Consider the following 43,145-nt stretch of genomic DNA (forward strand, 5'->3'; position numbering starts at 1 on the left):
TTTTTAACCTGTGTGAGTACATAGTCGACGAAATAACTCTGTACGCTTGCAGAGCTTTTTTTGTCTTCGTCCTTGGGCTGATAGAATTTAAGCTGTTCCGCGATGGCTTCGTCATGTTCATTCTGGCTGATATAGCCCTGCCTGAGCATTTCATCCAGGATGGTTTCCTGGCGGTCCTTGTTTCTGGCCTTGTTTTTTTCACCCAATGTAGGATCGTAAAGTCCCGGTGATTTGGTTATGCCTGCAATACAGGCACATTCAGCCAGAGACAGATCCTTTACGTCCTTGTTGAAGAATTTCTTTGCGGCGGCCTGAACGCCGTAGACACCTGAACCGGTAGTAATGCGGTTCATATAGTTGTCAAGGATCTGATCCTTTGTGAGAACATTTTCAAGGGCCATTGCCTGCCAGGCTTCCTGAACCTTTCTCTTGATGGTTGATTCTTCATTGCCGGTAATATTCTTAACGAGCTGCTGAGTGATTGTACTGCCGCCGTATGAAGCGTTGCCGAAAGTGATGATATATTCCATTGCAGCTCCCACGAACCGTTTGATATCCATACCGTTATGGGATCTGAATCTTGAATCTTCAATAGCAATAAAGGCATTTCTCATATTGTCGGGTATTTCAGAATGTTCAACGAGTACTCTGTTTTCACTTCCCTTTATCTGGGCAATTTCATTTCCGTCCTTGTCATATATGAAAGAGGTAAGCTTCGTTATATCCAATTGATCAGCCGTTATGGGCGTAGCATTTTTGACATATCCAAAAACTGCTCCTCCCAATATTCCACCAAAAACACACCCTAAAGATATGAGGATAACCAACACTGTCTTTACAACTGCAAAGGTAAATTGGGCATAAGGAGAAGAGCGTTTCTTTTTCTTCTTCTTTGGCTGCTCTTCATTACCAACCGCAGCTTTTTCATTAGGTTTCATAATATCCTCCTCAACTGTTTGTAAAACATTTGTTCTCAATATTATATCACAGCGCGAAATGAGCCGCAACAAATTGCCGTGCCGGGCAATTCTTAACTTTTCATTAAGAAATGCCAAAATCACTTACATTGAGACATGTGCTCCACTTATTAATAAAGTACGGGCCATACCCCTGAGATGTCTGTTTTACAAATAAAAACCCCGTCCACTTTGAGTGAAACGGGGCATAGTCACCTGTTCCGTCAGGCCTCTTCCTGACTCAGGTCTGAGCTTTTTTTAAAATCCTTTTTCTTGCCGAGCAATATCGGCTTTACAGAAGAGGCTTCAAGCATTTTACAGTTGCCGTCAAACAGGCTGCCTTCCTCGCAGACAAAGGATTTTACCTGTATATCTCCGATTGCCCTGGCAGATGACAAAAGCTTCAGCAGGCCGGAGGAGAATACATTTCCCTCAATATTCCCGGCAACATGTATATTGGTTGCTGTGATGTCCCCCTTGATAACCGAGGTTTCACCTATGAACAGGTCACCCTGGACAGTCACATTTCCTGTAACCCTGCCGTCTATCCTGACTATGCCTTTGGAGGTTACATCTCCTTTGAGTTCAGTATTTGCGCCTACCAATGTATCAAAGGTGGCCTTTCCGAAATCCGTTTGTTTATTAAACAAGTTTATTCCTCCTTTAACGGTGATTAGAGTAATTATAACTTCAATTTCAACTTTTACTCTAATTCTACCATATTTTGATATTAATCGGCAGATTTTAAATTGACATACTCGGTAGGATCAACAGGTGTATTGCCGATCCTGATTTCAAAATGCAAATGAGGTCCCGTGCTGTTGCCTGTGCTGCCTACCAGAGCTATTTTTTGCCCTTTGTTTATAATATCTCCTTTTTTCACCAGGAGTTTTGAAGAATGGCCGTAAATGGTTCTGAAACCATTCTGGTGATCGATCTTGACATTGTAGCCGTAACCGTTGGAGTAACCTGCGAACTCCACAACGCCGGAGGCTGCCGCAAAAATGGGATCGCCCTTTGACGAGGAGATATCCACGCCTTCATGGATCTTCCTTACTTTTTGAATAGGGTGGTTCCTCATGCCAAAGGGCGAAGTGACCGGTCCCCTGGCAGGAACAAATGTCGGGATGGAATCTATGTATTTTTCCAGCTTTTCATTGGTCGCCAGGAGCTGAGCCGTCAAATCCCCATTGTCATTAAAGTCTTTGTTCAATTGCTGAACAATATTGCCCAGTTTTGAAAGATCAATTATTGCATTGTTGCTGCTTTTTGTTGAGACAGAGCCTCTGCTGGTTTTTTTCAGATAATCGTCGGCTATGTCCGAATATAGTTTGGTGAACTCTTCAATTTTTGATTTGGCATTGGAGTTTTCCTGATTCATATGCTCCAATTGAGTGTTGCTGAGGGAGAGCGATTCATTCTGGCTGTTGATTATTTCAGTCAGATTTTTGATCTGCTGCTGCAGCTCCTCACTGCTTATTTCATTTGCCTGTGGCTGTGAATCCTCCATTTCCTTTTGATGACCGTAGACAAGGGCAAAAACGGCAGCGGTTGAGAAAATCAGCAAAGCAGCCAGCAGCTTCACAACCGGTGCCTTAAAGGAAATTCTTTTAACATCGTCGTTGGTATGGGGAATTATAACTACAGAATAATTCTTACCCAGTTTTTTTAAATTACTCAAAACTTTCATTTTTAAAATTACCACCATCTCAAATATTTCATTCGGGAAAATTGTTTTAAGCGCAAAATCAATAAAGATAAATATTGTTATACGGCAAACAATCATATATGATTATTTCCACATTTGCAGCATATTAACAATTACCCGTTTTAAATCAAATAAATTTTGGACGCAAATAAGCGCAGTTATCTTTTGTAGGAGTAAAAGAAGAAATAACTATAGAAGCGTAATTGGCAAATTACTATATTCTACAATAAAATGAAATATCCTTTTTTCCGGATTAAAAAAATTATTATTGCAGCAATTATTATGGTATAAACTATGGTATAATATTACCAGATTTTTTGACTAAATTTGACTTTGGAGTAAAGGATTTTTTAAAGTTATATCGAATTACTTAAATTAACTGACTTTTATTTGGAGGTTGCCATGAAAAATGTCAAGAGCACCGTTATAGGAGCTTTTAGTATAGTTGTTGTAATATCCTTGCTCTCATCGGCCATATCGTTCTTCGGCTATAATAAAGTAATGGATTCGGTAAATAATATACAGATCAACAAATCCAACCAGGACATGCTTCAGGAGCTGTCTGAGCTGTCTGCAAAAAGGCAGCAGCTGGCCACTCAAAGTGTAACCTCCATGGAATATAAGGATACCAAAGAATTTCAAGACTTTGGTGACAGTATCGACAATATTGCAAACAAGCTGTTAAACGCCGGAATCAGCCAAACCGACAAGGAGACTGTTCAGCAGCTGTCGGCTATAAACAGGAAGTATGCCGATGTCTACCTGAATACGATGGCTGCCGATCTCAAGGTCTTTGACAACAAAAGCATTGCCGGGCTGTCCAAAAATGTTCAAAGCATTTATGACGATGTCCAGAAGGAGCAGCTTGAACAAAGAAACCAACTGGCTTCCGCCCTGGAAAAGGAACTGGACAGATCATTATTTGATGTCATTGAAATTAACAGAAGATTAAAGCTTATAAACTCAGACTCAAAGGAAATGGATGTTGATTTCGTAGAGGTGAAAAACCTGCTGGCCGACGTTTTAAGCAGACTCCAGACAACCGGAGAAAATACCGGAATTTCCCCGGATGAAGAAGAGGAATTGAACAAAAAAATTGAGGCATTGAAGCAGGGTATAACAAACGTAGCTTCCGACGGCCTTATGATTCTTGAGAATTCAGAGGTTTTCGGATTTGACAGGGTTTTCAATATAAAACAGTTGAAAAGCGACCTTGAGCGATATCAAAAGCTGACTGAGATTATTTACCTGACTGCGCAGAATAATTCGGAGTTGATGTATTCCGCTTCGGCATATGACGATAAATCTTCGGATATCAATAAGAATAAAGCGGCGATTGATCAACTGCTGAAAGAACTTGCAGACAGCGGCTTCAACAAAGAGACACTGGATAAAATAAAAAGCCGGCATGCAGAATACGCTGCCGCTGCAGCCGAAGTGCAAAAGAGAAGTTTAATAATGCAGAAGGCGGCAATAACCAACGGTTATACCAGCATGACAGAAATGAACAGGGAATTTGCAGATAATATCAAAAAGCTGAGGCTTTCCTTTAACGGGTATCTGGCCCAGGATATCAAAACCTCGGTACAGATAAAAACCGCCATATTCTGGATATTGATAGCAATAACCATATTATCCATATCGGCGGGCATGGTTCTGGCACTTGTTTTATCAAAAAAAATTGCAAATCCCATAAATTCTCTGGCAGCTATCCTGTCACGTGTTGAAAAAGGAGATCTGACGGTGCGGGCCGACATAAAGGCCGGCGGAGAGATTGGCGGGTTGGGCAGGAAGGTCAACAGTGTCCTGGACGGACAGCAAAAGATGGTCGAGCAGTTCAGGGATACCACCAATGAAATAAGTGATCTTAAGCAGCGGCTCATTGTACTGGTCAGCCAGAACCGTGAGAGCGTGAGTAAAATTTCAAATAACAGGAAAAACCCTGTTCAGGTGTCGGGCAGGCCAATTGACACCGAGAGTATCATAACAGATGTAAAAAGTGTTTCACTTCAGACCCAGAAGGCTGCCGACGACAGCAAAAAAGCCATAGAGCTTGCAAAGTCCAGGGAAAAGACGGTGGAAGAAGCAGAAGTGGTTATAAATACCGTAAATGAAACTGTAAAATCCATTGCTGCTTCCATATCAAAGCTTGAGGAATCCTCCGGAAAGATAGGAGAAATAACAAATACAATTACTCAAATTGCTTCCCAGACCAACCTCCTGGCGCTTAACGCCGCTATTGAAGCAAATAGGGCAGGGCAGCAGGGAAAAGGCTTTGCGGTAGTTGCCGATGAAATACGAAAGCTTTCAAACGCAAGCAATCAGTCTGCGGGAGAAATTAAGAACCAGATAAAGGAAATACAGTCAAGCATCAGCTTTGCAGTTGAAAAAATGAATCTGGGAGTTGTCGGTGTTGAAGACGGCGCCTCCAGAATAAATGATGTAAAGGAAGGCATATCGGAGATAATTGAATCTGTAAATCTTGTTTCACAGACGATAAAGGAATCGGCCGATAAAGCCCATGATCATTATGAATCTACCATTCAGTTCATCGAAGCGGTGGATTCAATGTCAAAAGCCGTATCGGAGACTTCGGCTGCCGGTGATAATATTAATGACATTATTGAGCTGCAAACAAACACATTAAAGGACCTCGACCAGATTTCACGGCTCTTGCACGAGGCATCCGGCGATTTGAAAAACATATCCGACAGGGTGAGAATATGATGCTGTAATGCAGTTTTATACCTGTTACAAGAAATAGTTGGAAATTAAAGGTATAACCCTACTGCAATGTGGAATACTTAATATAACGGCATACTGATTCAAATAATAACTTTTTGTCCCTGCAAAGGGACATTTTTTTTGAAGAAGCCGGGATTCCCGGCTTCTTCAAATGACAAGTCATATAAAACCTGTTGAGTTATCCTGTCCTTAAGATTAAAACTACATGGCACGCCCCGGAATAATGGCATCAACCACACCGTAAATTACAGCTGCAATTAATGCTCCTATAATGGTAACATTATAACCGGGAACAATAAATTTTACGGCGTAAATTATAATAGCTGCCAGTATGAAGCCGGATATTCCCCTGCCAAAAGGTGCCGCATTGATTCCGGTAATCTTATTGACCAGCCAGTCGAGCACTGCTAAAACAACTGCGGCCAGTATCAATGAAAACCAGGATGAAATGGCGAAGCCAGGAGTCAGAAAGGCTGTTATAGCCAGTATAACTGCTCCTACAACCAAACGTAATAAGAACGAACCTAAGCCCGATTTTTCTTTTCTTTCTACTTTTTCCATAATATCTGTATCCTTTCATATTAAAGAATATTTAAACGGTCAAGTGCAATAGCTGCCCATGAAGGTTATAACTAATATATATTTTTTACACATTTTTATAAGGTATGCTGTAAAATAATGGGGTTACAAAATAAAGTCTACTTGCTCTGATCCTGCTGTGACCGGGACTGTTCCATGCCCGGCTGTCCCTGCTGCCCCTGTTGTCCCTGCTGGCTCTGTCCCTGTGCCTGACCGCTCTGCTGCTTGCCGGTCATTCCGGAAATAATCTGGGGTATTTTGTCCATCAGCTGACCTGCGGCAGTACTGTTAAGCGACAGCAGGGATACATTGTCCTTGTCAATAACGATTACGGCATCGGTGCTTAATTTTGCACCCAGTCCAAGAGCTCCTCCAGCCATATTTCCGGCTCCGGACATTGAATTCATACCGGGCGAGATTGTGGATGAAGAACCCGGCTGGGATTTTGAAGCCGAATTGCCGCTGCCGTATCCCAAAGTAAGGGAAACAACCGGCAGGAAAGTTTTATCAGAATGGGTTACCGGCTTGCCTATAAGCCCTTCACTCTGGGTAAAACCTTCGAGGTTTGAAAAAAGTGCGTCAACATTCTGTGTCAAGCTTGTGTTTTGATCCATTGTAAGTTCCTCCTGTTTCTGTAGTATTTTATTAGGTTGGTTAGTGAGGCACCCAAGTTTACACTTGCTTCTGCATCAAAATAAATATAGTCATGGGCAGACATAAAATCCGGTATTTGACTCAGAGAATCTATATTTATAAACTGTGAAGCCGTATTGAAGGCTCCGCAGGCGATGCCTGTTGCAGAAGGATTGGTGAAGCCGTATTTTGTATTAATACTTAAGTCTTTCAAATAAAATATTTTTAAAAGATCAGTTTTTCTGATACCTTTTCCACTTTTTTTGCCTCTAGAAAGTATTCCATGACTCCCGGCTTTAATGGTTTTTTTGAACAAATGCATCCGGAATATATATACATCAATCTTAGGGTGCCAGTTCTCGATGGAAACTGTTCCTTTTATAAAGGAATATATCCAGTTTACCGACAGATGCATATCATTGCGGTCGGTATCAAATACTAATTTTACTTTTGCATCAAATGCAAACAGAAGCAAAAGAACAAAAGCTATCACTATTAATATTATATAAACAATGCCCATGAAGGGACCTCCATTCTTTAAATTTATATACTTAACGTACATCTGGTTCAGGTTTTTTATAATTTGAATTACAATAATTAGGGATTACAGTAATTGAAATTGCATCATAAAAAATCTTTTCATTATTAGAATAACCACAGGATTTTCTTTTATGTTCGCAATATTTGCATGGGTTGGTATGAAAAAATTTTTTAAGTATTTTTAATTGTATTAAATGAATTACTTATGCGGAAAATGCAGATAATAGATTTACGGAGGTGGAGTCAAATGTCAACTTTAGATAATGAAGTTAAAATAACAACCTATGACAGACTGCTGAGAGCATGGGAAAATTCCATGGAATTGGTGCGTGATTACGAAATGTATTCCAAGAGGGTTGAAGACGGCGAAATAAAACAGGTATTCAAGGATTTCGCAGAAGATGAAGGAATGCATGCTTCCAAACTTCGTGAGATGTTGTTGGACTACAGGCGGGAGCACTGATTCATCAGGCATACATCAGAGGCATAAGGGAGAGTTTCTCCAGGGTCTGCAAACCCTGGACAACGGCTCCCTTGTGCTTTTATTATGATTGCGGCAGTATTGGGGTTGTGTTATTATAAGTAAAATGACCGAATGTTTATGGTGAATAAGGAAAGTGACAGAAAGGCTTATGATAAAAATGAAGCAGGCTTCTCAAAATTTCTCAAAAGATAAAAATTATAAAATTGAAATAACAGGCCTTACCCATGAGGGGCAGGGAGTGGGCAAGATAGATGGATTTGTGATATTTGTGGATTCGGCCCTTCCGGGTGAAACCGTAACCGTTAAAATAGTTAAGCAAACCAAGAGTTATGCCGTCGGCAAGCTTGTTAAGGTGGAAAAACCGTCGGAAAACAGGGTTAAACCCTTCTGCCCGGTATTCGACAGCTGCGGGGGCTGTGCCGTCCAGCATATGGATTACCGGTCACAGCTGGATTTTAAAAAGGATACGGTTCTGCAAAATATCAGGAGAATAGGCGGGCTCGAAAATGTCAGGGTACTTGATACCATAGGCATGTCCAGCCCTTTTAGATACAGGAACAAGGTGCAATACCCGGTCAGCCTGCAGGATAACCAGGTAATGATAGGTTTTTATGAGAGCAGGTCCCACAAGATAATAGACAGCACCGAATGTGATATTCAACCGGACGAGAGCAATGTTATCAGAGGGCTGGTCAGGGACTTCTGCAAGCTGAACCGTATAAGCATCTATGATGAAAAGACAGGAAAGGGCCTGCTCCGCCATGTTATGGTCAGAAAGGGCTTCAAAACCAATGAATTGATGGTGGTTCTGGTGGTGAACGGGGTAAAGCTTCCTCATGCAGATAAACTGATCGGAAAACTTACAGAGCAATACCCGAATATAAAAAGTATCGTACTTAATGTAAATACCAAAAATACGAATATAATCCTTGGAGATAAGAATATATGCCTGTTTGGGCAGGAATTTATTTCAGACTACATAGGAAAATATAAATTCAATATCTCACCTCTGTCCTTTTTCCAGGTCAACCCCCTACAGACTGAGATACTTTACGGCAAAGCACTGGAGTATGCACAGCTGACAGGAAATGAAACCGTCTTTGACCTGTACTGCGGTATCGGAACCATATCGCTGTTTTTATCCGAGAAGGCAAAGAAGGTTATAGGCGTAGAGGTGGTTCCCGACGCCATAGAGGATGCAAAACGAAATGCAGAACTCAATAATATAACCAATACGCAGTTCATAGCAGGAGAGGCGGAGGTTGTCATACCAAAGCTATACGCTGAGGGCATCAAGGCTGATGTGGTGGTGGTGGATCCCCCCAGGAAGGGCTGTGATGAGGTGCTGCTGAACACACTTGTGGAGATGCAGCCCCAGCGGATAGTGTACGTCAGCTGTAATCCGTCCACGCTGGCGCGGGACTTGAAGTACCTGCACCAGCACGGGTTTGAGGCACAGGAAGTCCAGCCGGTGGACATGTTTCCGTGGACGGGGCATGTGGAAGCCGTAGTCCTGTTGCAACGTCAGAAACGCTGATGTAACAAGGGCTTTAGAGGGTGGATATGAAAATGCTTTGACGTGAGAGGATGCTTTCACGTCTTTTCTTTTGTAGAATACTTGCCCATCTTACATAGATAATTAAGGAATTCAAATGAAAAATGTCAGAATTATTCCGGTTATACCCAAAGAAAATAAAAAGCTCAGGGTCGCTGCCTATTGCAGGGTAAGTACATCCGGACCTGAACAACTGCGTAGCCTCGAGATTCAGATAAAGACTTATACGAAAATGATAAAAGGCCATCCTGACTGGATTTTTGCAGGTATGTTCCATGATATTGAAAGCGGGTTACGTCTTAGTGGCAGAAACGGGCTGGACAAACTGCTCAAAAAAGCGGCAAAAGGCAAGATTGATTACATCATCACCAAATCAATCAGCAGGGTATCAAGAGATACTCTGGAGGTTTTGAAGATTATTAGATTTTTAAGAGAGCGAGGGATCAATATGCATTTTGAAAATGAGAAGCTGGATTCAATCGAAGTGGATAAAGAATTTGAGATTACGCTGAGGGGGATGCTGGCGCAGGACGAGAGCCGGAATATCAGCGAGAATATTCAATGGGGAATTCAGCGCAAGTTTGAAAAGGGAGATATCTTTACGAAGTATAAGAGCTTCATGGGATATACTTGCGTTGATGGTGAGATTGTTATTGTGCCGGAGCAGGCAGAAGTAGTCAGAAAAATCTTTGACTTATATTTACAAGGACTGTCGTTGGGACAAATTAAGGTCTATTTGGAATCCCAAGGGATTAAGACTGTAACGGGCAAGGAAATTTGGGATACAAAAACGATCCAGAGGATGTTAACAAATGAGAAATACAAAGGCGATACCATGCTTCAAAAGACCTTTACTGAGGATTTTATGACCGGCAAGAAAAGAAAAAATGCTGGGCAGCGCAACAAATATTATGTGAGGGACAGTCATTCAGCCATTGTCTCTGCAGAAGTATTCGATAAGGTGCAGGAAGAAATGGCCAAGCGTTCAAGACTTGTGAGCAATGGGGATGGCACAGCGGAAATCAGCGGAAGCAAATTTAACGGTAAATATCTTCTTGGGAATTTGCTTGTATGCGGGGATTGCGGTGCAACTTATCGGAGAAGGACGGAAAGAGGCAAAGTTGTCTGGCGTTGCGCTACAAGGATTGAAAAGGGGAAAGACGCATGTCCACATTCCACTACGCTTGATGAAGGATGGATTAAGAAGATTATTGGCGAAATGTATTGTGATGGTGGCAGTTATACTGAAAGCGTAATCAGGGATAAAGTAAGTAAAATTCAGGTTTCCAATACCTATATTCTGATTAGTTTTAAGGATGGGCAGAGATTTTGTGTAGGTACAAGAGGGAAGTCGGAATAATCTGTCATATTCGAGTGAATCATGGCACGATGGTAGAAAAATATGGTATAATTACTACTATGATGAAATGCTTAAAAATTACAGATATATGCTGATTGAATTACCAAAGAGAAGCGAATGATTTAAAGATAGGGGTAGTGATATGCTTTTTTCTGAATAATTTAATATAGAATATATGGGGATGAAGAATAGTTTACATAGAGGTGTTTTACAATCGGTAGAGACTTCATTCTAAAATCGGATACCTTTCACCTTGTGATTCTGAAAGGGTTAAGTCAAGCTTCTTATTGTCCGCTTACGCTTGACCAGATCAGTTTGTTACAGGGAATTAAAGAATATGAGATTATGTATGGCAGGTCTTTTAACGAGGAGTGAAAGAACAAAAAATAGATAAGTAAGGTATAATTTTCTGATCTGTAGTCAAAGCCGAAATCGTTAACATAGAGGTGAAACTTGTAGGGTTCAGGGATAAATGGAACGGTATCTCAGGAATTGGGGATATAGAAAGGATGTGTAAAGATATGAGTCTGATAGTTAAATTCTATAACGTGGAACACGGCAGTTGCACCCATGTTATCACGCCCAATGGGAAACACTTGCTATATGACATTGGGTCAAAGACCGATTTAAGCATTTGCGGTCATCTGAAAGATACATATTTCAGGCACGGCGGCAGACCAGATATGCTCGTAATTACACACCCGCATATAGATCACATATCCGACCTGTGTAATATGTATCTCTATGACATTAAGCCGGGGTGCTTGTGGCGGGATAAAAGGGCTTTCCCATTAAACATCCTTAGTAGCGACAGGCAGGCAGAAATTGACATCAAAAACTGCGCTAACAGGATGCATAACGAATACACATCCACTATCGGCGCGGGTAGTGACCCGGAAGATGCGGCTGTCAATGGCGGCGTTACCATTCGTAGATACACGCCAAACCTTGTTGATTCGGAGTATGCTGATGTAAACAACTTCTCATGTGTGAACGTCATCGAGTACGGCGGTTTTAAGGTCATCATTACGGGCGACAATCCCGCCGCAAAACTGCTTGAAATGCTAAAAGGTTCTGGTTTCAAACAAGCGGTTGCTAACGCTACTGTCCTGCTCGCTCCACACCACGGACGCGACGGAGAGTATTGCGCCGACTTCGTATCTGTGGTCAATCCGCTATTAACCGTGTTCTCTGATAAGCCTATCGTTCACGATACGCAAGCGCACTCGGCGCAAAAATACGAAAACGCAACTCGCGGCGTAACGTGGAGCGGACAGAACCGTAAAGTGTTCACCACCCGGAGCGATGGCACAATAACATTTACATTCAAGTCTGATAGTAACTGGTTCATCGGCACCAGTACATCAGAGTATTAAGGGGTTACGATGGAAACAAAAGTACCATTCTACAATATAGTGAACATTTTCCTGCCAGGGCTAGTGCTGCTTGGTTCAAGCGTGTTGCTGTTTCTTGACGAGGTAATGACACTTGTGCAATCTATCACAAATCTTGGCAGTACCGGACTGGAAATTCTGGTCACGGTGTCGCTGTTCGCAATTGCCTACGAGGTCGGTTACATCATATTTCGGCTCGGCTCGGCGGCGATAGAGCCGTTGCTTAAAAAGATGTTTGGGTGGGTTGAACACAGCGATTTCATCGCCGCAGGGAAGACGAGCGAGAAAGCCCATGACAAACTTGAAATGCTGTCGCGGGAATACGGTTATACGAGAACGCAAATCACGCTGTTCATCGCGCTTACCGTTCTGACAGGCGTTCGGACGCAGTGGTGGTTTATGTTTGTTTGTATCCTCTGCGTAGGGTTATTCACTCTCACCGCTCGCGGACATATGAAAAAGACTCAGAAAGCCGTGAAACAATATCTCCGCGCAAGCTGCGGCGAAAGTTAGGCTTACAATGGCAAAACCAACACTACCTGCATGGTGGCTTAGCATGAAGTTGGAGAGTATTGCCGATGAGTATACGGCAAAAAACCGTGATTTTGTTCATACATTGGTGCTGACTAACTCTGCACGGAGCAGGATTATCCCGCAAACAGAACACTTCGACAAAGAGATAGCAGTGGAAGATAACATCGATGCTACTTTGTCGTGAGAGATGAAGGTGAGAGGTGGAATATGAGTTATAACGTAAGCGGGTTAAAAACATCAATATGCGTATCCGCCCCGATTGCTCTGTGTATGTTTTGGCAAACAATGGTGTTCCCCAAAGTGCGATTGAGGCGTTTCTTCCCAAGAAAGCGGGCTACATTCTCAACGCTTTTGATAGTCGGACGGAAAGAATGTAAACACATACTTGAAAGCAGCAGCAATCTACCTGTATAGAAAGGGGTTTGAAACTATGAGTCAGAAAATCACATTCTACCCGCTGGGAAACGCGGAAACCGTGCTGTTGGAACTCTCCAACGGCAAGAAAATGCTAATGGACTACGCCGCTATGAGCACAGACGAAGCCGGAGATAAACGGTACGACATCACGACCGCGCTCAAAAAGCACAAGTCTTTCGATGTGGTGATGTTCAGCCACGCCCACGATGATCACGTTAAGGGCGCGAAAGACTTCTTTGAGTTTGACCACGCCGACAAATATAAGGGTGATGGGCGGGTGCAAATCAAGGAGCTTTGGGTGTCATCAGCGTTTGTGCTTGATTCAAATGTTTGCGAAGATGCCCGCGTGATACGACAGGAAGCTCGGCACCGCTTGAAAAACGGCTATGGCATTAAAGTGTTCGCCGAGCCGGATAAGCTCGACCAATGGCTTGAGGATAATGGCTTGTCAACCGACGATAGCGAGAACTCCATTATACACGCTGGAACGCTACTGAAAAATGCAGACCACAGCTTAGGCGACGAGCTTGAGGTGTTTGTTCATGCACCCTTTTCGGAAGACTCTGATGAGGTTGAAGACCGTAACGACCCGTCTATTGTCCTGCAACTGAGGTTGGCGAATTTTTCACGCACAACAACTATCTTTATAACAGGCGATACGCCGCACGAAATTCTCGACAAGATAGTCGAGCGTTCAGAGAATGGGGGTAATGAGAATTATCTTTACTGGGATATTTACGACATACCGCACCATTGCAGTCACACAGGTCTGGCTGACGAGCGTGGCGATAAGATTACCGAAACATCAGATAACATCAAGCGGCTCCTGTCCGATTATGCTCAACAGAACTCCGTAATGATTGCGTCGTGCCGGGCATTCAGCGATGTCGACGAGGACGACACTCAGCCCCCTCATTTTCAGGCAAGAGATGCCTACATAGAATACAGTGGAGGGAAAGAGTTTTTTGCAACGATGGAGTATCCCAATGAACGCAATCCTCAACCGCTTGTGTATGAAATCGACTTTCATGGTATAACCAGAAAAGTTTTCACGACGAGCCCGATAATTACTTCACCGGCACCGAGGGCAGGCTAAATGGAAACCATTTTAATCAATCCGGCATACGAGCTAACGAAGCAGATACTGGTCGCATTAGGCTGCGGTGACCCGTATCGCGCTTTGCTACGCAAATTTTGGCAAGACAGCAACGCTAACGGCGTGATTGATATTTTGGAACTTGATTATGAAATCGCCGGACTATGTCAGTATCCTGATTATGAAATCCGCCGAATCGAACCGATAACAATATCTGTTCAGGACGGAGAATTGCCGCAAGTTGATGTACGAGAAGACTTTCCAACAGTACCGCACCTTATGGTCAGTCGCGATGGCAAACAGCGGTATCTTTGTTATACCGATTTGTCGTATTCCGAAATAAGGTACAGACTCAATGGGCGGTTTATTGTAGAATGTATCAATGAATGGTTTGTAAAAACTGCCCGTGGTGAGCTTCATCGTGATGATCAACCTCTCGAGCCATTTTTCTATGGGACGCAAGATGTGATTATCGTCAACCCACGGCACATTAACAGGAACTTTGCGAGATTCAGAGAAATTCGTCAAAACGGAAGGCTTATGTTGTGCCAAGTCTCCCATATTGCCTACCGCACAGGAACAAGTCTGTATGTAATTATCAGGTTGAGCTTACAGCCGAGTGCGGACAATATTATCCATCACCCACCGAATACATTGCGTGAATTATTAGAGTGGTTTTCGGCCAAACAACTTGCTGAACAACTTACAAGTGAGCTATGGTCAATCCTTAACATTCGGCACAACCCGAAAAAATTTCAAAGTCTTTTCGCAAGCACGGCAGCACTGTTTAGCTGTCCCTGCATTATAACCTTGAACATTCCTCAAAGAAGAAAGCAATCCGGGACTGTCGAGTGGTCAGATTATCGTGTGTTTTTAACCGAAGGAAAGACATTCGGAGATGTTCTGCATGACTTTGGAATCCAACGCGCAAGAACGAACGGGAATAAAAATAAGAAAGGCAAAGTTGGTAATAAGCCTATTGATACCGGAAAAAATAATTTGGGCGAGAACATAGTCATTCGTCAACTCAATCTTCATTGGGCAATTACGCCTACACTTGCCCAAATTTATAACGGCATCGAAGTCGGCTATAAGCACTTGAATTACGTTCTCGTCGGGGCAGGGGCTTTGGGTTCTCAGCTGTTTGATAATTGCCTGCGCTCCGGCTTTGGAAAATGGACGATTATAGACAAAGATGTGGTATTTCCGCATAACCTTGCCCGGCATATACTTGCCCTTAATTCAATCGGTCAACCAAAGGCAACAGCATTGGAAAGCTACGCCAAAACCATACTTGAAGATGCAGAGGTTTCCTCCATTGTCGCAGATGTGCTCGACCCCACAAACGGCGTAGTTGTAGAGGCTCTTGATGCCGCCGATGTGATTGTGGATGTTTCCACATCTATCGCAGTGGAGCGTATGCTTGCCATTGATGTAAAATCAAAAGCTCGTCGTATTTCTTTGTTTTTAAATCCGTACGGCAATTGTCTTGTTATGCTGTGCGAGGACGCAGAACGTAAAGTTACGCTTGATCAATTGGAGATGCAGTTGAACTCAATACTGGCGGGGAAAGATGATTATGCCGAATACTACAGCCGCCCATCGACAATCGCGTACGCCACTTCGTGTCGCGACATTACCAGCAGGATTTCACAAGAGTACATTGCGCTCTCTGCCGCCGCTGCGAGTAAAGAGTTGAAGCGGGTTCAGGTAGCCACATCTGCGAATATTGTGATATGGAGTATCAGCGATGATGGCATAGTTGCCGATAGGTATAATGGTGAACGATGGCATTCTGTTTCTTGTGGAGATTGGCGAGTTTTTATGCGCAGTTCATTACTGCAATCTCTGCAAACAAAGCGCACCGAGCGGCAGCCGAACGAAACAGGCGGAGTGCTTATTGGGCAATATGATTTTTCTCGAAAGATAATCTACCTAGCCGATATGATTTTTTCACCGGATGACAGCATTGAAGCACCAACCTCATATATTCGCGGTTGTGAGAATCTGCCGGAACAGATTCAACAAATAGCGAAGCGAACTTACAACAGTTTTAGCTATGTCGGTGAATGGCACAGCCACCCCGGAAGTTGCACCGAGATGGGTTCTGCTGATGAAAGGCTACTCTGCACAATCAGCGAAGTAAACGAATCGCACTGCTTGCTCGGTTGTATGATAATCTGTGGTGGCGCTGATAACTTTTCCATTTACATTCGTGAGAACAGTGTGACGCATTCAGCGATGTTTAAGTACAATTCGAAGTTGTAGCCAAACAAGAAAAGCTCTATCTTTTTAAAGCCAATGCTTTTCTTACTTTGTTACGTATCGGTTTGCGGTATGGTTCAATAAGTTTCCCTATTAAACCGTACCTTTATTTGGGGCAGGTTTTTTATGTTTTGGAGTTATAGGGTTGCCAATCCACATTGATGTTTTTGAGAATGACAGAAGATATATTAACCTGGTGTTTGCAGAAGTCAATTGGGTTTTAATGAGATTAATAATTGTGCCGAATAAAGCTTTTAAATAAGGCACAATTATTTGAAGGTTTTATTGAGTACAATTAAACGTACATAGCAAGTGATGAAAAACAGGGAAAGTTAAGTTATATATGTGATAATAATGCACTGCAAATTGTTGTATAAAAATTCCCAAAAAGGTTATTACGTAATATTTTCGAGAAATCTATCTAGTCACCAAAACGTAAATGGATTCACAAGATAGATTAAGGTAGATAATTATGGTTCTACACAGAAGAATTGGAGGAGGATGAAATGGATGCAAAAACTATAGAGACGCTCTCGATTAATGCTGTTCGTGATAGCATCGTTGTTTCTGACTTTCTTGATCAATATATTGCAGACAATGATAAAGAACCATCTTGGGATGGATTTGTTTACATTTATAATGTCAAAAGCAAAAAGAAGAGTGAACTAGCAGGACGAGTACCTGTACAAGTAAAAGGTATTATATGCGATGATTTTTCTAAGTCGGAAATATCCTACCCAGTTAGTATTGCTGATATGAACAACTATCTTCACGATGGAGGGGTAATTTACTTCGTTGTATATATAAGTAAAGATGGAATCAATAAAAAGATATATTACCAAACTCTAACTCCTGTAAAATTAAAGTCTCATATATTTGGAATAAAGAAAACTGACAATGAAAAACTTAAAAAACAAAAAACAAAAAACCTTAAATTTATAGAGTTTCCCAACGATAATAATAGGAAAGCCACAATTTTTTTGAATTTCGATAACAATAGTAAAAAGCAAGCTAGTTTTTCTAAAACGGATATATTTTCTATTGATGACATAGAAAGATTAGAAGGACAGGATTTGCTCATGCAGCTATCACTGACAGTCTCAGGGTATGGATATGGTAAAACGAAAAATGATATATACAAAGCTTTTTTGGAAAATGAAGTATATTTATACGCTGATATAAAAGGTAGTAATATTTCTCATCCTGTTGATGTTATTCCTACGAATTTACTTATAAAGGAAAAGGAATTAAAGGCTATCTCTATTAGTGGGAAAAAGTTCTATAGTAAATTTTCGCGTATAAAATCACTAGAGAGAACGGTTGTAAAAATAGGAGATAGTTTGTCTATAGAAATAAATGAAAATACTAAACTTGTTAAATTTAACTATAATCCTTCACCTATGCTTCGACAACGTGTAAAAGATTTAGAATTTTTTATAAACATTGTCAACGAAAAATGTTTTTTCATTGACAATGTTAAGATACCTTTTGATTTATCAGATGATGAAATTGGAAAAATAAATGTAGACGAGCAAAAGAAATCTCTCGAATACTACTTAAAAATGGTAACTGTACTTGATACTCTCCATATAGATGATGATATTAACATTAATGAACTCACTGAACAGGAAAGACGAGAATTTCATAATTTAGTCATTGCTTTTGCTGACAAAAAACCCGTACCAAACTTAAAGCCTGATTTGCCAACAATATGTTATATAAGTATTGCTAATATAAAGTTGATGCTTATATTTGAGAAATGCATAGATTCGAATAATACCTATAACATTTATGACTTTTTCTGTTCGAATTTTGCATTATTTTATGAAACTCCAGATGGTGAAGAGTTGAGAACGTCTTTATACTCTGCCTTGCAAAAAGATGAGTATTTGCAAATAAGAAACATAGATTACGATTCCATATTACCATCATATAAGTTGATAGAAAAAGAAAATAAACAGATTTTTGATAGAGCAAACAATGATTTGTTGATGATGCTATTGGCTTATGATGAGAGTATCATAAAGAATCCACAATTATTAAGAGTGGCAAAAGATTTGGCAAAATGGATTTTGCAAGAAGATAAATTAGTTCTTCCCTATGAAATAAAAATACTCAACTATTTGCAAGTTATTCGTAGAGAGCGTGAACTGAATATAGATGAGGTAAAAGAACTTTGTACTATAATAGCAGACAATCCTATGAGAGAGGATGTTATTACAGGTGCGTACCTTTTGCTTGGAGATCAAATGGCTGCTGAAATACATTTTGAAAAAATGGAGCAAGAACTACAGAAAGGATTTAGAGAATATCCTATTTATAGATTTTGGAATGAAGTGGATAAAGAAATGTAAAATTGGTATACTGGCGGAATGTGAAAGAAACGAATAAATTTACTAAAAAAATGCTATATCAAAAGCTTTTTGAAGTTTTTAGTATTGCCTGAATTAAAATTTTCACTTGTGTTTATCAGGAGGATAGAATTATACGTTTTACCTTTTTTATGTATGAAGAAAGGCTAGTTAAAATACAAAATTAAATTGTAATGAATAAAGCCTTCAAAAATATTTGAGGGTTTTATTGCTTGCAATTTTGTGGGAGATAATACTAATTTTTTAATTAAACTTTAAACGGTCTAATTTCAGGAAATATACCTCTCCACCGAGGAGGTACCAGGTTCAAACGGCATCTTTTTTGACTACTCAAGGCACGTTGAGTGTATAATAATGATGACGAATAGTGGTTTGGAGGGCAAATAGGGCAGCCTGACCACTATATGTAGTGGTTTTGGAGCGAAAAATGGGCAAAAAACGGGGTCAAAAAGTGCATTTTCTGGCCTCGATTTTTGGGGCGTTTCATAGATGACATTTGGAATTTTGATGATGACAAGAGCAAAAAATGAAATTATATTAAGTTTTTGGAAATTGACAGTATTATTTTATTTATGATAAAATTATTTGAACTTAGTTAATAAAAGGAGGACATTCTGTCTATGTATTCTGTTCGTTTAAGATAAGCTGGCAATAAAAAAGCGTTAGTTTCATCCACAACGGTGGGCTTTTTTGTTGTACTTATTTTACGAGTTGAGACATAGATACGGGTGTGTGTAACCATTTGAGGTTATACGTTTTTTGCCAATGTCTTTTTACGTTAAAATGCAGACTAAAAGCTCGCACTGCGGATTTTAGTCTGCATTTTTTATTGCCTATAAACAGAAATAAACCAAAAACAAAAAGGCAAGGAGAAAACAAATATGACAAATAGAACTTCGAAATGGAAACAAGATTTTTTTATAATATGGACAGGACAGGCAATTTCACTTATTACTAGTGCCATCCTGCAAATGGCGATTATTTTTTACCTTACAGAAAAAACAGGATCTGCGATGGTCTTGTCTATGGCTTCGCTAGTAGGTTTTTTACCCTATGCGGTCTTTGGACCAGCCATTGGTGTATTAGTGGATCGTTATGATAGGAAGAAGATAATGATTGGTGCTGATTTAATTATAGCAACAGCTGGGGCAGTGCTGGCTGTTGTTGCATTGTATACGGAGTTACCTGTATGGATGGTTATGGTAGTTTTGTTTATCCGTAGCATTGGAACGGCTTTTCATTCCCCTGCTTTAAATGCGGTTACACCACTTTTAGTACCAGAAGAACAGCTTACGAAATGCGCAGGTTATAGTCAGTCTGTGCAGTCAATAAGCTATATTATTAGTCCGGCGGCTGCAGCATTGTTATATTCCGTTTGGGAATTAAATGCAATTATTGCTATCGATGTATTAGGTGCTGTGATTGCATCTATTACGGTAGCAATTGTAAGCATTCCTAAGCTAAACAATCAAGTGCAAAGTTTGAAACCAAATTTCATAAGAGAAATGAAAGAAGGAATTGTCGTACTGAGACAAAACAAAGGATTATTTGCCTTATTACTCTTAGGGACACTATATACTTTTGTTTATATGCCAATTAATGCACTATTTCCTTTAATAAGCATGGAATACTTTAATGGGACACCTATGCATATTTCAATTACCGAAATAGCTTTTGCATCTGGAATGCTAGTAGGAGGCTTACTATTAGGAAGATTAGGGAGCTTTGAAAAGCGTGTATTACTAATAATAGGTTCATTTTTTATAATGGGGGCCAGTTTAGCCGTTTCAGGAATACTTCCTCCAAGTGGATTTGTTATATTTGTAGTTTGCTGTGCAATAATGGGGCTTTCGGTGCCATTTTATAGCGGTGTGCAAACAGCTCTTTTTCAGGAGAAAATTAAGCCTGAATATTTAGGACGTGTATTTTCTTTGACCGGAAGTATCATGTCATTTTCTATGCCAATTGGGCTAATTCTTTCCGGGTTCTTTGCTGATAGAATCGGTGTAAATCATTGGTTTTTACTATCAGGTATTTTAATTATTGGCATTGCTATAGTTTGCCCCATGATGACAGAGGTTAGAAAATTAGATTTAAAATAATATTGGAGGGGTATTTATGTATCTTATTTTCATGTAATTCTTCCTGCTGAAATCGCAGGGTTTTCCCTGCGTACAAGCAAATGAAAGCATGCGATTATAGACAGGAGGAAATAAGATGGAATTGATCTTAAAAGCAAAAGACGTTCGTGTGGAATTCACGGGGCGAGATGTTTTAGATATAGATGAATTAGAAGTATATGATTATGACTGTGTTGGTTTAGTAGGAGCAAATGGTGCAGGGAAAAGCACTTTACTCAAGGTGCTTTTAGGGGAATTAACCCCAGCAGGATGCAAAATTAATCGTTTGGGTGAACTTGCCTATATTCCCCAGTTGGACGAAGTAAGTTTGCAGGAGAAAAAAGATTTTGCACTTGTAGGCAAACTCGGTGTTGAGCAATTAAATATACAGACCATGAGCGGTGGTGAAGAAACAAGACTTAAAATAGCACAGGCTTTATCAGCACAGGTGCATGGTATTTTAGCGGATGAACCTACCAGTCATTTAGACCGTGAAGGAATTGATTTTCTAATTGGACAGCTAAAATATTTTACAGGTGCACTGTTAGTTATTAGCCATGACCGATATTTTCTTGATGAGGTAGTAGATAAAATATGGGAACTGAAAGATGGAAAAATCACTGAATATTGGGGAAACTATTCTGATTTTCTTCGCCAGAAAGAGGAAGAACGCAAGAGCAAGGCAGCAGAATACGAACAATTTGTTGCGGAACGTGGCCGATTGGAAAGGGCTGCGGAGGAAAAGCGAAAACAGGCTCGTAAAATAGAACAGAAGGCAAAAGGTGCTTCAAAAAACAAAGCACTGAAGGCGGAGGACGTTTAGCTCATCAAAAATCAATAGGAAGTAAGGAAAAAAAGTTGCATAATGCCGCTAAATCCCTAGACCATAGGATTGCGGCCTTAAGAAATGTAGAAGCTCCAGAAGACATTCGCAGGATTCGTTTCAGGCAAAGTGATGCATTGGCACTCTACAATCCATATCCTATTGTCGGTACGGAAATTACTAAAATATTTGGGGATAAGATACTGTTTGAAAAAGCTATTTTCAAATTCCCCTAGGAGCAAAAGTGGCGCTAACTGGTGGCAATGGAACAGGAAAAACAACTTTAATCCAAATGATCTTAAACCATGAAGATGGAATTTCTATTTCACCTAAGGCAAAAATAGGTTACTTTGCACAAAATAGTTACAAGTGCAACGGTAATCAGAAAGTCCTAGAGTTTATGCAGGAGGATTGTGATTACAATGTTTCAGAAATTCGTTCAGTTCTAGCATCAATGGGGCTTAAACAAAACGATATTGGAAAAAGCTTATCTGCTTTAAGCGGCGGAGAAATTATTAAATTGTTGCTGGCTAAAATGCTTATGGGTAGATATAACATCCTGCTAATGGATGAACCGAGCAACTTCCTTGACATACCAAGCTTAGAGGCTTTGGAAATATTAATGAAGGAGTATGCTGGAACTATAGTGTTTATCACCCATGACAAACGGCTACTCGATAATGTGGCTGATGTGGTTTATGAAATTAGCGATAAGAAAATAAATCTGAAACATTAAATTTAAGGCAGTCGCCAGTCAATGTAGTCTGTTCTGGCTGGCGGCTTCACTGTTAAAAGTATAAAGACTTTTTTCTTTTGGCAAAAATTAATGTATACTAAAATAATTTAAATAAGGAGTGTTACAATCAATGAGAGATATTGAAATAAAAGAAAATATACTATTTCAGATGGACATGTGCTGGCAACTTTATCTTTATCACACAGAGAATCTAAAGGAGACAGAGGCACTTTGGGCATTCTGCTCCACGGGACTGCAGATACGAAAGCAAGACGATGGATGGAGTGTAGATTGGCCTGAAAGCGAAAGTTACGAGATTGGACCGTCCAGTATTGCATGGGTTATGTGGCATATTATATATTGGTGGAGTACTGCGTTAGATTACAATTTTGGAGATGGTAACTTGAAAAAGGAAGACATTGCTTGGCCTGGAAGTGTTGAAAAAGCAAAAGAAGAAATAAAAATACTTCATGATAAATGGGTTGCAAAATTAATCAATATGTCGGATGCAGAATATCAATCACAGCAGTATGCAAAATGGCCACTTGAGGATAGAAGCTTTGCTGATACTGCATTATGGTTAAATGGAGAATTAATGAAAAATGTAGCCGAAATAGGTTATGGACGATTTCTATATGCAGCTTGTAAAAAATAGAGATAGCGATAAATACGAGAATAATTTTTCTAAAGAAGGAGACTACCAATGAATAGTATAATAGAAAACATATTAACAAGAAGAAGCATACGAACTTTTATGGAGACTCAGATGTCAGAGGAGGATTTAAATACCATTCTAACAGCGGGAAGCTATGCACCTAACGGGATGGGAACACAGAGCTGGAAGTTTACAGCCATTCAGAATACCAGTGTACTTGAAAAAGTGAATGAGGCCATTCGCCTGACCCTTATATCTATACCTGTTATAGCGGAAACCCATCCTTATGTTGTGAGCCTTATTGAAATATGATGCTGACAGCACACTCACTCGGCATAGGTTCCTTCTGGCTAAATCAGCTGCCGGGACTCATACATATGCCCTTAATCCGTGAGATTTTATCAGATCTTGATGTTCTCGAAAATCATATTGTTTACGGATCTGTCGTTATGGGTTATGCTGCAGAGGAGCCGAAACAGGCTGCCCCTCGTAAAAATGTCGTAAATATTATTCGTTGAGAATGAGATTGGAGGGTTAATATTGTTTATACGAGTAGTTCCGTATGCCCCCTTTTGGGAATTAGAGTATGAAAATGAATCACAGAAGATAAGGAACATATTGAAGGATATATTGGTGGAGATTTACCATATTGGCAGTACAGCAGTTAAAGGGTTACATGCTAAATCAATCATTGATATAATGCCTGTAGTGACAAATATTAGTTTGGTTGATAAGCATAACGAAGAATTTGTAGCCATTGGATATGAGTGTATGGGTGAGTTTGGTATTGGAGGACGGAGATATTTCCGCAAAGGCGGTGATAACAGAACGCACCAGATTCATATTATTGAGCAAAGTAATCACAAAGATATTAATAGGCATATAGCAGTAAGGGACTTTCTGCGTGAACATCCTGACATCGCTTTAGAGTATGGTGAGTTAAAAATGAAGCTAGCTTATCGGTTCCCGGAGGATATTGAAGGCTACTGCGCTGGTAAGGATGCATTTGTAAAGCAACTAGAAAAGGATGCTTTGCTATGGTGTCAAACTGCCGTTAGGAGGTAATTTTAATGTTCTATTTTGCCTTATATAGAAGTATGAGATACACTTTAATTTATCGTTGACAGTTCGTATCTACCGAACCAATAGGTTGAAAATGTTTGGTTGTTGTAATTAAAAACATAAGGTCGAGCCACGTTGAGGTGGTAACACATTCAGCTCAAGAAGTCGAGAATCGGAATGCTGAGTATAAAGAAACTATTATGTTTATCTTGGCCTTGAATAGACCAATTCTAAGAAGACCGTTTACCTCGATTTTATGCCATTCAACAGCATCTGAAAATGCGTCAAGGCTTGCGACTTTAAGTCGAAGTCAGGATATCTGATACACCATTCATATGTGAGCCCCCGAATTGCCATTACAAAATGCCGAGCTAGTTCATGGAGAGATAAAGGTGAGATGAATTCTCCCCGTTCCATACCCCGTTCCAGCACGACAGTAAATATCTGATACAGATCCCGGGCATATTCCTTGACAGCACCCACGTCTATGTCATCGGTTAACAGTAGTTGATATACAGTTCTCATGCTCGTGTAGCCTATGATCTCGGTAAGCGTGTCTGCTATCTTACCGAATAATCCCAATAGTATTTGGGAGGAAGAGGTATCCGGGGAAAAAGAGTCCAAAATAACTCGGTAATCCGTGTCCACTTTACGAACATAATCGGAAATGAAAGCGGCAATCAGTGCATCCTTAGATTCGAAATATATATAGAACGTGCCTTTTGCTACCCCTGCCTCCTCTACAATCCTGTCCACAGTGATCCCTCTGAAACCGTACTGATTAAACAGCATAGTGGCGGCGATAAATAGCTTCTGCTTTGTCTTTTCGCCTTTCTCCTTTTTTCGTCTCGTTTCTTCTTTTTTCAAAATTTTACCCCTTTCTTTGTTGCATCTGTATATGAAACATTATATAATTATTTTAAAACATGACTACGGTCATATAAAGTCATTTTTGATTATATTATAAATTCTGTCTAAATTCAAGGAGTGCAAAGCAATGAAGAAGATGAAAAGATTTTTTTCGCTAATGCTGACTTTGTCTATAACATTTACACTGATTACGACCCAGATCATTGCACAAAATGAAGCAGATATAGGCTACAAGATTCCAAACACTCTGCTATCCGAGGCTCAAGCAACTCAGACTCCTGTGACAAATCAGGGTTTTAAGCTTAGCCCCGAACCGGAGGATGGTATTCTGATCCACAGCCCCTCCGGAAATACATATAATACCTGGGTATCCTATGAGGTTGTGACTGAGGGGAAGTCAGGCAAAACCGAAGCCGATACCCAATCCGCTGTGGTTCGCTTCACTCTGAAGAATCCAGGTGAACAGCCGGTTTCATTCAATTATACTGCGCTTTCAGGTAGTGCCGAAGACAGGCACCTAATTGGTACGACCACTGGTATGGTTATCCTTTCCCAAGCAGAACCGGAAAAGGATGTAATAATAAAAATTGCTCCATTTGCGGACAACCCCAGTGGAGATTATCCTTTACCCAATGATCCCAATACCCACTGGTTCGGAGAGCACTTCTTTTATATTTATTGCAGCGATATACAAAACGCCCTATTTGATGGAAACCGGGCGAGCCTTACCGTGCCCGTGCCGGTGGAGAGCGGATTTGACTATGAAGCAGCCTATAGGAATGCTGCCAATACCAAGCTTATCGACTTTGATCAAGTGGCTGGAGGGGAAAATGGGGTCTACTCTACTCCGGAAAGTCGTGAACTTAAGTTTACGGCCGAGATATCCGGAGACGTAAGGAAAATGATTGATAGCCGCGTGTTTACCCATATCCATCTCCCCCAGGGTTATTTCATGAATGAATCCGACGAGGTTCAGGAGGTCACGTACCATATTAAAGCCAGGAACGATACACGCATACCACCCAGCGAAGCATGGATAACCAAGTCACAACCCATCAGCCTTGAAGCAAAGAGCCAAACTTCATTTTACTCCGATGGATTTGCCCAAAGCATTCGAGTAGAAGAAATTAATCTTGGCTCAAATGAATCAAATGGAATATTCAACAAGGTGGACTTCATTTTTGACTATATCAATTCTACCACGGCTGCCGCCATTTTTACATCATTTTCGGATGAGGCGGGACAATACCTGCAGCATCAGGTAAGCTTTACCGACGAGGAAGCGCCTGTGGTTACGCAAATTTCAACCGGTATACTTCAAGCATATTATGGGGATGAAATTCCGGTAACCATTGCATTCAGCGAACCGGTCCATCCCGACAGCATTACCATTAAAGTTGACGGTCAAACTCTGAGTCCGATGGAGGGGACGGGCACAATCTCCCAAAGGGTCAGCTTCCTTTATCGGATAGGGGATGAGGCTCTGAATACAGAGAGCTTTACTATCAATGTCACCGATATTTCCGGTGCCGTGGACCTTTCGGGGAAAGCTCAGGAAGCTTCCGGAAGTGTCAGCACCTCAGTGGATATTTCTTTTGATCCAAGGCGTACCTTTGCTTACTGTGCAGAGCCTTCGGTCAGCCTCGAACAGGGGACCGGCCGCAATATGACGGCAACTGTCTCGATTCCCCTTAAATCGGATACTCGGCTCAGTAACTGGCTTAACGAAGCATCCCGGTTAGGAGAGGGTAATATCTCAACTGCGGTAAAAGCCAGAGCCATAACCGCGGAAGGCACGATAGATATTCCTCTGACCATCCAAACAGACGCAACGCGAGTCACTGGACTCACGGGCTCTTTCACTGCACCCGAAAACAACTCAGGCGCGGATGCGTACTATGCTCTGGAGATATACATGGATACCGGCAGCGGGTATGGGCTGGTGGACAGCCTGGTCATATTTTACGCTGTTCAGCCCCTTATCCTTGTGGACGATGAAATAGATATTACCTTGGATTATACCTATTGGCCACCGGCAGACCAAATCTTTAAAAATGCGGGAGGTTCCCTTTCGCTGGGTTATCACCTCAATGTTGACGCCACCTGGATAGGCTCTGAATACTTCAATTGGTCCAGCAGCGATGAAAGCGTTGCCACGATTGATGCAAATGGTAATATTACATTAACGGGTATCGGCCAGGTCTTCTTTACCCTAGCGGTGACCAATCCTCTTAACGAGGATGTGGTAAGCTTTAAAAGCCGCATCCTTACAGTGCTGGAAGCCCAGGATGCCTACCTCTATGTGCCCAATGGTATAAAAAATCAGGATCTTCTGATGGGTAGCGACGCAAAAATCAGCTTTTCCTCCAATCTGGCTACTCAAAATGAACTATATGGCGGCTCAGGAACCGAAACAGCCTACACCTTTACGCTCTATGAGGCGGTCTATGACGGTGACTATATGAGTAAAGGCAGCATATTGTCAACCGAGACAAGAAAGGCTACCGCTCAGGCGCCGCTAAATAGCTATACTGTGCCCGGAAGCCTGCTCACTCGGGCCACAGAGAGGACCAAATACGGTTATATTCTTGAAATCAGCGCCAGGGATCTGCAGTCAGGTATCACCATGACCGCTGAGGCCAATATCCGCATACGTCAGCTGCCTGCAAAAGCCTCGCTGATCCGCCCCGAATCGGTATACCTTCTGGACAGCGCCGGTGGCTTTACAGCGGCCTTTAATATTGAAAACAAAACCTCCGATACCCAATATGAACTCACCGTTACTAAAAACAGCGAGGCTGCTCCCGTCAAAGCAGTGGCATCCCCTGAACCGGTAGGATCTGTGACTGTCAATGTCAGCACCGTTGACAGCAGCCGTCTTTTAGATGTTTACACGGTGAACCTTAAGGCTAAGAATCCTTCAGATGAGGCATGGTCCTATGATTCTTATAATGTCTATGTCTATAACGCTTCTGCTATGAAAATACTTGTGAATGGCATTCTGGCGCATGATGAAATTATAATGGGCTACGATTTTGAAGACGGAGAGGTTATGAGAACTATAAACTTTCTCCAAAATCGTGCCATGTTTGGAATGGAATTAATAAAAACAATAAAAATCGATGACAAATCCTATGCATGGAGTTCAATAGCCGACCGGGTTACATGGAAGGTGGAAGGTGAGAGTGTTTCTCTCTGGCATGACGGCAAGCGTATCAATGATGAATACAATCCCGTACTCCTTCCGGGAACCCCCATTGTTTTAATCGGGGATGGCTCCGGAAGCTCTGTAGTGACTGCCACCCATACTCTTACAGGAATGACCAAATCCATGACTGCAACAACAAAGCCATTGAACGACAAGCTTTATTTTTTCAGAGTCTATCCGAATGTACCCTGTAATTTGGTTTATACCAATGGAAGGGGTGAAACAAAAACAGTGGCATTCACAGGAGAGGTAGGTGTTTATGAGGAAACCGGTATCAGAAGTTCTGTTGACATCTTCCCGACAGGCAGTGCCGAAAATGTATATGGTTCTGAGGATATCTACTATACGGAATTGATGGCAAATCAGAATAGCGCAAGCGCTTTTAACCTGTACCCGGTAAATACTGTGAAGCTTCCGGAAAAACACTTAGGTCTTACTTTAGAGCTTTATGATGAGACCACTGGCTCTCCCTATATCCGTGATATTGTGGTTCGGGGAGGGGCCTATTTAAACAATAAGTACCAGGAAAAAACAACGATCAACGGGAAAATGGGCAATACCGACCAAATCGTGGGAGCATACGCGGAGGGCTTTTATGGCATTCCTTTTGACCCATCCGATTTTACTGACAAGCTTGAGCCTTCGGATGAACTCAGCTATGTATTAGAAATAAGCTTTCCTGATAACTCACATTTGCCTTTTTACATAAAGATTGATAATGATGCGATTAAGGAAGCTAGAAGATCTTCTTTTGGAGATGTTTACCTGAAACAGGGAATAAAGCCTTCGGATGCATCTTCAATACAAAACAGTGCCATAGTCATTTCTCAGACCATCACCATTGACGGGGAGGAAAAATCCATCGCCGATCGGATCGTTATAGCTCAAAAGCCTGAGAGCGCTGTCCTGGATATGGTAGTGATGATACCGAAATTCAAAGACACTGACTATATATTACTTATGTTGGATTCCACCGGTTCTTATGGGTATGTGTCATCAATGGGTGAAGTAATGCACGCATATCCATTCTCTGATAACGTAACCTTGCATTTTGTCTGCGATATAAGATCGATGGTTTCTTATATTTCGGGCACCAAGTATTGGCCGGGGGAAATACACCGTTTTTATCCAGTAATCAATGCCTTTGACGGTCATGAGCAAATAAAGCTCTCAAAATTCATTGAAGTTCAGGATCTTTCACGAGTACCCAATATGGAGGGTTCGCTGGAAAGCAATACATATGGTGAGGAAGGAGATCTTTTTAAACTCTACAAGTCATTGTGGGATCTGACAAAGAACGCCGGGAATGTTGGCTTTAATGAAAATAAGGATGCTGTGAAGGATGCACTTGGGATCCTGTCGGGGCATTATCTTGATACGTCTTCTTTAGGACTTGAGATCCAGGCTACTGATGATCCGTTGGTTTACAAGGGTATTATCCGGTTTGCCGTCGGAAGCTACAGCAAGGATAACCCTTCAGGGGTTTTTGTGGGAAGCGGCGAAAAATCAAGCTTCAACTTCTTGCCCGGATTCAGCGATGTGAAAGCAATGGCAAAGGGTGAATATCTTAAAAAAGCCAAGGAAGAGATGAATAAAAGCCGTGGGAAGTATAAGAGATACGGCGGGGGTGCTTACATAGAATGCCTTGTTTATTTTGATGCTGAGGTACAGAGATGGAAACTCAGCCTCATGTACGGGGACTTTTATTTAGGTGCCGGAGGAACCTACTATTATGATTATAACGGCTGGGTATCATTCATACCGGTTACAGCCACATTCGAATACAATATGACTGCTGAAGTCGGGCTTACCATACTCAACAGCCAGGTCAGAAAGGAGACGGCCTATATTCCGCGTTTACGCCCGGTGTTTTCAATATACGGATTTGGTGGCGTGGGCTTTGAGTATAGATTTGCGTCATTCAAAGCCGGGGGCTACGGCTTTGTAGAGCACGAGCAGAACCATCTCTGGTACACCGACAGCAACGGACTTAGGATGGACGGACAGCAACTGAAAATTAGAGGTGAGGTTGGTGTTGAGTTTAAAATAAAGCTTGGAATCATATGGTATAAAGACAAATACGTTTTGGCTGACTATGAAAAGAGCTGGAATTTTAATGATTACAATAGGATACAGCAGAAGATTACCGATAACAGAAATGAGAAGGCAAAAGGATTTCTGGCTTTTCCTGATGGAAGTGAATATGAGTATGCCGTTCTTGTTCCTGTAGAGGAGAGTATTGCTTTCGAGGATCGTTCCTACCTGGAAGCCTATGAGCGCACATGGGGGTCAACAGGGGCAGGAAGGAGAATGCTTGCTCTGATGTCTTCCGAGGACTTGAAGACTATTTGGACCAATGCTTATCCTGACGCCACTCCCCAGCTATCTGATGACGGTGAGATGATAGTTTACCTGTCCGATATGGGTAGTGAAGATCTTTCAGACACTGCCATACTTTTCGCAGTGAAGGATGGAACAGGCAGCTTCTCTGAAGAAGGAACAGAAATTGATGCATCCGACTATCCTGACAGTACTCCTGCCTTTTCAGGAACTAAGGAAGGTGCTTCAGCCGCCTGGGTAAGAAGCTTTACAGATATAAGCGCCGAAGCAGGAAGTGAAGCCACCATAGAGGATGCCATAAACGGTCTTGCAGCTTCTGAGATCATAGCAGGCATATACAAGGATGGAGTATTTACTTCCACCCGTCTTACCAACAACGAAAATCCCGATCTTGCACCTGTAACGGCAGCCTCCGGAAACAGAGCTATAACGGCCTGGAGAAGTGTCACATTGGGCAGTATGGATAATCCCCTGGACTTTACCAGCGATTATATAATGTATTCGATTTATGATGGTACTAGCTGGAGCGAAGCCAAATGCCTTTACGACGGCAGTATAAACAGAGTACAGTCTTTAAATACAGCCGTACTCCCCGATGGTACTTCGGCAATCGTATATCAGATCGCTGAGAAGGATGGAGATTCGGAAATCATCTGCGCTGTGCTTGATACAAGCGGGGAGGTTGTTCGGACCCTCAGGTTGACCGACAATATGACCAAGGATGTGAATCCTCAAATCACTACTGCAGAATTTCATGATGGAGTAAAGCGGTTTGTTGTTGGCTGGAACGCGCAAACAGAGAGCGCTGAAAGCACCGTTCAGATGGTTGCAGTCAACCAAGATGGAACACTTTACCCTGAATTTTCACTGGAGGTGTCCGACAGCACCGGTGCTGCCTATTATTCAAACTTCCAGTTCACCAAGGGTGTGAACAAGCTTGAGGATTTGTCGTTGATTTGGAGCCAACCCGAGGATGAGAACAAAGACGGTACCTATGCATACAATATTTTCGGAACAAAGCTTCTTGTGTCGGATGACAATACCGTTTCCCCCTCTGGAAAGCAAAAGCTGCTGGCGCTTGAAGAAGGCCGTACCTTGGATTCTCTGGATTCATGGGTAGATCCGTATACAGGAAAGGTACATTTCGTTATGCTCCTGACCGAGGCAAGCGGGGAATCAACCCTTGCCACGGCCGTTTCCGAATACAAGAACGCGATTTCTATGGAGGAACCCGATTTTTCATACGCCGATCTGTTGCCGGGGCTGGATATGCCGGTTCTGTTCACAGTTAGAAATGACGGCATCGATACCATCACAGGTTTGAATATTGAACTGGTTGGGAAACCCTTCGCATTTGAGGATGAAGCTATTCCTTCGGGCGAGTCCAAAACCTATCTTGTTTCTTATGCGGTGCCTGAAACCATAGCCGATGCAACCTATTCCATTACCGCACAATTTGGAGAATCAGGCGATACCTATAGCCATACAGGCGTTTTAAAGCTGAGCACTCCTGATGTAGGCATCTATCAAATAGACAGCACCAAGGAGACTCAGCGGGAGCGCGGTTTCCGAGTATTGCTTCAGAATACTTCATTTGCCGATCTGAAGAAAGGAACGCACACCGTGAAGCTGGAAGTCTGGGATCGCTCCGATTTTACAGAGGGGTCACCTCTAAAAACGCTCACCGTTTCAGGGGATGATTTTGACATACTCAACAACAGTCTTTTATCGGTGGATGTTACCCTGACCGAGGATGATTTGCAACAGCTTCATGATGAAAGGGGAGAGCTTCCTGACGGCGGAGCGTGGCTGCTGTTCCGCACAGTGCTGGCCGAGAACGGAAATATTATTGAAGATGCAGACATATCCAACGATATGGATTTTGTGAATATTTACAGTTTGATTGAAAAAAACGGTACTTCAGTATCGCTGGCGAGCCTATCCGAGACTACTGACGGAAAGACCACCGTACAGGTGGAGGCATTTAACAACTCCATGCAGCCCATAAATAACGGGAACATTATTGTTACCCTTCGGGATGAAAATGGTAATGCGCTGGATACGCAACAGACTTACAGCTCCTCAGGCGGCAGCAGCCTTTTGGCTATACCGGGCGAAGAGTCCAAAAGGGCAAGCGTTCAATTTAACCATACCGGCTACACGACAGATGTGATCTTTGCCCGTGTATCAGGGGAAAGCTCCCTGCTCTCAGTGCTGAATCTTACCGGTGTCCCCATGGAATTTAACCCCGGCGTGTTTGAGTATCATCTTAAGACTTACGGCCTTAATCAAACCATACTCACCGCTGTGGCGGAAAATCCGGAATCCACCGTTTCAGTTACAAAAAACGGCGTTCCGGTGTCAATAGCAAAACCCATTGCCATGCCGTATGGAACCACGGTTTTTGTCATCACGGTGACGAGGGGCGATACTAAAGCCATCTACACACTCAATGTGGAAAATACGAGGCTGGATGAGGGTACCGATCCCGGAGATGATGATCCAGTTAGTCCGAGTAAACCTGGTAGCGGTGAATCTGGCAATTTCGTTGCAGAGCTGACCATAGACGGTATCAAGCAAAAGAATTTGAGCATCCTCCAGAGGGGTAGTCGTGCAGTGGTATCTCTGGGCACCTTGGCCCAGGAGCTTTTCACCGGGAACACAGATGTAGCTTTAAATTTACCCGTGATTCCGGGGGCGGAGGGCTATACCTTGGAGATGCCAGCCAATGCCCTTGCCGGCCCGTATACTGGAGCAGCCGTCACGGTTTCCACTGAGCTGGGGAGCCTGCGCGTCCCTGCCGGAATGCTGACGGGCATGGAAAATCTGGAGGGAAAAACCGCAGGGATTACCATTGACAGGTTCGACAAATCAAAGCTTCCGGAGGATATCCAGGCGGCTATTGGCGATCGTCCCATCGTATCCCTTACCCTTACGCTAAATGGCGAGCAGGTGGGTTGGAATAATCCTGATGCACCTGTGATAGTGAGTATATCCTATACACCTACAGCCGAGGAGCTGAAAAACCCTGAAAGCATTGTGATCTGGTACATAGACGGAAGCGGTAATGCGGTATCTGTACCTAACGGGCGTTATGTTCCGGTCACAGGCACAGTGACCTTCTCCACCACCCATTTTAGCCAATATGCTGTGGCTTATCGTCCTGTGTACTTCAACGACGTAGCAAAAAATGCGTGGTATCATAATGCTGTGAGTTTCATCGCGGCAAGAGATATTACCCGGGGTACAGGCAATGACAGGTACAGTCCTGAAGCCACGCTGACACGGGGTGAATTTATTGTTCTTTTGATGAGAGCTTGCGATATAAAGGCAGACGAGAATCCCACGGACAATTTCTCTGATGCCGGCAGCAACTACTATACCGGTTATCTGGCTGCGGCAAAACGGATTGGTATATCCGCGGGAGTGGGAAATAACATGTTTGCTCCGGAAAAAACTATTACACGGCAGGAAATGTTTACTCTGCTGTGTAATGCTTTGAGAGAAATAAAGCAGTTGCCTGAGATGAAGAATTCTAATGAGGTTGGCCGGAGCAAATCGCTTTCTGACTTCACAGACGAGGGACAAATAGCTTCCTGGGCCAGGGAAGCCATGTCACTGCTGGTTGAAACCGGTATTATCAACGGGAGCGCTGGAAAGCTTACACCAGCGGGGATAACCACAAGGGCGCAAATGGCGCAGGTTCTGTATAATCTGATGACAAAGTAAGGGCCGCCAAGGCCCCACTAGGTCCAAACGGCATCTTTTTCACCCACTCAAGGCATTGTGAGGTAGTCGCTAAGCTCGAAAGAAAATCAAACTGAGTAATACCAATAGTTTAAGCCATTGAGTGTGTAGATGACATTCAATGATTTTTGTGTTTATGCGAACATATCTACTGGATTTTATAATCAATAAATAATCAAAACAATCATTATATTTGCCGAATTATGGAACTTTCAGTTGAGAAATGCTGGAAGATGCTATAGAATTAATGTAATATTACATCAAGTATAATAACGTGAATCAGGCTATTAATGGTCAATTTTGTAAAAGTAGGACAAATAGGAGTAATTGTTAGGCAAAAGAGGTATCATATATGATTTTATTTGATAATGCTGAATATGATCGTTTCTTTAATCCGTTGTGTTGTAAAAATAGAAGAATATACTATGAGTGTATTTTACAATTGATTGAAAAGTCGAAGACTATTCCGCTGCTTTATGAAATAGATGCAAAAGACTGCATCATCCTCTATTTGCGCAATTGCACATATGTAGTAAAGGATGAGAATGGTAATGATAATAGTGATGAGAATATTAATAGTAAAAAGTCTGATTTAGAAAATGCTGGTGCTATATTAAGGTACTTTCGTTCTTGTGGCTGGATTTCTGAGCAAGAAATTGGCCGAAGTGGAGACCACATTGCTTCGGTAGTGCCGTATTGCAGGAAGATGATTGATTCGATTCAACGTATCTTTGATCGTGATACGAGTGGTGCACTGACAAATCATATATTTGCGATTTATGATACGTTAAAATCCGCATTGGATGCAGAGCATGGACGGACAATCAGACCTTATTTAAATATTCTGATTCCTCTTACGGATAATGTTTCGGATTTAAAAAATGAGCTCCAGATTTTGAAAGATAGTATACACACAATAATGCGTATAGTCATTAAGATGACGGAAGTAAATACTTTTGGTCAGTTTTTGATTAAAGATGAGATGATGAATTTATTCTTTAATGATTATTTTTTTATAAAAAAAGATGGACTTATTCCTGGCTATATAGCAGAAATTGAGAAGATGCTTAGACAGATTATGAATACAGATGTATATGATAATATGATTCGTGAATATGAAACATTAAAACAGACGGATGAGTATAAGGCTAGAGAAATTATTGATGGACAACTTACTGAAATCCAGGGATTTATCAATTATGACTATGTGAAGGAAATGGATTACATAGATAAAAAGATTAACAATTATTATAATTTGTATTCGACCAGGATGTTGATGGTACTCAGTAATAATACAAATATGCAAACTTATTTGAATGATCTGTTGGTGATACTGAAGGAAATGGATGCTGAAGAACGAGAAATAGTACTTGCTGAAATTTCAAAGAGTTACCAGCTGTCATCCTACAGATATGTTGGAAGAAAATCCATTGAGCGAAAGAAGAAACGACTTCCCAATATAAAGAGTGGTGCAATTGTTATAAGCTCTTTATCGGATGATGAGAAAGCGAAATTAACGCAGGAGCTTTTACATGAGTATCCTGATAGATATAGTGTGGCTCAGGTCACAAGGTATTTCCACACATTATTAAGTGACAAAGTATCAGTTGAAACCAGTAATCAAAATATAAAAAATAGAGATGAAGCTATGATGATAGCAGCAAGTATTATATATTCTGGTTCAGATGAGTTCCCCTATGTAGTAGAATTTCTTGGTGGGATGGTCGAAACCAAGGTTGCCAGTATCAGTAATATTAGAATAAAAAGGGCGAGATAAATGAGCGACATTAAACTAAATATATCAATTAAAGAAGAAAATAATATATTGTTTAAGCGATGTATACGTAAACTTTTAGAGTCTACATTTATTGTGGGAGATAAAGATGAAAAACTATATGCATTTATCTCAAGAGAATCTAATAGACAAGATATTTCGGACTATCTGCGAATGATTGGTTTTGATGTACTCGTGGATACTAATGTGAAGATTGCTATGCTAAAGACACATGAAGCAGATGAAGACGCTGTAGGCCTTAAGAGAGCTAATATTTTAACCTTTACAACAGAGCAATATCATTTACTTTTGGTCCTTTGGGAGGTTTATTTGGAGAACCTTGGATATAACGAAGAAAATCTAGTTATGCGTGGTGATCTGATTGATAAAATTAAAGCTTATGAGGTTGATATAGACAGTAGAAAATTGTCTGCAGCAATGGATTTATTTAAACGATATAATTTAATTGATTTTGATGCAAAGGATAAGACAGAAGATGCAATCGTCACCCTGTATCCTTCATTACAATTTGGTTGGGATATGGCACAGTTTCAGACCGTATCAGCTGAATATATGAAGGGTGGAGGATTACAAGAGGAGCAGGAGGGATCTGAAGAAGAGGAGGATGAGGAATGATATTATTAAAATCCGTTCGTTTAGTGAACTGGTATGGCTTTAATTATATAGCAGTTCCTATTGGATACTTTTCTTTAATTGCCGGAAAGAATGGTAATGGTAAGTCTGTTCTGTTAGATGCTATTAAGTATGCTCTGTATGGAGATACAGTATTTAATAAATCTACAGAAAACAAAGGAAGCAGAACTTTGTCTTCTTACACTAGAGGATTATTGGATGCAACGGCGGGAACATATATGAGACCTGCAGATCAGTTTCCCAATGTATATACTCACATCGTGTTAGAAATGTTTGAGGAAGAAATGAGACGGAGTTTTGTGCTTGGTACTGTAATAGAGACAAATTCTGCAAATGGTTTTAATACAAATCGCTATATTATTGAAAATTCAAGATTATCTGATGTAGATCATGTATATGAAGAAAATGGCTTGACCATTCCATATGATGGTATTGAATTACAGAAAAAATATAGCTTTAAAATGCTGGATGCAATGGATGGTATTGCAAAGTTTATGCAAAGGACTGGGTTGAGATTAAACGGGCAACAGATAGTACCGTTTCGCAGGAAGCTACGCAGTATTATGTCTTATGATCCGGATGCAAAGATCGATCAGTTTATTCGAGAAAGTGTCCTTGAAGAGAAGAAGGTAGACTTTTCAAAACTAGTAGAAGCTAAGAATAATATTGAAATATTGAATACCACATTTGAGAAAATAGATGCAGAGATCAAAGAACTTGAGGAAATACTTGCTTTGTTTGATGGATTGCAGAACGCTAAAAATATTATTATTGCTGATGATGTGAAAATTGCTTATAAAAAGCTGCTTGGAATCAGGCGGGACATTGATGAAGCAATAAAATCCATTGATCAAGCAGAGAGACAGTTGGACGAGGATGATAAAAGGCTAGTAGTGATTCAAAAGCAAGAAAAAGATATTCGTGGCAGGCTTAAAAAAGTGGAAGATAGCTTAGATGCTATGGATTGTACAAAGGCAATTCGTGCTGCTGAAGAACAAGTGGAACAACTTACTTCACGGAAAGAGATATTAAACACAGAGAGAAAAAACTTAGAGGCATTTCAAACCAAGATAAGTGAATTGATTAATTGGTTTTATGAAAAAGATATACCTGTTAATAACCAGTCAATTTTATCATCACTTACAGCAAATGAATACACAGCAGTCCAAAAAGCAAGTGGTATTGACGTATTCTCAGTTCAAATTCAAAATATAAGAGATGATTTATTGGCAGCAATCACAAGGCTTCAGGATGAGACAAAAAAGAATCAAGCTATGCAGGTACAGCAGCAGAGATTAATTGATGATTGCAATGACAAAAAAACTACTTTTTCAGAAATACCAGATTATGTTGCATTAAAGGATGAAATAAGTAAGGCGTTTGCTAATAGACATATCCGTTCAGAAGCAAAGTTTGCCTGCGAATATGTAATTGCACTTAAGGATGAAGGATGGAGAAATGCGATTGAATCTTTTCTTGGTAAGAGAAGATACACAATTCTTGTGGACCCGGAATATTACGATATTGCAGATGATGTGTTAAATGAATCTCCACACAGATATGCACATTTATTTAATACAAAATTATTGATGAAAAAGAAACTGTCTCCCGAAGAAGATTCGGTTGTGCGTTATATTGAAGTGAAAAATTCTGTGGCAAAACAGTATTTTGAATATCAATTAGGGCGTATGCATGCAGTAACAAAGGAACAAGTGCGCAATTTCGAGAATGCTATTTCTAAAGAAGGAAGAGTATCTGTTGCTATGGATAGTTACTTCCTGCAATTTGATAGAATACGTTTTTATTGCTTGGGACAGGAAACAATAGAGCTTAATCGGATTCGTGCAGAAAAAAAATTACAGGCTCTGGTTAATGAAGGGAAAATGCTACGAGAACGGGTACATGAGCAGATTCAGAAGAAAGAATATTTAGAAACAGCACAAAAACACTTTGATAACTATAATTATGATGCATGCCAGATGTATGAGGATATTTTGCTTAAATATGGGGCAGCATCTAAAGAGCTTGAGCATTTGAAACAGGCTCAGCAAAATAATATGGAATACCTAGAAATGAATCAGCTTTATACAAAGTATAAAGGAGAGCTTGACGCAAATGGCAGAGAGCGTGGGAAAGTTCAAGAATCTCAGGTAAAGATGAGGACACAGCTAGAAGTAAATCAAGAAAAGGAAGAAGTAAAGACAGCAGAGCTGGAAAAATATAATGGTATTATGAATGAATACCAAATACAGAATTATGATGTATGCAAAAGAGCCATTGAAAGTTACGATAAGTATATAGCCAATGGTAAAGCTGGTGCTGGTGGTACCTTAAAAGATCGTGAACGTGCCGAACGTAATCTTAGAGAAGCCGGGAATGATTTGATAGGTGCACAGTCTGCTTATAATGCGCGTAGAAATGCAGAAAGTCGACTTCCAACTGGTGATAATCAACGTTTTGCATATGAGATAAGAAAAACTCAAATTTGGATGGATGATCTTCAAGAAATCAAGGAAAAACTTAGAGAGCAGACCAGGAGATATGAGGAAATATTCAAGAATGAATTTGTACTGACAGTACTAAAATCCTGTGAAAGCGCAAAAGATGACTTAAAGTTAATTAATGCAGAGCTTTCCAGATTAAAATTCAAATCAAAATATGAGTTTGACGTGAAGTATGCAAAAGACGGCTCTGATTATGAGAAAATTTTGGAATACGCAAAATATTTAAAGGAACGTGAAGATTTAGGAGCAAACCCTGACCAGATGATATTGCAGTCACTTACAACATTCACCGATGATAAAGGAATGGCATTAGAAAAGGAAATTCGTAAAATTATTAATCGTATTATTGATAGTAATGATAAGGAGCAGATTGAGAAATATGCTGATTACAGAAACTATATGGTATATGAAATTTTACTTACAAATGATGTGCTAAATAAGGCTAAGCTTTCCAAGCAATCTGGTTTTAATTCAGGGGCTGAGGTGCAGATTCCCTATATGTTGATTTTATTATCTGCGTTATTGATGATATATAATGACAAAATAAATTCTACAAGACTTGTGTTTATAGACGAACCATTTGCCAAGATGGATCCTAGTAATGTAAAAATCATGCTTGATTTCATGAAGAAGCAGAAGCTACAGATGATTTTCTGTTCACCAGATAAGACAGAGTTAATTGGTGATGAATGTAACGTAATTCTTCCAGTGCTTAGAACAAGAGCAGATTTAATGGAAATAGGAATTGTTGAAATGCATGAGGAGTGTAGCCTATGAATTGGGAAGAAAAGATACTTGTGTATCTGGTAGATAATTATCGGGGAAGTAAGAAAGATACCGGAGATAATAAAACCAATCGCAGAACCCAGGTAAAACCAGAAAAACTTTATAAGAAATATAATGCAAATGATGGTGATTTCGATGTAATCACTGTAATAAATTATACTGTGGCAGAACTCTGCAGAATAGGTTTTATAACCTATGATCAAGAAAAATTTGGTACGCTACTTCAATGTATTTATCTTGTAGACGAACAGATTGAACAGGTTGAGGATTATCTACATAAAAAGTATGGTTTTATTCCGAAAGGAATGAGGAAATATGATGTGCAGAATATCATTTCTAGATATCATGATTTATCAGAAATCTGTGGTATGGAATGCGAACGCTTGCAAAAGGAACTTGATAGGAATAAAATCCCAAATGATTATGAAACGCTTCCTAAAATATTAGATGCGGTTGCTTTTATAGATAATAATCGTACAGAATTGTTTGTAAGAGAAGCTTCTATGAAAATTTATGGGGATTCAAAATATTTTGAAGAGAATACATTGGTACCAGTTTGTCAGATGCTTCGCAAATATAAAAATAAACTATGCAGCACAGATGAGCTGATGGATGAAATTTTATCAGACTATATGATAAAAAAGGAGCCTCAAAAATTTAGTATTAAAGGTAATTTTATATTGTCTATTGGTGGAAAGGAACTGGATTTTAACGTACTTCCAGATGGTATCGAGCTGGATACTAATTCTCTTAAGAAAATTGATTGCATTAAGATAAGAACTCAGAAATTTATGACGATTGAAAATAGGACTTCTTATCTGAGATATTCTGCTCCTGATACAGTCACGTTTTATCTGGGGGGATATGCAAATCGTTTTCAACGTGATTTTATAAAAAAAGTATACGATGATAACCCTAATATAGAATTCTTGCATTTTGGAGATATTGATGCTGGCGGATTTTGGATTCACCATAATCTATGTGAGATAACAGGTGTCAATTTTAAGACATATTGTATGTCGAAGGATGAACTTTCACAGAAACAATATGAAAGATGTCTTCATCGATTAACAGACAATGATACTGTGAGGTTACAGGAATTGAAAGAAATGAGGGTGTATACGGATACAATCCAGTATATGCTTCAGCACAATGTAAAAATGGAACAAGAGATTATTAGTTTAGAACTGATGAAGTAAAAGGATATTATAAAAAATGTAAGGCGTAGTTAAAGATTTATAAGTAGATTTTTCATGTTATAATCAGCAGCGAATTTATTAAAAATAAGTGTTGAGCCCCGGATTTATCGAAAATATCCTAACGCCAAGGGGGTACCAGGCTCGACGGTCATTAGAATTGCATCAACAAGGCATGTTGAGACCGTAATCCTGTTGCAGCGACGGAAACGCTGATATATCATGAGTACACTCAGAATGCGCGAATAAAGATTATGCAAGTATGATATTTTCGAGATAAATGAAGTGCTGTTCGAATACGACCAGCCGCTGTTAGGCGCGTGAAAAATGGATTTTTCAAAGTTATTTCTCGGATATAATGAGACTGATAATTTTATCCAGCTTGCAATACGAGAAAAAATAATTACAGAGTTTACTCAGGAGTTTGCCACTGAGCAGGATTTTGATGATGCTCTGTTCGAAGCTCGATTTTCACGAATTAATAATAAATCAAGTCTTCTTAGGCTCTTACTTCTTTTTGAAAGTGTTGATTCAAACTCCTTTGTGCCTTTTAATTTGGAGAGGCTGATTGATGATGGCATTGTTTATGACACATCTGTAATCGCTTCAAGTGGCGTTATAAATACTAACACCGCTTATCTAAACGAAACCGTTAAGATGATAAATTTTACCGGAACACGGTCTGAATTTCTCAATTCGTTTATTACTGGATTATTCTTCGATTGGGACAAGCATTGTGGAACGAATCTATTCGGGAGTACGCTTGATTCCGAAATTGCTGAATGTACGTCATACTTAGAAAAGGGGCAAAATACGAAATTTGAAAAATTGCTACTCAATTCAGAATTAACAACGATATTCGTACAAGAAATTATAGAAACAAGTTGGTTCGACAGTGTTCTTATGCAAGAAAAATGGTCTCACATTGAAGAATGGGAATATATAGCAATGCAATTTGCCAAATCAAAAATAATGAAGTATATAATAAAACCTGCTGTCTATTCCAATATAGGAAATCCTAAGTATAGTGATGATGAAAGAATCAATCGATGCGCTAATTTGCTCGATGATTTATTTACTATAAACGGGAAATTATATTGCAAAAAATGTAATAAAAAGCAGGACGTAAGTTGTTTGGGCTCTTTTTTCCTTGACTGCGATTATTCGCTTGGTCGTTATGTTACTTTTCAAGACATTTTCGTTGCATCGGAAATGCGATTATCTGTTTATTCTCGGTTTTTGAAACTAAATAAACCTCCATTACAAACAAACATTAAGTTAATTGACGATGTGTACTACTTATTCAGTCTGCCACAACTCTCTCAATTGAACTGTTTACCAGCACCTCAATCCTTATCCGAAGCTCTGCGTTTACGAAACAGACCGGAAATAGTGAGTTTTAGGGCTGTTTTTAAGAATTGGTGCGAACAATTACAGAATTTCGGAGACGAAAAAGCGATTGAGTTGATTACAAAAGATTTTACGTTAGCAAGCTCATTTTTGCAGAAGCAATATGCAAATGATGCGAAAAGTCAAAAAATAAGCCACGCTATAATGCAGAATTTTATAAGCATCATCTTTGAAATACCAGGATTTTTTATTCCATTTTTCTCGCTCTTATTTGGTATTCCAGAGCCTTGGATAAAGAGAAACGAGGCAATCAAGAAGAAAAATGCTGAATGGTTTTTATTAACAAGATAGACTGATTTGTCGTTTCTGAAGAGACCTCACTCCCCCCGAAAAGTTTAGAGGTTTTTAAGAAGGCGGTATCAAAGTGATTCTACACGCCTTGCCAGACGGGCGTTGGCTCGAATTTGGGGTAAGGTCAAATGCTATACTCTATTCTACGTTAATTTTCATCTATTCTGCTGTGTCGAAAGCGTCGTAGTTGCTCTTCTGACTTAATACTAACATTCCGCCAAGGGGGTACCAGAGGAGTACGACATCTTTTTTGCCCACTCAAGGCATTCAGAGGTTGTAGTCCTGTTGCAACGATTGAAACACTGACGTTGCAAGGCTTAACGGGGGTGAT

27 protein-coding genes and 1 pseudogene (1 of these 28 only partly in view) are annotated in these 43,145 nt (G+C 40.6%); 21 read left to right on the forward strand and 7 right to left on the reverse strand.

From position 1 onward, the window contains the following. The 3 genes from T344_RS0123095 to T344_RS0123105 all read right to left on the reverse strand — a co-directional run. On the reverse strand, positions 1 to 938 hold the beginning of the coding sequence (locus T344_RS0123095) for a transglycosylase domain-containing protein (protein WP_027630665.1). It extends 1,603 nt beyond the left edge of the window; only the first 938 of its 2,541 coding nucleotides appear in the window; it begins with the start codon at positions 936 to 938; its stop codon lies beyond the left edge, outside the window. A gap of 242 nt (positions 939 to 1,180) precedes the next feature. Further along, positions 1,181 to 1,606, reverse strand: coding sequence for a bactofilin family protein (locus T344_RS0123100; protein ID WP_027630666.1), 426 nt, complete (start codon positions 1,604 to 1,606; stop codon positions 1,181 to 1,183). An 80-nt stretch (positions 1,607 to 1,686) separates the two neighbouring features. After that, the gene (locus T344_RS0123105) at positions 1,687 to 2,646 is read right to left on the reverse strand and encodes a peptidoglycan DD-metalloendopeptidase family protein (protein WP_027630667.1); all 960 of its coding nucleotides are present in this window, start codon (positions 2,644 to 2,646) and stop codon (positions 1,687 to 1,689) included. 420 nt (positions 2,647 to 3,066) lie between these two features. Between T344_RS0123105 and T344_RS0123110 the strand changes: the two genes are divergently transcribed. Further along, positions 3,067 to 5,391: a methyl-accepting chemotaxis protein gene (locus T344_RS0123110; RefSeq protein WP_027630668.1), complete on the forward strand. Its 2,325-nt coding sequence runs from the start codon at positions 3,067 to 3,069 to the stop codon at positions 5,389 to 5,391. Between the two features lie 219 nt (positions 5,392 to 5,610). Here T344_RS0123110 and T344_RS0123115 read toward each other — a convergent pair whose 3' ends face one another. From T344_RS0123115 to T344_RS0123125, 3 genes are all read right to left on the reverse strand, one after another. Continuing rightward, entirely contained in the window at positions 5,611 to 5,970 is a 360-nt protein-coding gene (locus T344_RS0123115) for a phage holin family protein (protein ID WP_027630669.1), read from the reverse strand. 137 nt (positions 5,971 to 6,107) lie between these two features. Further along, positions 6,108 to 6,602 (reverse strand): GerW family sporulation protein, encoded by a 495-nt coding sequence (locus tag T344_RS0123120; RefSeq protein WP_027630670.1) that lies wholly within the window; start codon positions 6,600 to 6,602, stop codon positions 6,108 to 6,110. Next, on the reverse strand, positions 6,581 to 7,141 hold the full coding sequence (locus tag T344_RS0123125) for a hypothetical protein (protein WP_027630671.1): 561 nt from the start codon (positions 7,139 to 7,141) through the stop codon (positions 6,581 to 6,583). Before T344_RS0123125 ends, T344_RS0123120 begins: the two co-directional genes overlap by 22 nt. Before the next feature lie 267 nt (positions 7,142 to 7,408). On the opposite strand from T344_RS0123125, the gene T344_RS0123130 reads away from it, so the two are divergent. The 14 genes and pseudogenes from T344_RS0123130 (at position 7,409) to T344_RS0123195 (ending at position 24,037) form a co-directional block, all read left to right on the forward strand. Beyond that, entirely contained in the window at positions 7,409 to 7,624 is a 216-nt protein-coding gene (locus T344_RS0123130) for a ferritin family protein (RefSeq protein ID WP_004625070.1), read from the forward strand. A gap of 178 nt (positions 7,625 to 7,802) precedes the next feature. After that, a complete protein-coding gene (rlmD, locus tag T344_RS0123135; protein ID WP_027630672.1) occupies positions 7,803 to 9,182 on the forward strand; it encodes a 23S rRNA (uracil(1939)-C(5))-methyltransferase RlmD in 1,380 nt (459 codons plus the stop codon). Between the two features lie 115 nt (positions 9,183 to 9,297). Continuing rightward, positions 9,298 to 10,560 carry a recombinase family protein gene (locus tag T344_RS0123140; protein ID WP_027630673.1) on the forward strand — a complete coding sequence of 421 codons (1,263 nt, stop codon included), beginning with the start codon at positions 9,298 to 9,300 and terminating at the stop codon, positions 10,558 to 10,560. A 521-nt stretch (positions 10,561 to 11,081) separates the two neighbouring features. Next, positions 11,082 to 11,936, forward strand: a complete 855-nt coding sequence (locus T344_RS0123145; RefSeq protein WP_154669470.1) for a ComEC/Rec2 family competence protein — start codon at positions 11,082 to 11,084, stop codon at positions 11,934 to 11,936. A 9-nt stretch (positions 11,937 to 11,945) separates the two neighbouring features. Further along, a complete protein-coding gene (locus T344_RS0123150; protein ID WP_027630675.1) occupies positions 11,946 to 12,467 on the forward strand; it encodes a hypothetical protein in 522 nt (173 codons plus the stop codon). 43 nt (positions 12,468 to 12,510) lie between these two features. After that, positions 12,511 to 12,672 carry a hypothetical protein gene (locus T344_RS31075; protein ID WP_154669471.1) on the forward strand — a complete coding sequence of 54 codons (162 nt, stop codon included), beginning with the start codon at positions 12,511 to 12,513 and terminating at the stop codon, positions 12,670 to 12,672. Positions 12,673 to 12,918: 246 nt separating this feature from the next. After that, positions 12,919 to 14,001: a ComEC/Rec2 family competence protein gene (locus T344_RS0123160; protein ID WP_027630676.1), complete on the forward strand. Its 1,083-nt coding sequence runs from the start codon at positions 12,919 to 12,921 to the stop codon at positions 13,999 to 14,001. Continuing rightward, positions 14,002 to 16,269: a ThiF family adenylyltransferase gene (locus tag T344_RS0123165; protein WP_027630677.1), complete on the forward strand. Its 2,268-nt coding sequence runs from the start codon at positions 14,002 to 14,004 to the stop codon at positions 16,267 to 16,269. A 503-nt stretch (positions 16,270 to 16,772) separates the two neighbouring features. After that, entirely contained in the window at positions 16,773 to 18,620 is a 1,848-nt protein-coding gene (locus T344_RS0123170; protein WP_027630678.1) for a hypothetical protein, read from the forward strand. A gap of 899 nt (positions 18,621 to 19,519) precedes the next feature. Beyond that, a complete protein-coding gene (gene mef(A), locus T344_RS0123175) occupies positions 19,520 to 20,740 on the forward strand; it encodes a macrolide efflux MFS transporter Mef(A) (protein WP_027630679.1) in 1,221 nt (406 codons plus the stop codon). Between the two features lie 115 nt (positions 20,741 to 20,855). Then, positions 20,856 to 22,317, forward strand: a pseudogene (locus tag T344_RS31430) (Msr family ABC-F type ribosomal protection protein). A gap of 130 nt (positions 22,318 to 22,447) precedes the next feature. Next, on the forward strand, positions 22,448 to 22,972 hold the full coding sequence (locus T344_RS0123185) for a DinB family protein (RefSeq protein WP_027630680.1): 525 nt from the start codon (positions 22,448 to 22,450) through the stop codon (positions 22,970 to 22,972). Positions 22,973 to 23,020: 48 nt separating this feature from the next. Then, positions 23,021 to 23,284 carry a nitroreductase family protein gene (locus T344_RS31645; protein ID WP_242842131.1) on the forward strand — a complete coding sequence of 88 codons (264 nt, stop codon included), beginning with the start codon at positions 23,021 to 23,023 and terminating at the stop codon, positions 23,282 to 23,284. Between the two features lie 228 nt (positions 23,285 to 23,512). Next, the gene (locus T344_RS0123195; RefSeq protein ID WP_027630681.1) at positions 23,513 to 24,037 is read left to right on the forward strand and encodes a GrpB family protein; all 525 of its coding nucleotides are present in this window, start codon (positions 23,513 to 23,515) and stop codon (positions 24,035 to 24,037) included. A gap of 240 nt (positions 24,038 to 24,277) precedes the next feature. Here T344_RS0123195 and T344_RS0123200 read toward each other — a convergent pair whose 3' ends face one another. Continuing rightward, entirely contained in the window at positions 24,278 to 24,901 is a 624-nt protein-coding gene (locus tag T344_RS0123200) for a TetR/AcrR family transcriptional regulator (RefSeq protein WP_027630682.1), read from the reverse strand. 130 nt (positions 24,902 to 25,031) lie between these two features. Here T344_RS0123200 and T344_RS0123205 point away from each other — a divergent pair, with 130 nt between their 5' ends. The 6 genes from T344_RS0123205 to T344_RS0123230 all read left to right on the forward strand — a co-directional run bounded on the left by T344_RS0123205 (position 25,032) and on the right by T344_RS0123230 (position 42,814). Beyond that, positions 25,032 to 34,181 carry an S-layer homology domain-containing protein gene (locus tag T344_RS0123205; protein WP_027630683.1) on the forward strand — a complete coding sequence of 3,050 codons (9,150 nt, stop codon included), beginning with the start codon at positions 25,032 to 25,034 and terminating at the stop codon, positions 34,179 to 34,181. A 370-nt stretch (positions 34,182 to 34,551) separates the two neighbouring features. Further along, positions 34,552 to 35,976, forward strand: a complete 1,425-nt coding sequence (locus T344_RS0123210; protein ID WP_027630684.1) for a Wadjet anti-phage system protein JetA family protein — start codon at positions 34,552 to 34,554, stop codon at positions 35,974 to 35,976. After that, complete coding sequence (locus tag T344_RS0123215) at positions 35,977 to 36,609, forward strand: DUF4194 domain-containing protein (RefSeq protein WP_027630685.1); 633 nt, start codon at positions 35,977 to 35,979, stop codon at positions 36,607 to 36,609. It begins immediately after the preceding gene. Continuing rightward, entirely contained in the window at positions 36,606 to 39,908 is a 3,303-nt protein-coding gene (locus tag T344_RS0123220; protein WP_027630686.1) for an SbcC/MukB-like Walker B domain-containing protein, read from the forward strand. Before T344_RS0123215 ends, T344_RS0123220 begins: the two co-directional genes overlap by 4 nt. Then, a complete protein-coding gene (locus T344_RS0123225; protein WP_027630687.1) occupies positions 39,905 to 41,116 on the forward strand; it encodes a Wadjet anti-phage system protein JetD domain-containing protein in 1,212 nt (403 codons plus the stop codon). The genes T344_RS0123220 and T344_RS0123225 overlap by 4 nt, the downstream gene beginning before the upstream one ends. A gap of 324 nt (positions 41,117 to 41,440) precedes the next feature. After that, on the forward strand, positions 41,441 to 42,814 hold the full coding sequence (locus T344_RS0123230; RefSeq protein WP_027630688.1) for a hypothetical protein: 1,374 nt from the start codon (positions 41,441 to 41,443) through the stop codon (positions 42,812 to 42,814). The last annotated feature ends 331 nt before the right edge of the window (positions 42,815 to 43,145 follow it).

Source organism: Ruminiclostridium cellobioparum DSM 1351 = ATCC 15832, from assembly GCF_000621505.1.
GTDB classification, from domain to species: domain Bacteria; phylum Bacillota; class Clostridia; order Acetivibrionales; family DSM-1351; genus Ruminiclostridium; species Ruminiclostridium cellobioparum.

What these genes read in the sequence shown, in the direction of transcription:
- T344_RS0123185 (WP_027630680.1), top strand. Translation starts at nt 22,448, where the DNA reads ATGAGAGATATTGAAATAAAAGAAAATATACTATTTCAGATGGACATG.
- T344_RS0123120 (WP_027630670.1), bottom strand. Translation starts at nt 6,602, where the DNA reads ATGGATCAAAACACAAGCTTGACACAGAATGTTGACGCACTTTTTTCA.
- T344_RS0123220 (WP_027630686.1), top strand. Translation starts at nt 36,606, where the DNA reads ATGATATTATTAAAATCCGTTCGTTTAGTGAACTGGTATGGCTTTAAT.
- T344_RS0123215 (WP_027630685.1), top strand. Translation starts at nt 35,977, where the DNA reads ATGAGCGACATTAAACTAAATATATCAATTAAAGAAGAAAATAATATA.
- T344_RS0123230 (WP_027630688.1), top strand. Translation starts at nt 41,441, where the DNA reads ATGGATTTTTCAAAGTTATTTCTCGGATATAATGAGACTGATAATTTT.
- rlmD (WP_027630672.1), top strand. Translation starts at nt 7,803, where the DNA reads ATGAAGCAGGCTTCTCAAAATTTCTCAAAAGATAAAAATTATAAAATT.
- T344_RS0123205 (WP_027630683.1), top strand. Translation starts at nt 25,032, where the DNA reads ATGAAGAAGATGAAAAGATTTTTTTCGCTAATGCTGACTTTGTCTATA.
- T344_RS0123170 (WP_027630678.1), top strand. Translation starts at nt 16,773, where the DNA reads ATGGATGCAAAAACTATAGAGACGCTCTCGATTAATGCTGTTCGTGAT.
- T344_RS0123225 (WP_027630687.1), top strand. Translation starts at nt 39,905, where the DNA reads ATGAATTGGGAAGAAAAGATACTTGTGTATCTGGTAGATAATTATCGG.
- T344_RS0123165 (WP_027630677.1), top strand. Translation starts at nt 14,002, where the DNA reads ATGGAAACCATTTTAATCAATCCGGCATACGAGCTAACGAAGCAGATA.
- T344_RS0123140 (WP_027630673.1), top strand. Translation starts at nt 9,298, where the DNA reads ATGAAAAATGTCAGAATTATTCCGGTTATACCCAAAGAAAATAAAAAG.
- T344_RS0123150 (WP_027630675.1), top strand. Translation starts at nt 11,946, where the DNA reads ATGGAAACAAAAGTACCATTCTACAATATAGTGAACATTTTCCTGCCA.
- T344_RS0123105 (WP_027630667.1), bottom strand. Translation starts at nt 2,646, where the DNA reads ATGAAAGTTTTGAGTAATTTAAAAAAACTGGGTAAGAATTATTCTGTA.
- T344_RS0123130 (WP_004625070.1), top strand. Translation starts at nt 7,409, where the DNA reads ATGTCAACTTTAGATAATGAAGTTAAAATAACAACCTATGACAGACTG.
- T344_RS31645 (WP_242842131.1), top strand. Translation starts at nt 23,021, where the DNA reads ATGAATAGTATAATAGAAAACATATTAACAAGAAGAAGCATACGAACT.
- T344_RS31075 (WP_154669471.1), top strand. Translation starts at nt 12,511, where the DNA reads ATGAAGTTGGAGAGTATTGCCGATGAGTATACGGCAAAAAACCGTGAT.
- T344_RS0123145 (WP_154669470.1), top strand. Translation starts at nt 11,082, where the DNA reads ATGAGTCTGATAGTTAAATTCTATAACGTGGAACACGGCAGTTGCACC.
- T344_RS0123115 (WP_027630669.1), bottom strand. Translation starts at nt 5,970, where the DNA reads ATGGAAAAAGTAGAAAGAAAAGAAAAATCGGGCTTAGGTTCGTTCTTA.
- T344_RS0123110 (WP_027630668.1), top strand. Translation starts at nt 3,067, where the DNA reads ATGAAAAATGTCAAGAGCACCGTTATAGGAGCTTTTAGTATAGTTGTT.
- T344_RS0123160 (WP_027630676.1), top strand. Translation starts at nt 12,919, where the DNA reads ATGAGTCAGAAAATCACATTCTACCCGCTGGGAAACGCGGAAACCGTG.
- T344_RS0123125 (WP_027630671.1), bottom strand. Translation starts at nt 7,141, where the DNA reads ATGGGCATTGTTTATATAATATTAATAGTGATAGCTTTTGTTCTTTTG.
- T344_RS0123210 (WP_027630684.1), top strand. Translation starts at nt 34,552, where the DNA reads ATGATTTTATTTGATAATGCTGAATATGATCGTTTCTTTAATCCGTTG.